Source organism: Bdellovibrionales bacterium (assembly GCA_016716765.1).
GTDB lineage: Bacteria > Bdellovibrionota > Bdellovibrionia > Bdellovibrionales > UBA1609 > JADJVA01.
The window spans coordinates 288,358-346,028 of sequence record JADJVA010000020.1; the positions used below are offsets into that span (position 1 = coordinate 288,358).

Annotated in this window: 42 protein-coding genes (2 of these 42 only partly in view); 14 read left to right on the forward strand and 28 right to left on the reverse strand. The window is 45.8% G+C overall.

Features of this window, described 5'->3' with window-relative positions:
* From IPL83_10115 to IPL83_10140, 6 genes are all read right to left on the reverse strand, one after another.
* On the reverse strand, positions 1-366 hold the beginning of the coding sequence (locus tag IPL83_10115) for a VWA domain-containing protein (protein ID MBK9039502.1). It extends 1,152 nt beyond the left edge of the window; only the first 366 of its 1,518 coding nucleotides appear in the window; it begins with the start codon at positions 364-366; its stop codon lies beyond the left edge, outside the window.
* A 6-nt stretch (positions 367-372) separates the two neighbouring features.
* The gene (locus tag IPL83_10120) at positions 373-1,683 is read right to left on the reverse strand and encodes a hypothetical protein (GenBank protein ID MBK9039503.1); all 1,311 of its coding nucleotides are present in this window, start codon (positions 1,681-1,683) and stop codon (positions 373-375) included.
* 82 nt (positions 1,684-1,765) lie between these two features.
* A complete protein-coding gene (locus tag IPL83_10125; protein MBK9039504.1) occupies positions 1,766-7,912 on the reverse strand; it encodes a hypothetical protein in 6,147 nt (2,048 codons plus the stop codon).
* A 22-nt stretch (positions 7,913-7,934) separates the two neighbouring features.
* Entirely contained in the window at positions 7,935-9,584 is a 1,650-nt protein-coding gene (locus tag IPL83_10130) for an FG-GAP repeat protein (protein ID MBK9039505.1), read from the reverse strand.
* Positions 9,581-13,120 carry an FG-GAP repeat protein gene (locus tag IPL83_10135; protein ID MBK9039506.1) on the reverse strand — a complete coding sequence of 1,180 codons (3,540 nt, stop codon included), beginning with the start codon at positions 13,118-13,120 and terminating at the stop codon, positions 9,581-9,583. Before IPL83_10135 ends, IPL83_10130 begins: the two co-directional genes overlap by 4 nt.
* 10 nt (positions 13,121-13,130) lie before the next feature.
* The gene (locus IPL83_10140) at positions 13,131-17,783 is read right to left on the reverse strand and encodes an FG-GAP repeat protein (protein MBK9039507.1); all 4,653 of its coding nucleotides are present in this window, start codon (positions 17,781-17,783) and stop codon (positions 13,131-13,133) included.
* Positions 17,784-18,063: 280 nt separating this feature from the next.
* Here IPL83_10140 and IPL83_10145 point away from each other — a divergent pair, with 280 nt between their 5' ends.
* Both IPL83_10145 and IPL83_10150 read left to right on the forward strand, forming a co-directional pair.
* Entirely contained in the window at positions 18,064-19,041 is a 978-nt protein-coding gene (locus IPL83_10145; GenBank protein ID MBK9039508.1) for a hypothetical protein, read from the forward strand.
* Positions 19,038-20,795, forward strand: coding sequence for a hypothetical protein (locus IPL83_10150; protein ID MBK9039509.1), 1,758 nt, complete (start codon positions 19,038-19,040; stop codon positions 20,793-20,795). The genes IPL83_10145 and IPL83_10150 overlap by 4 nt, the downstream gene beginning before the upstream one ends.
* 29 nt (positions 20,796-20,824) lie before the next feature.
* Here IPL83_10150 and IPL83_10155 read toward each other — a convergent pair whose 3' ends face one another.
* Positions 20,825-21,460, reverse strand: a complete 636-nt coding sequence (locus IPL83_10155; protein MBK9039510.1) for a hypothetical protein — start codon at positions 21,458-21,460, stop codon at positions 20,825-20,827.
* 39 nt (positions 21,461-21,499) lie between these two features.
* The gene (locus tag IPL83_10160; protein MBK9039511.1) at positions 21,500-22,351 is read right to left on the reverse strand and encodes a hypothetical protein; all 852 of its coding nucleotides are present in this window, start codon (positions 22,349-22,351) and stop codon (positions 21,500-21,502) included.
* Positions 22,352-22,471: 120 nt separating this feature from the next.
* On the opposite strand from IPL83_10160, the gene IPL83_10165 reads away from it, so the two are divergent.
* The gene (locus IPL83_10165; GenBank protein ID MBK9039512.1) at positions 22,472-23,107 is read left to right on the forward strand and encodes a hypothetical protein; all 636 of its coding nucleotides are present in this window, start codon (positions 22,472-22,474) and stop codon (positions 23,105-23,107) included.
* Here IPL83_10165 and IPL83_10170 read toward each other — a convergent pair.
* Complete coding sequence (locus IPL83_10170) at positions 23,088-24,122, reverse strand: OmpA family protein (protein MBK9039513.1); 1,035 nt, start codon at positions 24,120-24,122, stop codon at positions 23,088-23,090. The two genes, IPL83_10165 and IPL83_10170, sit on opposite strands and share 20 nt — an antisense overlap.
* Positions 24,112-24,837 carry a MotA/TolQ/ExbB proton channel family protein gene (locus tag IPL83_10175; protein MBK9039514.1) on the reverse strand — a complete coding sequence of 242 codons (726 nt, stop codon included), beginning with the start codon at positions 24,835-24,837 and terminating at the stop codon, positions 24,112-24,114. Before IPL83_10175 ends, IPL83_10170 begins: the two co-directional genes overlap by 11 nt.
* Before the next feature lie 288 nt (positions 24,838-25,125).
* On the opposite strand from IPL83_10175, the gene IPL83_10180 reads away from it, so the two are divergent.
* On the forward strand, positions 25,126-25,857 hold the full coding sequence (locus IPL83_10180) for a hypothetical protein (GenBank protein MBK9039515.1): 732 nt from the start codon (positions 25,126-25,128) through the stop codon (positions 25,855-25,857).
* Here IPL83_10180 and IPL83_10185 read toward each other — a convergent pair.
* Complete coding sequence (locus IPL83_10185) at positions 25,851-27,020, reverse strand: acyl-CoA dehydrogenase family protein (GenBank protein MBK9039516.1); 1,170 nt, start codon at positions 27,018-27,020, stop codon at positions 25,851-25,853. The genes IPL83_10180 and IPL83_10185 overlap by 7 nt on opposite strands.
* 131 nt (positions 27,021-27,151) lie before the next feature.
* Here IPL83_10185 and IPL83_10190 point away from each other — a divergent pair, with 131 nt between their 5' ends.
* Together IPL83_10190 and IPL83_10195 are read left to right on the forward strand one after the other, a co-directional pair.
* Positions 27,152-29,371 carry an MFS transporter gene (locus tag IPL83_10190; GenBank protein ID MBK9039517.1) on the forward strand — a complete coding sequence of 740 codons (2,220 nt, stop codon included), beginning with the start codon at positions 27,152-27,154 and terminating at the stop codon, positions 29,369-29,371.
* A gap of 8 nt (positions 29,372-29,379) precedes the next feature.
* Positions 29,380-30,399 carry an ACP S-malonyltransferase gene (locus IPL83_10195; protein MBK9039518.1) on the forward strand — a complete coding sequence of 340 codons (1,020 nt, stop codon included), beginning with the start codon at positions 29,380-29,382 and terminating at the stop codon, positions 30,397-30,399.
* A gap of 9 nt (positions 30,400-30,408) precedes the next feature.
* Here the strand turns inward: IPL83_10195 and IPL83_10200 are convergent, their stop codons facing one another.
* Together IPL83_10200 and IPL83_10205 are read right to left on the reverse strand one after the other, a co-directional pair.
* Positions 30,409-32,316 (reverse strand): ferrous iron transporter B, encoded by a 1,908-nt coding sequence (locus IPL83_10200; protein ID MBK9039519.1) that lies wholly within the window; start codon positions 32,314-32,316, stop codon positions 30,409-30,411.
* The gene (locus tag IPL83_10205; protein ID MBK9039520.1) at positions 32,301-32,543 is read right to left on the reverse strand and encodes a FeoA domain-containing protein; all 243 of its coding nucleotides are present in this window, start codon (positions 32,541-32,543) and stop codon (positions 32,301-32,303) included. Before IPL83_10205 ends, IPL83_10200 begins: the two co-directional genes overlap by 16 nt.
* A gap of 257 nt (positions 32,544-32,800) precedes the next feature.
* Here IPL83_10205 and IPL83_10210 point away from each other — a divergent pair, with 257 nt between their 5' ends.
* The 3 genes from IPL83_10210 to IPL83_10220 are packed head-to-tail and all read left to right on the forward strand — an operon-like array spanning position 32,801 to position 34,358.
* Positions 32,801-33,361: a hypothetical protein gene (locus IPL83_10210; GenBank protein ID MBK9039521.1), complete on the forward strand. Its 561-nt coding sequence runs from the start codon at positions 32,801-32,803 to the stop codon at positions 33,359-33,361.
* Positions 33,362-33,370: 9 nt separating this feature from the next.
* Positions 33,371-33,883 (forward strand): hypothetical protein, encoded by a 513-nt coding sequence (locus IPL83_10215; GenBank protein ID MBK9039522.1) that lies wholly within the window; start codon positions 33,371-33,373, stop codon positions 33,881-33,883.
* Positions 33,876-34,358 carry a hypothetical protein gene (locus IPL83_10220; protein MBK9039523.1) on the forward strand — a complete coding sequence of 161 codons (483 nt, stop codon included), beginning with the start codon at positions 33,876-33,878 and terminating at the stop codon, positions 34,356-34,358. Before IPL83_10215 ends, IPL83_10220 begins: the two co-directional genes overlap by 8 nt.
* Here IPL83_10220 and IPL83_10225 read toward each other — a convergent pair.
* From IPL83_10225 to IPL83_10245, 5 genes are all read right to left on the reverse strand, one after another.
* Positions 34,296-35,216, reverse strand: coding sequence for an FAD:protein FMN transferase (locus IPL83_10225; protein ID MBK9039524.1), 921 nt, complete (start codon positions 35,214-35,216; stop codon positions 34,296-34,298). The genes IPL83_10220 and IPL83_10225 overlap by 63 nt on opposite strands.
* A gap of 128 nt (positions 35,217-35,344) precedes the next feature.
* Entirely contained in the window at positions 35,345-36,286 is a 942-nt protein-coding gene (locus tag IPL83_10230) for an ABC transporter permease (GenBank protein ID MBK9039525.1), read from the reverse strand.
* Complete coding sequence (locus IPL83_10235) at positions 36,283-37,200, reverse strand: ABC transporter permease (protein ID MBK9039526.1); 918 nt, start codon at positions 37,198-37,200, stop codon at positions 36,283-36,285. The genes IPL83_10230 and IPL83_10235 overlap by 4 nt, the downstream gene beginning before the upstream one ends.
* Positions 37,201-37,388: 188 nt before the next feature.
* Positions 37,389-38,996, reverse strand: a complete 1,608-nt coding sequence (locus IPL83_10240) for a peptide ABC transporter substrate-binding protein (protein ID MBK9039527.1) — start codon at positions 38,994-38,996, stop codon at positions 37,389-37,391.
* A 90-nt stretch (positions 38,997-39,086) separates the two neighbouring features.
* Entirely contained in the window at positions 39,087-41,633 is a 2,547-nt protein-coding gene (locus tag IPL83_10245) for a transglycosylase SLT domain-containing protein (protein MBK9039528.1), read from the reverse strand.
* 162 nt (positions 41,634-41,795) lie between these two features.
* On the opposite strand from IPL83_10245, the gene radA reads away from it, so the two are divergent.
* Entirely contained in the window at positions 41,796-43,277 is a 1,482-nt protein-coding gene (radA, locus tag IPL83_10250; protein ID MBK9039529.1) for a DNA repair protein RadA, read from the forward strand.
* 42 nt (positions 43,278-43,319) lie between these two features.
* Here the strand turns inward: radA and IPL83_10255 are convergent, their stop codons facing one another.
* The 4 genes from IPL83_10255 to glpK all read right to left on the reverse strand — a co-directional run bounded on the left by IPL83_10255 (position 43,320) and on the right by glpK (position 49,326).
* Complete coding sequence (locus tag IPL83_10255) at positions 43,320-44,309, reverse strand: hypothetical protein (protein ID MBK9039530.1); 990 nt, start codon at positions 44,307-44,309, stop codon at positions 43,320-43,322.
* A gap of 129 nt (positions 44,310-44,438) precedes the next feature.
* Positions 44,439-45,176 carry a hypothetical protein gene (locus tag IPL83_10260; protein ID MBK9039531.1) on the reverse strand — a complete coding sequence of 246 codons (738 nt, stop codon included), beginning with the start codon at positions 45,174-45,176 and terminating at the stop codon, positions 44,439-44,441.
* A 219-nt stretch (positions 45,177-45,395) separates the two neighbouring features.
* Positions 45,396-47,699, reverse strand: coding sequence for a hypothetical protein (locus IPL83_10265; protein MBK9039532.1), 2,304 nt, complete (start codon positions 47,697-47,699; stop codon positions 45,396-45,398).
* Between the two features lie 121 nt (positions 47,700-47,820).
* Entirely contained in the window at positions 47,821-49,326 is a 1,506-nt protein-coding gene (gene glpK, locus IPL83_10270; GenBank protein MBK9039533.1) for a glycerol kinase GlpK, read from the reverse strand.
* A 38-nt stretch (positions 49,327-49,364) separates the two neighbouring features.
* Between glpK and IPL83_10275 the strand changes: the two genes are divergently transcribed.
* Both IPL83_10275 and IPL83_10280 read left to right on the forward strand, forming a co-directional pair.
* Positions 49,365-50,144, forward strand: coding sequence for an acyltransferase family protein (locus IPL83_10275; GenBank protein MBK9039534.1), 780 nt, complete (start codon positions 49,365-49,367; stop codon positions 50,142-50,144).
* Between the two features lie 146 nt (positions 50,145-50,290).
* Positions 50,291-50,440 carry a hypothetical protein gene (locus tag IPL83_10280; protein MBK9039535.1) on the forward strand — a complete coding sequence of 50 codons (150 nt, stop codon included), beginning with the start codon at positions 50,291-50,293 and terminating at the stop codon, positions 50,438-50,440.
* Positions 50,441-50,468: 28 nt separating this feature from the next.
* Here the strand turns inward: IPL83_10280 and IPL83_10285 are convergent, their stop codons facing one another.
* The 5 genes from IPL83_10285 to IPL83_10305 form a co-directional block, all read right to left on the reverse strand.
* Positions 50,469-50,963: a CreA family protein gene (locus tag IPL83_10285; GenBank protein MBK9039536.1), complete on the reverse strand. Its 495-nt coding sequence runs from the start codon at positions 50,961-50,963 to the stop codon at positions 50,469-50,471.
* A gap of 129 nt (positions 50,964-51,092) precedes the next feature.
* Complete coding sequence (locus IPL83_10290) at positions 51,093-51,515, reverse strand: hypothetical protein (GenBank protein ID MBK9039537.1); 423 nt, start codon at positions 51,513-51,515, stop codon at positions 51,093-51,095.
* Between the two features lie 113 nt (positions 51,516-51,628).
* Positions 51,629-52,843 (reverse strand): imidazolonepropionase, encoded by a 1,215-nt coding sequence (locus tag IPL83_10295; GenBank protein MBK9039538.1) that lies wholly within the window; start codon positions 52,841-52,843, stop codon positions 51,629-51,631.
* A gap of 199 nt (positions 52,844-53,042) precedes the next feature.
* Positions 53,043-53,201, reverse strand: coding sequence for a hypothetical protein (locus tag IPL83_10300; GenBank protein ID MBK9039539.1), 159 nt, complete (start codon positions 53,199-53,201; stop codon positions 53,043-53,045).
* A gap of 37 nt (positions 53,202-53,238) precedes the next feature.
* The gene (locus IPL83_10305) at positions 53,239-54,033 is read right to left on the reverse strand and encodes a hypothetical protein (GenBank protein ID MBK9039540.1); all 795 of its coding nucleotides are present in this window, start codon (positions 54,031-54,033) and stop codon (positions 53,239-53,241) included.
* A 373-nt stretch (positions 54,034-54,406) separates the two neighbouring features.
* Here IPL83_10305 and IPL83_10310 point away from each other — a divergent pair, with 373 nt between their 5' ends.
* Positions 54,407-54,871 carry an Hsp20/alpha crystallin family protein gene (locus IPL83_10310; GenBank protein MBK9039541.1) on the forward strand — a complete coding sequence of 155 codons (465 nt, stop codon included), beginning with the start codon at positions 54,407-54,409 and terminating at the stop codon, positions 54,869-54,871.
* A 156-nt stretch (positions 54,872-55,027) separates the two neighbouring features.
* Here the strand turns inward: IPL83_10310 and IPL83_10315 are convergent, their stop codons facing one another.
* Positions 55,028-56,233, reverse strand: coding sequence for an ammonium transporter (locus tag IPL83_10315; protein MBK9039542.1), 1,206 nt, complete (start codon positions 56,231-56,233; stop codon positions 55,028-55,030).
* Between the two features lie 401 nt (positions 56,234-56,634).
* Between IPL83_10315 and gltB the strand changes: the two genes are divergently transcribed.
* Positions 56,635-57,671: the start of a glutamate synthase large subunit gene (gltB, locus tag IPL83_10320; GenBank protein ID MBK9039543.1), read on the forward strand. Its footprint extends 3,538 nt past the window's final position; only the first 1,037 of its 4,575 coding nucleotides appear in the window; its start codon is at positions 56,635-56,637; its stop codon lies off the right edge, out of view.

The following is a 57,671-nucleotide window of genomic DNA, read 5'->3' on the forward strand; positions in this document are numbered from 1 at the left end:
TTTTTTTGTGATATACATCTTGGTCTTATTGCTATCCATCAACTGCCCCATAGAACCAGAACTATCCACAATCAATTCGACCTTCGGCAATTTGACCTCGGTCAAATCAGGATTCTGTTCTAAACTGACACTCGCTTCTGAATTGACTTCAAGGTCTTCTTCGGACTGAGCAGGCGCCTGATACTTGTCTTCATCCGACAAAGTATTGGCTCGAATAAATTCGGGAGTGAGTCCTCTCCATTTACGCGATTCAGGGTCTTTCCCTGCTCCCCATGCCAAGCTGGGTTCCAAGAACAATGAAGTGCCCAAGAAAGCCAAAATCAGAAATTGAAATGGAAATGGAACTCTCATTGATACCAAACTCACGTGCTTCTACCTTGGGTTTAAAAATTTTCCCACATAATCATCAAATCGCAATCCAAAATTAAGCATCCAGTAGCTGTACTGTTCTTTGTATCGACCTCCCTCTGGAATTACATAAAACCCACCTTCTTCGCTTTTAGTTGGACCACTGTAAATGAGATCATAGCTTCGCACCACATACTTGCCTGAGACGATCCAGCGGCTGGCTATAGGCATCCATTTGAGATAGATCACACTTGTCGCTCCGATAGCATACTCAAAGGATTTAGATCCACCTGAGGACTCTCCTCGACTGATAGTAAGATCTGTCGCGGTGAGAGATGGCACATAACCCGCTTCAACAGAAAAGTTTTGAAGAATAAGGGGAGGAAAGTATTTATCTGTTTTCCATAATTCGCTGCCAAAACGAGCCTCTATCCGCAACCCAACACCGAATCCATTGTACTGAGACGAAATCAAAGCTTCGTCAGGATTGATTGTTTCGAACTTATCTGTCAAAGAATAAAATCTGAGGACAGGTCTCAAGATCCCCGAATTGTATCCGCGAAAACGATAGTTGAACCCGAATTGGGAGAAACTGTATGTGGATTCTCCCACATCTCGAAAGTAGGTGGATGTTGGAAAAATGCCAGAAAAATTATTGTACTCGTAACCAAAATTCCAAAGAAATTCAAAATACCAAGCGAAACTGATAGACTGAAAATTGAAACTATTTGCTTTTTTATAGGCATTTGCTTGAGTTGAGGATGTGGGATAAACCGAACCAGACAATGTACCGATCAGAATTTCGACGTAGCCGGGTTCAGGAGGCAAAGGCACACTTTCTGTTTCCAATGGAGATTCTAAGACCATTTCTTCATCTTTATCTGAAGGCGACCACGGGGGTGCCATAATGGTAATAAGATCGCCCTTATACGGGGCTTTCATAATTGAAGCTGTGTTGAGCTCTACCACAACTTCCTGTCCCTTCTGTCCCACCACGGATCCAGAAGCCACAATATCAACCACATCCCCTTCCGGTCGCATAATCAATATGTGAGTCCCGACCTTGTAGGTTGATTTCGGAGCGAGAAAAACCAAATACCCATCCTCATTGATTTTCTCTACATTTTCCAAATTATTCGTAATCTCTTTTGCTTTTTGTTCGTACTCAGCAACTCCTGTTAGGACAGCGCCACCACTAGGAGCCTCTGAAAGCTGAGGCTGCAAGGCCTGCTGAGGGGAAGGTTGCGGTTGCGCTTCAATAAGTATTGCACATAAAACAAAAAACAAAATGGAGAGGATACGAAAGCTCCCCCAAGAGCTGGGCATTTTCGACATAGCTTATTGGATCACATTGATTCAATGAAGCAAACTCTTTTAAGAAGAGAGAGGCAAATACCTCACCAACTCATGGAATTTATTACCTCACCTTGAAAACCGTCGCACCCGATCGATTGACCAACAAAATGAGCCCACTGTCCGCAAGCACCTGAACTGAATCAAACTTCTGAGAAGTTGGAAATTTATAAATAGCCATCCCGTTTAGCGTATCAATCGTGTAGACTTGATTTCCGTCTCTGCTGATCCCTACAATCAATCCCGTATTTGGACTATAGGCTATTCTCACCCCAGACATGGGTAAATCTGTCGGTGAAGCTTCTATTTCATCGACTCCCACGAAGGTCAAATCACCAGCTCCCGGAACTGCGATTGAGTCCTGAAGCTTCGCAATCCCACCCGTCCCAGCAAGGTGAATATAAACCCGCGAATTCGCCTGATCCACAACCATATCTGAAGGCAGACTGTCCTCGTGACCAGGAATACCATCGAAGATATTCAAAACTGCAATGGGGGCGCCAGGGTTTGCCCCCGAAAACGTAGGCGCGATGTTAAAAACCAACAGGTTATAGGTCTTTGACACTTCATCTCTCGTTACAGCATAAAGACGCGCCAAAGCAGTGTTGACTGCTAGCGATTGGATCTTGGAGGTGGTTGTATAAAAGGCGGTACTCGCTCCGGAGTTCTTATCCCAGTAAAGCTTATTGAGAGACAAATCTGCAAAGAAAAGATAAATCGATCCCGAATTCGTCAATTTGGCCCGTGGTAAAACTCCATAATCACCATCACCATTGTAATGATTCTTTGTGCAAACACCCGTACATCTCTGGGCGTTCGCAAGAGGAACCGGCAAGGTTCGATAATTGCCATACAAACGAACCGAGTTAGTTGTCGCAGAGTATGGACCGGCCCGAGCTGTCAGGGGCGTCAGCAACAAATCAAAGGCAGTCGCAGATGTCATCTTGTAAGATATATTGCAAGTTCGATTCGTACTACCCCAAGCAAGATCCTCGTAATAGTTCCAAGCCCCCGTTGTCAGCAAGCCGTTAACATATTGCAGAGACCAAGCAAAATTTTTGACGGTGGGACCAACTTGATATTTTCCAGCAAAAGCGAGATAGTCAATATCATCAGCCCCAAATCTCGTGTGAACAGCAGTCTCAGTGTTCCACTCAATCCCTGTAAGAACGGTCGGAGCTCGAGCTGTCACCAAACTGAAGCTTGATTCAGGAACGGGATAGGTGTTTAAAACCTGAGCGATCCAGCTGTCTGTGGCAACATAATTTCCATCAGTGACTTCAGCCGTTATTCTGTGTTGTCCGATTAACAAGGGACCTGTTCCATCAGGATCTACAGTTCCGTCCATATATCCAGGCCTGTAAGCAAACTCATCCCCCTCATCCGATGCAAGAATCCCATCGACGTACCAGCGATAAAATAGCTGATCATTTAAGTTGGCATCTGAACCCACGGCCTTAAAAGTGAAGGATTCTCTCTCGTCAAGATAAACTACGCTCACATTTGGAAGGCGAGCAATGGTAGGGGCTGCTTCTGTTGGCGCCAAGGGATTCTGAACCTGCAAGAAGAAAAAGCTCGTATCATAGGCTCCTGTCACTTGATCAGTCACTCTCACCTGGACTCGGTGCCAAGTTAAGGGATCAGCAGGATCAGTGACATCCGTTATCAGAGGATTCCAAGTGATGACCCCGCTGGTGTCAATGCATACGCCGTTCGGGAGAGCACAGGCCCGAGGTGAAACTTCAATGGAATAGGTCAAAGGATTCTTGAGAGAATTCTTCACGATTGTTTTGTAAGTAAATGAATTGGCCGTGAGACCAGCCGCCGTTTGAACCATAAAGTGCTCGGGCTGATCGCTCCCATCCAGCCTTGGGCTGACCCAAAAAACAGGAGACGTAACCGTCAGTTCAAGTGGAGTTGTACCACTTAATCGCGATGACAGGGTACCACTTCGCGCCAAATCTCCATTGTCTGTCACCATGATGGTAGGTCGATGGACCCCAATTTGTCCGATCTGAGGGCACCATTCCAATCTGTAGGTATAGTATATATAGCCTCCAGATATATTTGGACCGGAAATTCGCGTCAATTTAGGAAGAGCCAAACTCTCGTTTAGGTTGATCTCACCCGCCCCAGAACGACAAGCACTTGCTCCCACTCCCTTGTTGCCAGAGTAATTGCTCAGATAGTTATAAACCTCATCTTCCCACAAAAGTTGAGATGCATGACAATCATAGAGAGGCGATACGGGATTGCCATCAAATGAAGCGCCTGGATAATAGAGAAGATTGCTATTGCTGTCTTCGCAGCTAGTGAGACTGGTCACAAAACTGCCACCTGTTGGAGTAGCCAGATCTTTATCGCGAACCTGGAAGGTCGTTGTGAAATAGGTATCTGCTTGAATATTGAATTTATTGTTTGTGCCAATCGCCAATATTTCAGGAGAATTGTTGCGGTTTACGGCCTTAACTAGATAATAGGCATAAGCTGATTGGCGCACGGCAGGCTCGCTGATCGCATCAAATGTTTGAACCCTGATGACGAAACCCTCTGTAGTCGATAGAGCCTTCACTTCGGCATCGGTGGGAGTCCATTCAATTGCACCTGTTGTCTTAGCTCCCAAGCCATTTGGAAAGGCCACATAGCTTTCAACTCGCACTGTTAGGCCTGCTGGTTTAGGAATCCAAGTGGATGTTTTCCTGTCATACACCTGAGTATGAAGACTATATCCCAAACGTTTGTAATCATAGGTCGCATCCATATCCATCGAAAAAATCTGAAATTTAGAAAAACTCCCTTCGACAGCAGATCCAAGATCAATTGACGTGTTTTGGTCAGCGCGTAGCACAGGCGGATTCCAATTTCCGTCGGTGAAGTAAGGCGCATTGTTTATCTCTTTAACGTTTATACTGAGCAAAACAGTCCTAATATTCGAGCTAGGAGGGAGGTTAAATCCTGAATCATTCACAGACACCTTAAATTGAAATGTCTTCGAAATATCTAAGGCATCTGGATTGTATCGCAGATAACAATAGCGCGATTGATGATGGGTATATCCTGCCGTATCGTTACAAGGAGTGCAACTGGAAGCGAAAGCACCTACAGAAGCAGCGGGATTCCGACAGAGCATAAAGGGACCAACTGGAGGCGTTGTGCTGCCATCAGAAACAAGGCTAAAGGAGTAACGATCATCCAGGTCCTTCGCCAAAAGCGTGTTCGAAGTGTTATCTGTGACAGAGATGGGCATTCCCAAAACCGCGTTGCCCTCTAGTACCTGCAAATAGGTCGCAGAGTTAAAACTGGGAGAATAATTGTAATCCGCATAATTGGCACAATAGCTAAAGTCCGAAAAGGCCGCATTAGGATGCTTATCCATTATTCGCTCGATTGGCACGGTCTTCGTGGCTTCACCTCCCGCAAAACTAACAGCCGCAACCAGCTTATATTTTTTTAAACTATTTGTTTGAAAAGTGTAATTAGCCGGATCTAAATTCAAAACGCCAGCCGGATTTGCCCGGGTCACTCTCAAATCTCCATATTGGTAAAATGAGGCCAAATTCGTTACAGTCAACGCGGGAGGTGATGGCAAAGTGCTATTTACAACTGTAATCTCATTGGCCAGCGCATCGGCTCCATCAAAACCGCGAACGGTCCAACAGAAAGATGCGTCATTTGCAGGCTCATTGTTGGCCTTGTACTTGTATATGATTCCTCCCAGTTCAGAATAATTGCTATCCACATTGGTCGTGACTAAACTCGGATCAGGGAGCACGCCATGCTGAGTGAGGGACCCAACTGGAATTTTAAAATTGATTCGACGGATATCGACGTTCGCAACGGTCGTACCACCCATCGGTATAAGGGCGTTGTTAACGACCTCATACTTCAGAGTGGAAACCGTCCCGCCAAGAAGAGTTTCATTCGTCCGTAAAATCAATCCCGAAGGAATAACCACAGCCGCAACTGCAGGAGAAGGAAGAGTAAATGTGGCCTTTCCAAGCTCCGTGCTGAGCAGACTTGGATTGGTGACTGTTACTCCCGGTACACTCAAGAGTCCCGGGTTCTCAATAATCTTAAGCGTGTTGGCCGCTGCCGTGCGGTTCAGAGGCGTCAACGGAATAACAACTGCATCAAGAGGGGATTCCATCGTAACGGCTGCCGCGGTCTGATAATAAACACGAAATCCTGAAGCCGCGTAGTCTGTCCAAAACTGTGTACCAGCATTTATGGTAATATCACTGCTCCCTGAGCCAGGCCGCTGCAAGGTCACTGTTGAGGCATAGGGGCTAGCTTCATTGTTACTAAAACATTGGCTCATTGTGGAGAGCTTCGTTTCATACAAGAAATCGGCTTGTCCTGCTTTTCGCTTCAATACCACAGGTCCCATTCCAGCTCCAGGATCACAAGATTGCAGATGAGGGAGAACTCGTGTGGGAATATTGATCGACTGGATCAGAGGAGGATCAAAATCTCCATCTGTGTACGGAGCCGAAACTGCTGTAATAGGGCTTAGCGCCTGAACTGGATTGGTCAGCAGCGGCGTGGTTCCTGACTTACAAGGAACTTGGTTAACATCAGCAGCAATCAACGTAATTGTTTGTGGTGCCACAACTCCGCCATGATCATCACTCAAAACAACAACAAAGTTGGCCGTTTTTCCCAAATGAGTTGGCCGCCAAACAAAATGAAAGGTCGTCCTTGATGCCGTCACCGTAGGAGGCGACTGGGTAACTGAAGAGCCAAAGTTTCCAGTCACTGTGGCTGAAATGGTATCAGGTGGAGTCGTTGTAGGGTCCTCGTTATCAGGATCAACGACCGCAATATCAAAACTAAAATCTCCAGTACCCAAAGGATTTGCCATCAAACATTGATCGAATTCTATGGGTGTAGATTGGTTTGGATTCGTCGATATAATACCTCCTCCTAATATGTAAGGAGGAGTGTTCACGTCTAGAACTGTGAGATTGATTCCGCGCAGGGCCAAACCCTGCTTTCCATCATCAAGACGCAAATCAACAAAGGCGCTTCCTTTTTTCGCATCAGCATTGTCTGGCTTCCACTCCAAAGTGACAGCACTGCCAGTCACCGTGGCTGGTCCAACAATACCGTTGATTTTAACTGGCGATGAAAATCCCGTTGAATTCAAAGACCAGGTCAAATTGTCAAAGTCTGGATCAACCCCAGTTAAATTGCATCTCCATGTCTCTTTTTCTCGAATTGCTGGAAGGCAAGTCCCACTGATCACGGGCTTGCGATTAAAATCTTGAATAGCAAGCTCCCAATCGATTTTTAGCACTCGCCCACCGTCCGTAATTAGAACCTGCAAATCATAGTTGGCTCCGCCCCCATCAAAGGACCCAGGGGTCCATGAAAAGTGCTGCGTGTCTGTGAGAATGATTTCCCCTTTTTGCTTCCAAACGTAAAACAGCATATCTCCGTCAACGTCGGTTGCTTCGGCATTTACTTCTAAAAGAGATTGCTCCTTTCCTGCTACGAGACCAGGAGGCGTGGAAGTAAAAATATCTAAAACCGGAGGATTGTTGGGAACTCCAAATGGAAAAGGTGCCGTCAAAACTTCACCCATAGAGTTAAAATTGAATTGAGCTCCAATGCTCGCCAGCAAATTCAAGAACTCTAGGTTATTAGACAAGCCATTCTTATAAAATTTATAGAGTAAATCTGGATTCATCTCTTCGTTCAGGCCAAATGTCGTCAAACGCTCCTGAGTAAATTTATCGACATAATTTTGCAAAAGAGAGATTTGGTCCTTGCTATAAGTCTTAAGAGATTTGCTGGGATAGTTGGCCAAAATTTGATAGACAAGTGTTGTTTGAAGAGATGGGTAAACTATTTTATCTTGGTCGGTCACAAGAGCGAATAACTCGGTATCGTGATAATCCATTCTGACCTGGATGACGTAAGGTCCCGTCAGGGTCATATTCTTTGGTGAAATAATAGAATGAACTTTTCCTCTCGCGAGCCTGTCCGCTGAGAGTGGAGTAATGTCTAAGACAGTCTCTAAAACAGCATTGTCGTCGGTGGGAGATCGCAAAAGAACTTCGTAAAGATCATCTGAGTAATACAAAAAGTGGTCAACATTGAACTGTATTTGTCCACCAGGAGGAATAACGATGGCGTCACCCTCCTTTTTGCAACTAAAAGCAAAGGCCTGAGCAAAGATAAGAAAAATCAGTAACTTCAAACGTACCACGTACTTCCCCTAAAAAAATCTCTCAATAAAAGAGAAAAAATCCCCCCAAATCAACGCCCTTCAAGGCAGCTTCGCCATCGTAGCCAGGTGTTACAATCATATAATCTGCTGAATTATCTCCATTTACATCTCCCAAGGACGACTTCTTTGAAAAGAATATTGCCCCAGGAAGATCGAATTTTGGAACGATCATGAATGGCTTATAGCGACCGAGACTATCAGCAACTGAATTCAGATCGGGATATTCAGAAGTGAAGATCCCACGTGAGCTGCCAAAATAGATGATACCTCTTCCGATATCATTGTAATCTCTCGTCAGATCATCCCAGTTTCTGCCTCCTATCAAAACATCGTCATAGCCATCCTTGTTGACATCACCCATGCCCTTTCTGCCGCCGACGACATTGGTCCCATTCATATCCCCAGAAGTTGATCCCAAAACGAGAAACTTCTGCATTGGCAGTTTTGGACCGCTCGGGGTTTGACAATCACTCGCAAAGTTAATACTGGATATTTGCCCCGCATCTGTTGGACTGGACCATAGGAACTGGCGATTAAAGTTCGATTCGTTTTGTGTCAATGAAAGCATTGCTATTTCATTGTCTGCCCCGCACAGCGGGCCATAATAAACATAGGCCATACCTGGCGCCCCGTAACTTAGGGATCCTTCATTGGGAGTCGTCACAACGAGATCCTCGTATCCATCCTTATTTAAATCTCCTGCGACACTCATAAAGGACCCAAAAAGCCGTCTCGTGCCGTTGGATGGATTAGACACTTCATAGGCTATCTGTGGCATCAAGGCCCTCAATTTTTGATTTCCCAGAAGCTGAGTCCCCAAGGCCTTGTCATCCACAGCTGGATTAGTGAGAGTGCTCGGGCAAGAGGCCAGTGAGGAATAGCTCATGTAATAGCTCGTTTCTGGACCTGCAACGAGACCCTCATCGGATCCCCCAAATACATAGATTCGCCCATAATCTCGAAGTGTCGAACCTTGAAGACAGGTTAAGTCTTCGAATCCCATGGCGCCAACCAAAAGATCATCAAAGCCGTCATTGTTATGATCCATGACGACAACTCCGGACCCAAACAAATGTCCCAACTCGGCGTAGCCATAGTTCACGTTCTCAAAAACCGGATTGCGTAAAAATTGTCCCTTACAGGACTTAGCTGGCCCTGGCGAACAAGCCCGTTGGGCCGCGTTGGATTCAGAATCATATCCACTCACGGCGTAAGTGGCATTCGTCAACGAAAAGTCTGTGCCTGGCGAGGCGAGACCTCTCACACTTGGCGTTTGCAATCCGTTTACTGAGCCATAGAGAACATAAACGATACCATGATTGGGCACAGCTGCACCTGTGCTGCACCTCGCATCGCTTGATGCCGGAGCGGGATTGCAATGCCATCCCGCTCCGGCTCCAATTCCAAGAACATTCAATTCGACAGGAGGCAATTTGGGATCGGTCAATGTATTCATCGGAGGACTGGACGCTCTGGGGTTGGCAATCACCACGTCTTCAAATCCGTCTCCGTTCAAATCACCGTGAACAAGCAATTCATTTTCAATTGAAGTGTTGGTCCCAGAACCTGAGCATCCAATAGAGTTGCAACCCACAGTATTTTCTGAAACTCCCGGTATAAAGGACTGTGTTACGATCTGAGGATCGTTCACGTCGGGAATCCAAGAGGGATTGGAGACAGCTTGAAGTCCCCACCCGTTCCATAATAAATGATGAGGGAGCTAGAGGTATCGATAAAAGCCACATCATCAAAACTGTCACCATTCACATCGCCAACAGGTAAAGCGCGAGAGACCCAAAGGTCAGATACATTATTGGGCTTAAGGATTAACTGCGGCAAACGAATTCCTGTCTTCGTCGAGCTAATACTTTGATTAACGGCCGGATAACAACTGCTCAGATTTTCACTTCCAGGGAGGAAAATTTTTGACGGGTTACTGCGACAAAGTTCTGTTGTTACCAAGCCAAGCTTTGATCCATAGTAAACAATCGCATCCAATGTTCTAACGCCCGCAGACGATATTTTGATCATGCGCCCAACAGCATCATCATAGCCATCTCCGTTCAGATCTCCAACAATTTGAGTCCTGTAATAGAGATAATCGGACAAGGTAGCCAAATCGTCACTCAGCTTCAGATCACTTTCAGACCGAATAGCTGGAAGAGTTGTCCCGTTTGCTGTGTTGAAAAGGTGGATCATGCCAGCCCCTGGCCGATGGGCCTCATCTCCAGGTGCTCCAACCGCAATGTCAATCAAAGACACGGAGGCTCCAAAGTCACCATTAAAATTACCCGAAGCAACGGAAGTCCCTAACCTGTCGTCACTGTCGCCCTGCTCGCTATAAAGCTTAGAAAACACCGAAGTCACTCCAATATTTGGAGCACTTCGATACACATAAATAGCTCCCGAGCCTGCTCCCTTGGTGCTATCATTTGGTGCCCCTACGACAATATCTAAAAGTCCATCCCCTGAAATATCTGAGGCAACAAAGGCTCCGCCAGATGACCCCATCTGCGTACTCGTCGCAATAGAATCAGATCGCAATACCGTGGGAGCACAAGCCATTTGATTGGAAATCAAAGCATGGTTAGTAAAATCAACACAGGCCGGATCGTTGATCCTGAAATCCCCATCAGGTCCACTGTCTCCTCCGACCGCCACTCCTTTAAAATCAATGCCCTCAAAAAGTCTTCCACCATTTCCAAAAAATTGCCACAAATGCCCAACGTCCGTATTGGCCGAATCACCGTAAGGTGCCGACACAAGGACTTCAGAAAACCCATCCCGATTAGGATCTTTAAACGAAGTCAAAATAGTGTTGTTCTCATCGTACCTGGATTGATTTCCAGCAATCAAAACGGCTGTGCCAAACCCTACTGAGTTGGCAATTCTCGGAAATAGAACCCTAAAGCTGGAGGAATTGGTAAGGCAGGAGTAATGATCTCGTTTTGAAATCATTCCTCGCTCCTGACAGGACCAATAATTGCTGCGATAGGGTTTATCCACGTCTCCTCCGGTAGGAAGAGACGACATTCCACGACCAAAATATAAAAATGAAATTCCGGTTGAGGTCCCCCCCTGGTTCATTCCCCAAGCGTTGGTCGCATTGGCATAGCTTCCGGCAGTACGAGTCCACCCTCCACCAGCCGGAGAAATTCCTTGGCTGCCGTTGAATGGAAACAAGCCTACCTGAGGATTGGAATACGAAAATCCAGGAGCCCCTACCACAAAGTCAGAACCACCATAAGACTTACCGTTGGCGTTTCTCACTCTATAGTAGCCGTCCACATCGCCTCCTCCGGCAATGGAAGACCCAAATCTCATGTTTTGCTCCACAATCGGTGGAAATATTTTGAGCCATCTAAATCTTGCGTCTGAGCCAGAAGGAATTCCAGTTGCTGTCGGTGTTTCATAACCAATACCAAATCGCGAACCAAAGTAGATCGCAACATATCCAACATCAGAAACATAGCCTTGACCCGCCGGTGCCGCTAAGTCTGCCTTGCCATCCCAGTCGCCGTAAGGGGCACCAATCCCAATATCGTCATATCCATCTCCATTGATATCGCCCAAAAAGGCGACCGAATAACCAAACAGATCTCCTGAGGAATAGGGATAACTGCTTACAAATGCGCCGCCAAGGACAGCCGAGGGCCACAGGGAGTGATCAGGCCACAGCCTGACTGGCGAACACGTGGCATCTTCGGCCAAGCCATCACAGGTTTCCACATTCTCAGGCATATCTGATAAATGTGCCGATCTAGCCAGACCATTGCGACCACCGAAAAAGACATAACTTCGACCCACCCTGTACCCACTGTAATATTCATAGGGAGCGCCAACGATTAAATCCTCGCAAGAATAGAGGCCCAGTTTATCGCCATTTAAATTTCCACCGCTTGCGAGACTAAAGCCAAATTGTGAATTGGCTCCGAGATCATCAAAAGTGATAATTTGGGGATCCTTTCCGGGATTGAGTGGAGTGAGGCTTGGGGGGATATTGGTCTTCAACTCATAGGTCGTATCTGGCTTTCGATAGGAATAATATACGGCAACTGCACCGGCAGTGCTGACACTCACTCCATAGCCAGCCAAAGAAGCCTGGGACATTCCAACAGCCAGATCTGCATAGCCATCACAATTGAAGTCTCCGCTCGCCATCGCATTCCCAAGTTTAGCCATCCCACCACCGACGCTGCTAATCGGGGGAGAGTCAATTTTAACAGACTGACCCTTCACATAAGTCGATAGGCCTGAGATCTTATATGTTTCATCGATTGTGCCATCGCCATAATGCACCTCCAAACTCAAATTCTCCACGGGACCAGGATCTAGGGAGACTCCACTCATAATCAGAGTTCCAGCGCCAATAAGGGGATCTGACACAAGGTTCCCATCCCGTTTTAAAACAGATGAATAGTTTTCAGACCGAAACAACGAGTTAATGACCGGAGTTACTTTCACGAAGGGCAAAGTTCCTATGCTTATTGAATTTAAAAGATATGTTGGACTTGGAAACGAAGCGGGAGTCTGATGACTTAAAACAGCAGTCGTGCGTTCAACGACTTTATCTGCATAAAGTGCATGAACAGAAAAGTAATATTTAGTCGCACCCGACAGACCCTTAAACGTATAGTTCTGTCCGCTGGAGCTCACATAATTAGTTGTCCAGTTACTGGTATTGCTCGCTGAAGGAGCCACATCTTTCGTATAAAATATTTGAAATTCAGCATTGTAGGAATAATTCCACTTAACGATGGGATTGCCATCCGGATCAACAGCGATTTCAGATATACCTTTAAATACGGGCCAAGTTGTTGTTGAAACCTCTTTATCTCCTCCCTGAGTCCCCCCTCCGGCACTTTCCCCTATGACCTTAAAGGAATAGGAGCTCTCCGGAATCAAGGACCCAATAGTGGCTCCTTCAAACACTTGCTCCACCAAAGGTTCAGATTGAAAATCCGAATAAACCTTATATCTCATATAAGCAGCATTGTTGATCCAGCTTACTTTAATTGAATAGGGAGAAAGAGCTTCGACATCTCTGACCCCCGTAAAATCCTTGCTCACCGATCCACTTTTCACTCCGTCTTTACAAGACGTGAGTAAGGCGCACACAAGTACCAAAAGCATCCGCGCGGAAAGTGTCGTGAGATAATTTATTCTAAGCAAATCACGTTCAAACATATTAATCCCATTAATAAATTACGTAAATGATCCCCACAGAATAAGCCAATCCGCTCGGGTGAGTCCTTCCAAATCCTCCGAATAAAATGTCCTCAACCCCGTCTCCATTTAAATCTCCAGAAGAATTTCCTGACATCCAGGTGTGTTCATATGCTTCTCTATTGGGAAGATAAAACTGAAAGGGATTACAAACCCCACCCGACCCCACATAACATTGCGGAGAAGTTGAAGGTTGCGCAAGGGCCTGTAAGCCAAGATCAGATCCAAAATAAATGATGCCATAACCTGTTTCGATCAAAGTTAATTCTTCGTTGTAGTCGCCAGCGGCCACATTAACAAAAAGATCAAAAAAGCCATCCTGGTTAAAATCTCCAGCAGAAGAGAGGCCATAGCCAAAGCCATCGCCAGAGCTAACTGAGAGTGGTTGCAAAATCTGAGGCCAAGGCTGGGCGACATCAATGTGAGCCTTGTTCAGCGGATTTGCGGGAGCCATCGTCCAATAGTCGGTGGCGGCAAGTGTGCTGGGTCCCCAAAATGCACCCTTGGTATCCACCAGCCCACCATAAAATACATAGACATATCCTGGTTCAGATCCCGGGGACGACACGGCCAGATCAGGAAAATCATCGCCATTAACATCACCCATCTGCGCCAGATTGTATCCAAAGCGGTGGCCCGCATAATAGGGAACCAAGGTCTGAAGAGACTTTGGACTCAGACCTCTTGTTGTGCCCTTAAATAGATAAACTCTCCCCGAATTAGCGCTGTATCCGTTATCGCCAACAAGAAGCTCATCGAATTCCTCCCCCTGGGCCTCTTCGATTGAGGAAAAGCCAAGGATACCAAACCCAAAGTCAGTGGCGTTTCCTTCGGGGCTTACGATCAACTGAACCTTGCAAATGGGATCTACGCCACCCGCGCAAGGATCGACGGCCACAACATCGACAGTTGTAGTCCCCGAGCCCGTGTCGACGGTCACCCTGCCGTTAGATCGATTGGTCTGAGGACCGTTGGCCCCTCCGTAAACGATAGCCACAGAACCACGGTTTGTCCCTCCGTACAGACCACTGATACCAGCGGCCGAAAGTGCCGCATTTTGATCTGATGGTAAAGCAAAGCCACCAGTCGTGGCGATGGCCATATCGCTGTAGCCATCACCATTGAAATCACCATAGCCAACGGACTGATTGCTCGCATCATAGGTGCCAGTCACAGTAGGCAAACCAAAAACTTGATCAAACCGAAGGGTAACAGACGCGCCACCAAAACCTTTGCCAAAAATCAGAGGATTTTTTCCAGTTGGTGAGATTTGCGGCACAGCAGAAGAAATCAGTCCGGCGAAGGATCCGTAGAAAATATAGCTACCGCTATTTCCAAAAATCAAAATATCATCATAGGCGTCACCGTTAACGCTGCCAATACGATGAAAATTAAATCCAAAAGATGAATCGTCCTCATAGCTAATCAATTTCGGACCTAAATCAATCGGAAATAAGCTTGGAGCTGGAGTCGAAATGAGCCCCGCAATCGAGCCATAGAATAAAACCAGAGAAGTTTTTCCCTGCGAGTCAAGATAGGTCAAAACATCATCGTATCCATCGCCATTTACATCTCCAACAACCTTGGCCCTTTCAAATTTGTAGTTCAATTCCTTGCTAAAATTAGGATTTATCTTTTTATCAACATTATTTACGCTCGCGCCAAATGTACCACTTGATAAAAACAGGAAGGCTGCGCCATTTCCTGATACGATTTGGGAGTCTTGAGGTGCTGAGGAAATCACATCTCCCGTCCCGTCGCCATTAAAGTCACCGCCAACAATACCTCCCAACGAAAAATAGGCCCCTTTGTTGAGATCGCTGGGATACATCATCGAAGGACCGAATGGGCTCACCCCTCCCGAGTACCAGGTACAAGAGGAAAGGCAGTTACTCAAAGTATTGTCAGAGGCCTGTGTCTGAGTTACCTGAGAACCTCCATCAATTCCAAACGTCGAGATGTCAGCGCGATAAACGTAGAGGGCCCCCGCATCGACGAGCGTTCCAGACCCACCTGAACTCAGGACATCTCGATAAGGCGCCCCGACAGCCAAAGATGGTATCCCTCGGCCGGTATCTTCAAAATCGTCGATCACTCCAAGTGTATAACCAAAATGTGAATTTGCTTGGGCAGGCGTATTGTATAGCACCTGGTGTTCGCAATGCTTAAGTGGGCCTGTCGTTACATTGTTATTTTGGGGATTGCAAGGCACTGTATTTCGAGCCGTCACCTGATGCTTTTTTGAAGCGGCCGCGAGAATTCCCTGAATTCCACCCAAATCATGATCGTCCGACTGAGGCGTCATATAATATCCATAGACAGAGCCAGCGTTCGTGACGGCGGATACGGTCGCATAGGGAGCTCCCACAAATATCGCTCCTGCAATTGAGGGCAGCGGCGGCACACTCCCCACGGCATTATCCAATGGATAGCCATTCATGTTTTCGGCACCCACAAGACTGGAGCCATATCTGGCATTGAGGCCATATAACTCAGAGTGAACAGTCTCCTCACAAGTCCAGTCATAAATTTTTTGTTTGTCTGGCTTTGTTCCATCAGAATTCAAAGGTAATTTTGCCTTGCAAGTGACAATAGATCCTTGATTACTCATTCTCAACGGGACTCCAATCACGAGGTCATCGCACTTGCCAAAATCAAAGCCATAGCCGTCAATCGGACCTAAAGGTCGATAACTGTAAGCACTAATGCCCTTATTGCAGTTCCTAGAATTATAAGCTGTCGTAAGGGCACTGGAAAAACTATCTTCGCCCGGCTCCCCATTAAAAACATTCCCATCAATGAGAGATCCTGCGCTGATGTCGCTCGCTAAAATAAAGTCAAATGCCTTTGACGAAGTTTGTGGATACAATCCCTGACTCGACCCTCGAAAAACATAAACAACACCTGTGCTGGCTTGAATCGCTCCCACAGCAAGGTCATCAAAGCCATCATTGTTGAAGTCACCAAAAGTGAGGGCCCTTCCAAATGAGCCAGTGCCAGAAACAGACAATCTAACGGACCTGCAGCTGTTGGATACCGCATCGCAAGTGAGTTCATTGACACCAAAATTGTTACTCCCGGACCCAGCTACCAATCCAGAAGTCGGATCGCCAAAGGCCACAAATACTTGATTCAAGGAATTGGAAAATGCCAGATCCTCGCACTTTTTGATTTTGCTTAAATTGGGAGTTCCCGCAAATGTCGAAAACAAGGTGTCGCAGAGTCCGCCATAGGACGAAGATCCATCACGATAAAAGCAATCACCGTTCGCATTTCCAACTGCCATATGTTCACCGAGTTGAGTCGACGAAACGGTCACGGGAAAATAAACAAGTTGTGGATTCGGAAATGTCGCAGTGGCACTGGGAGCTACTGATGTATTGAGAGTTGGAGGGGGATCAACAATTCCTAAAACAGGATCCAAATAAGGAGGAGGATCATATGTGTAGTAAATGACAAGGCTTCCCATTGTATCAAAATGCTGCTGGTCAATAACCGGTGTGGAATCCGGCGCACTCACCGCAAGATCGGGAAAGCCATCGCAGTTAAAGTCCCCGCGCGCCAGAACCTGGCCGAAGCTCTGCAGTCCCTTTCCTCCGCCCAGCAAGGGAGGAGATATCTCGTGAAAAGATGAACTGGTCTTCATATTTCTTATTGAACTAAATGCCCCTCCTGCCTGCCCCACCACAACCTCAGAGCGCGCCTGAGCCCCCGCTTGATTTTTTATGGTCGCATAATATTTGTGTTGGCCCACAGGTATAGCACTAAAGGATTTAAAGGGCCCATTGCCAATGCGAGATGCAATTTTTTGATTACTCGACAATTCAAAGAGATCTATGAGGTAAGTCGCATCTCCACCAATTGCCGTAAACCAAGGATAACTGCCTGGAATTCCTTCATGCATAGAAATAGATGGCAGATTATTTAAATCGCTAGAGGTGACCCCACATTGAGTCGAAGCTGATAAAGCGCTGCTATCTGAGGTCAAGGGTTCTTTGGTCCCGTCCAAGTAGACCGCCTGGACAAAAAAGCAATAGTTCGTTCCGCCGTTCAAGCCTGTAACAGATGCAAGATTGCTTCCAGTCACTCTGAGGGCAGCAGAACTAAAGTTCCAAGTTCCAGTAAACTCCTTGTAAAACACGTCGTAGCTAACTGAAGGATCAGTTAGAGTCCAGGTCAAGTTAATGCGAGTGGACGACTGCACAGACACTGAACCTGATGATAGCCCAGTAAACGTATTGAATGTCTTTACCTCAGTAAAATTGTCTAGACCCTCTTCCTCTAGTTCCAAAGCATTGAATCCCGTCACAGAAAATTGGTAGGTGCTCGCTGGCAACAGATCAGTTACAATTTTTTCTGAAAACTGTTCTGTGCTGAGGGGTTGACTGACACCCGCTCGATAAACGCGAAATTCAGAATATCGAGAAGATTGGGTCCAGGTTAATTTCACACTCGTGGGGCTCAAGACGATCGCCTTTTCAATTCCTGAAAAGCTGGGAACGACAGTCCCCGACTGATAGCCCACCTTCTTGCACCCGGTAGCCATCAGCCCCGTTAGGACTCCAGCGGCAACAATGACAAAGCGCCATGTGCCGAGATCTAAACAGCGAAAATACGTTCCCATGTTTAGCTTAAACCTCAAATTTATCTTCACAAGGAAGGCCCAAATGCCCACCTCGACCTACGTCAACCTATCGTCAAGTCCAAGGTCCAACTCAAGCCACTGTTCTCAAAGTGGATCAGAATCTCAAAAATACTTTGACGAACGTCCAAGAATATCCCGAAATTGTGCCTCGATTGAGAATTCTCAAAATTAAACGTCTCAACTAAAATCGAATTCATTTAAAGAGTCTTGAAAATATGTCGAAGAGATCTATGTATGGACTTTTTTGAATGAGGAATTAATGCCCAATTTTAGTTCAAAAGTAATTGTGGTGGTATTTTCTGCTATCTGTATTGGGGCTATTGCTGTCTACAATCTGCGCCATCAGTTGTTTACCAAACAAGATCCAAAAAATATTTCTGAATCCAAGCAGATAGAGCAAATTCAGTCAGAAATCATCAAAGATCTGAAACGTTCGTCTCAATCAGCGGAGGCACAGTTCGTCCACTCAGGGGATTGGAAAAAAATTGAAGAAATTCTCAATTCACAAAAAAGAAATCATTCAAACAAAATGGCGAAGGTTCTGAAACACCTTGCCGATAGCTCCGAGATTGGGCCAGACAAACGGGCGCAATTGCGAGAGGTTCTCACTCGATATCTTGGTCAGTTCTCAGCGAAGCCCATGGGAAAAGAGGCCAAAACACTCAGACTGATATCTGAAACACTTAAGAAGCTAAACCCCGTTTTAACTGCTGATCCCATTCGGGCCAAACTGATGGAACTTGCCCTTGATAAGAGGAGCCAATCAGAGACAAGCGTCAAGTCACTTTCTCAGGAAATCCTTTTGTCTTGGGACGAAACACCCAAGGAAATTCTCGCTATTGTCTCAGGCGAATTAGTCAATGGCCCTGCTGAACGATCCCATCATTGGCTCAGCCAAATAAATTTCCTCTCGTCAACTGAGAAAAAACGAACTCTTCTTTGCCCCCTCAAGGATAACTTTGAGAAAATCGCTGAAAACCTACAACCATCTCTTTTGGCCATTTTGGCCAGACAAACAAAACTCTGTGGAGATATTTCTCGCCTGATTAAGATGTCCTCCTTGAAACCAAGCGAGGAATGGATGGAGGCATTTGCCTTGTCCGTCGAACAAACTTCTAGCCAAAGTAAATTTATGGTCGAGCTCCAGAAAGCCTCGGATAAGACAGCAAACCCGTTTCTCCGTGAAAAAATTCGAAATCTCCTGGCTCAAAAAACGAAAGTAGAAATGAAAGAGTGAACCGAAGTCATATAAGATTCTATCTTCACTTTCTCATCTCCCTTGCTGGTCTATTTCCTATTGCACAATATTCGGTGGCACAGAGCGGATACATGGAGGAAGTCGCGACCTTGGAAAGCCTTTACGAAAGCAGAGCACGCAGCATATTGAATACCTTTCTGCGGCCATCCGAATACACCGTCGTTGTTTCTGCCGATATGCGAACCGACAAGGACAAGATCAAGGCCTACCACGAAGAGGTCGAGCTCCAATACCTTCCCGGAATGCCCATGGGAAATGACCCCAGCAATGTTCCGGCTAACAACCATCTCCATCAACTTAAGTCTAGTATCCTTGTTCATCTCATCATCAATTCAGATGTCACTCCTGATAAGGAAAAACTCATCGTCGAAGTCGTCAAATCAAAACTTCATATGGATGAGTCAGCTGGTGATAAAATCACAGTTCAGCGTGCCGATTTTGTCACAGATGAGGCCCAGAAGTCTCCAACCCTACTGCCCGAACTATCCTGGAAGATGTGGACACTTATCATTCTCATTTCTCTGCTTGCTCTGGCCGCAGTTATTTTCTGGATGTCTGCGAAGCAAAAGGCTCAAGATGGGTCAAACGCAAACCTATCCAAATCTCAACCCTCCTTCGAGCCAGATGATTTTGAATCAAAGGACAAAGACGACTTGGAGAACGCCTCTCACACAGTGGAAGACTCGGCTCGCCTTCAAGCTCTTTTTCGCCAAGATAAGACTCAAATAGTCACTCTAGCTGGAGAATATCCCTATCTCTGTGCAAGGGCTATTGCCGAGTTTGTTGGCGACGGAAATGAAAAGGACGTAATGATAACTTTTGACTCTATCGGTTGGGATACATCGCGCAAACTATTTCACCACCTTTCTCCAAAAAATTGGGGACAAGTGGGAGCTATGCTGACTGATCAGGAAACTGAGCTCGGACTGGAAGAAAGAGCCAAAAGTGTTAAAAATGTGACGCGATTTCTTCTCTCACGCGTCCTCTCAGAGGGTCTGCACGGGGATCAACAAAATCCATTTCAGTTCATATTCGATATGAAACCTGAAGAAAGACTACAACTGCTCAGAGATGAATCAACCAAGAATCTGGCGGTAATGGGAATTTTCTCCACGGAGGATCAAATCGCCGAAATTTTTGAATCTCAAGATCCCGTGAGAAAAAAGCAGATCATACTTGATATTGCCAAATTGAGTAACTTGCCAGAAAACGCTGTCCAGATGAGCGCAAAACGCCTTTCGGACAAAATGAGAACGCTCAAAGGAAATGCCGAATTCAAGGCCAACGGGCCTATGGTGGCGGCAAATCTGTTGCGTAACCTAGCTCCAGAGACTGAAATGAGCATTTTTGATGAGATTTGCAATCTAGACCCTGAGTCAGCAGAGGCCATTCGCAGAGAGAGTGTCCAGTTTGCAGATCTTCTGGCCTACCCGGAAGAGGCCATCAAATCCGTGATCGAACGCATGAATTTGGATGTTGTGGTTCAAGCCCTGAGTCAGTGGCCCCCTGAATCCGCTCAAGCTCTTCTCCGAATGATGCCGTCCAAACGGGCACAATCTATTAGTAAAGACCTCAGTTATTTTTCAGATAAGACTTCTGTCAAACAGATCGCAAAAGCCCGTCGGGACATTTGCGTCGAGCTTGAAAAGGAACTCCAAACGCGCAGTCTGCTCATGAAGGATATCTGGGCTGATATAGACAAATCCGTGGCGGAAAGAACCCAAGCAGCCTAGGCAATTGCAACTCACATCAGCTCAATTTTCTAAAATGCAGTTCCCTTCATCCCGACAAAAATTTGGATTCCAGAGTAGGATAAATTCATTCCATCTAAATTGGGATTAGAGAGAAGGGAGGTCAAAAGGCTAAATCGACCTGTCAGCATCCAATCAGAAGTCATGGGTATTTCGACCCCAAAATTCAACTGACCATCGATAACGGCCGCATTAAAGCCTAATTGGCTCGATCCTAAAGTGGTGGTGTCATTTATTGATAGATTGCTTAAACCAAAGATAATTCCAACGAAAGGCGAGGGCCCCCACAAACGACCCATCACCTGATTATCAAGTAAAACCTTTGAACCATTCAAGCCACGCGGATACCACCTCACTCCAAGACCAAGCCGAGTCAAGGGCATCGATCCGATCTCGCTTTCCAATATCTCCATAAATGACATCGTGATCGAGATTTCCGGACCGCTCACATTGAGATTGTAATTGAACTCCAGGGTTGATTCACTATCCAATTGCGGAGAGTAAATGACACCAACCGCATCCTGGACATCAATTGATATTGAGCTATATCCAAGCGCCATATCAAAGTCAGACGTCAGGTGCGCCTGAGCCGGCAAACTGAAAAAAAGCCATAGTCCAAAAAGAGAAACAATATTTGAAAATGACACATAGCCATTTTGAAGCCTAAAGCCCCTGGAATCAAGACCTCAATTCTTCTCTGCCTTCGTATTTTTTCTTTTATTTATATCCAAGACGGAAGACGGGGTTCTCAAATCGGCCGGAGGTGCAGCAAGTGGACTGTCTCCCATTCTTTTGTAAACCTCGTTAAGGTACTTAAAGGCGATCTTATTGTAAGGGTCAAGTTTGAGCGATCGCTCCCAGGCTGATCTTGCAGACGAATAGTCCTTCTGCAAATACTTCACCGACCCCTTCAACAGCCAGGCCTGAGAGACATATTCATCCAACTCGATCGCCTTATCAATGAGAGCAATCGCCTTGCCAAGTTGATTGCCTGCAATCGCCTGTTGAGCTTGAAACATGTATCCAATCACATTGTCATTTCGGTCTCTATCAAATTTTGCAGGCCCCCCTTGAAAGCGGGCAGAGAAAATCGCGTCTTTATACAAAACTGTCGTATTCTCTAAGAGAGCGACACGCAAGTTCAAGTCAGCAATCTCTTGCTTCAGCTTCTCCATTTCTTCTTTCTTTTCATCGGATTTCGGCTGTCCTGGTGGTGGCTTGTCTTCATTGTCCTTTTTACCTGAATCAGCTCCATTTTTTCCATCCGCAGTTGTTCCGTCATTGAGCATGGGATCCAACTGGGCTGCAACGGTTAAACTTTCTCCAGGATTGACCCGAATCATGACCTCTTTTTCTTTGTAATTTTGCTTTTCAAACACCAGGAAGAAGACATCGCCAAGCCCTGACTCCTCTTTTATTTGGGCGGGGCTCAGGCCAACGAGCTTCTTTTCGTTCGACTTGATATCACGCAAGTAGACCTTCGCTCCAGCGGGATAGGTTTTGATGAGGTATTTTCCAGAACAACCAAAAATGCTCACGCAAAGGCCAAAACCAGCCAGCATGCCTGCGAATTTTTCCTTTGGTATTCCCCTATTCTTCATGGCGATATAATCCTACCTTTGTAATTCTTCGGAATTTCGTCTAGAGTAGACAACAAGATGAAAGTACGATTCTTTATTCTTAGTAAAATTGCTGTTTTATTTCTTGTTTCGACAAGCATCAAGGCTCAGGTCCAGGTTCCAAATCTCCGTCTTAAGACAGGGATATTCCTGACCACTGTATCTGCGGGAGATGCCGTCGAAAGCCAGCCCCTCAATAGCTCGTTGACGTTTCAACCCACGATTTTATGGGATTTGAATTCATTTGGTTCCCGAGTGGGCATTCATTATATTGGAGACTTTGACAGTGACTTCGGAATGATTCCAATTTCTGGATTGGGATTTAGCGGATACTTTTACCCCTACGGAATCAGCTCCTCAAACCTCACCACAGATGACAACATCACGATCCAAAAGCACAAGACCAGTCCCTTTGTCTACGGCGGACTCACCCCTACCAATTTCAATTTAAATAAAACTGAAAGTGATGATCCCGACAATCCGATCACCTTCAGCTCCCTTGTTTTTGAGGTTTCTCTCGGTGTCGGGGTAGATTATCCACTCAGAGCGAATACACTGCTCTCGGTTGAGTTGGATCACCGCTTCGGATCAGCGGATGAAAATCAAGGGAAAACCGGAAACCTTCGCTATAGCGCGACAGGAATCATGTTTTCCTTTACAACGAGTTACTTTTAGTCTGAACCTCTTTTTCTATTTCTTTTGCTCGGTTTTCCATTTCCAAGACTTTGGACTTTAGTTTTTCAATTTCTTGTTTTTCTTTTTCGGCCTTTTGAATCTCTTTCATTTTCATATTGGCTTCGTTGATCCGTGCTTGAGCCTGTTCAGCCCTCTTCTTCAAGTCCTCTGAAGTGAGGACCTGAGTCCCACCTTGACCGTCCAATATGAGCTCCCGGCTTTTCTCTTCTGGGTCCTTCATTTCTTGCGACGAAAATTGCGGGGAACGCAAAGCTTTCGAAGCCGCGTCTACGTCATGGCCAAAGTCGACATTGATGACCACGCGACGATTAATCTTCAGGTTCTCAGCAATAATCTTTCCATCCTTATCCCGATTAGCAGCCAAGGGCAGTGAAGAACCATAGCCTTCTGCCTTCAAGCGATCAGCTGGGAAACCGTCAGCTTCAAACTGCCTCACGACTCGAGAGGAACGAGCTGCTGACAGCTCCCAATTCGTCGGAAACAGAGCTGAAGATATCGGGACATCATCTGTGTGTCCCTCAACCGAAATTTTATTAATCATTTTGTGTTTCCTTATACTAGAAATAATCTTGCTCAAAACAGCAATTGAGTCCTGCCCAAGCTCTGCTGAGCCCGAAGCAAAGAGAAGCTCACTTTGGATATTCAAAATGATGCTCGAGTCCTTTGCCTGAATGACAATGTCCTTTGGATCAACACCAGATTCCTTTGTGTTTTCCTCGATATCATCTACGACCTCTCGAACAGCCGGATTTTCTTTTACCTGACCTCCAAAATACGAGGCCACTTCCTTTCTGATCACTGTGAATTTGTCTTTATCGATTTTTGAAAATGAGTAAAGAAGAACGAAAAATCCGAACAACAGTGTCATCATGTCGGCATAACTGACCAACCAATTTGACTCGTCATGAGCCAATTCTTTATGCGCTTCTTCGATATGCGTCGATTGACGCCTACGATGCATTGGTGGCTCTGCGTTCAATTTCTCAGGCTGCATTTTTCTCCTTTTGTCCTTCCTGCAGGAGATCTGCTTGTCTTAGACCTGGAGCCAGAAATGATTTCAGATATTCCTCAATATAGAGCGGATGCCTCTTTTCCTGAATGAGCAAAATTCCTTCCTTGATAATTTTTCTTAAAACCATATCTCCATCAGACACCTCAGCTAGGTTTTCACTGATCGGAATCAGAATTAGATTCGCCACGACGAGACCATAAAAAGTCGCCACCAGAGCCGTCGCCATTGCAGGTCCAATATTGTCCTGAGCGTTTGGCTCTCCCAGGGTTTGCAAAAGAGAGATCATTCCAACTGTCGCGCCCAGCAGACCAAAGGCCGGTGGAAATCGCGATATTGTGTGCCAAACTTTAATTTCCTGATCATCTCTCATCTTTTTCCCTTTTAAAGAATTCGTCATGATTTCATCGATTTCCATAGCAGAGAATCCGAATTCAACCATGTATCGCATTCCATCTCTAAAAAATGGGTGAGCACTGCTGCTAATTTTTTCCACAGTCGCTTTTGGATTCAAACGATAAAGATCCGCTGTCTCAACAATTATTCTGATTTGCTCAAGATAGTTATTCCGAATTTTTCCAAATAACTTTCGAAATACAATCTTCATGGCCATAATGAGTCGGCTGCTTCGAAACGAAAGAAAGGCGACAGCCAATGTTCCTCCAATGACGATGATAGCTCCATGCGTATCAGCAAATATCACTGGAGACTTGGCTCCCATGACAACAAAATACAAAACTGATAGAGCCGACAATATTCCCAAAAAACCTGCAAAGTTCATGAATTAAATCCTCCGCTAAATCATGAGATTGATCGGTCGATCGCACACACAAATCAAGGTATAGATTCTCGAAGCTATACAATATTTGTTAAGGGCTAGGCTTAGGTCTCAACTCACCATTTGTCTCGTTTGAAAGAAAGGGAATCTTTCCGATAATAAAGAGTGCGAGAGTTCCAATGGAATCGGAACTCGCCATGAAGAGGATATATGGAAATAAACCCAACTGCAATTTTTCTTGAAATATCAAGCTTACCAGCTGCTAAAATTGCAACAAATATCAACCTCAAGGTCTTGGTACTCACATATGCAATTTGGACAATTTCGGGACTTCTTCTTATCATGTCATTCATTGAACTCCGAACCTATTACGAAAAGATGGTCGCTTTGAGAAATGAATTCATTAAAGAGTCCATCCTCAAAATCAAGGACTGGCTAGGAACGATCTTTCAAAGACAAAGTAGACCAAACACTCAAGGACTCTCTCGACCCGATTGGCTCTTATCAAAACCTGAACTTAAAAGTCTGCAGAATCCCTCTGTCTATTCAAATAATGAGGTGAATACCACAACTGCGTTGGAACTAAGAAAATCCAGCCTACCTCAACTCCTCAATAAGCTTCCATCCTCTGATATTCAGAGAGACCTCATTCAGTTCTCCCTCCTTGAAATACTCGACTGGGTAAAAGAACTCGAAACTGAAACTGAAACTATCAGGGAAAAATTGGCTGCGGCAAATAAGGAAAAAGAGCAGCTCTCGAAAGAAGTAACAGGAATCAACAAGCTCTGGCAAAAGTCTCTTGATAAACTCAGTCATGCACAAGCAAATATGGAAGACTTAAAAATAGAAAACAAAAAACTCAAATCAAAATTAAATAATGTCGCTACTTCACCAAAAAAAGGCAAAAATCGAAAAATCCACGAGACAGATTCTTTCTATTGAATTGCCGAAAGGCCCGTAATCTCACGACCAACAATTAGCCTATGAATATCCTCTGTGCCCTCGTAGGTATTCACAGTTTCAAGGTTCAACATGTGACGAATGACCGGATATTCATCAATTGTTCCGTTCGCCCCCAACAGGTCGCGAGCTTCGCGAGCAATATCGAGAGCCATGCGACAGTTATTCATCTTGGCCAGTGAGACTTGCCAATGTTTCATTTCCTTTTTTTCTTTGAGTCGGCCTAACTGCAAGACCAATAGTTGCCCTTTTGTGATTTCCTGTACCATCTTGACCAATTTGGCCTGAGCCAGTTGAAAACCCGCCAGCGGCTTGTTTTCAATTACGACTCTTTGCTTGGCGTAATTGAGCGCTTCATGATAACAGGCGTTCGCTGCACCCAAAACTCCCCAGGCGATGCCATACCGAGCCTGGGTCAGACATCCGAGCGCGCCTTTGAGTCCCTCAACATTCGGCAAGATCGCATTGTCAGGCACGACACAGTCCTTCAGATGCAATTCACTGGTCACACTGACCCTCAATGCAAATTTACCTTTCATTCGCGTTGTCGAAAATCCCGGCGTCTTCGTTTCCACAATAAACCCACGCACAACCCCGCCAAGTTTAGCCCAGACAATGGCAATATCAGCGACGCAGCCATTCGTGATCCACATTTTGTTTCCGTTGAGACGATAGCCTCCAGACACCTTTTCCGCTCGAGTCAACATGGCGCCTGGGTTTGAACCCGCATCGGGCTCGGTCAATCCAAAGCAACCAATGAGTTCCGCCTTTGCCAATCGCGGGAGATATTTGTTTTTCTGTTCTTCAGATCCATAAGCAAAGATGGGATACATGACCAGAGCTCCCTGAACGGAGCAAAAGGAGCGCACTCCAGAGTCACCGCGCTCTAACTCCTGCATAACAAGACCGTAGCCAACCTCCCCTAGACCAGGACAGCCATAACCTTGAATATTTGCTCCCAACAGACCCAATTCTCCAAACCGCGGAATCAAATGGGCGGGCAAGTCTTCTTTGCGGTTGGCTTCTTGCAATGTCGGGATCACCTCATTAGAGACAAACTCGCGAACTGTATCTCGAATCATCCGTTCTTCATCGCTGAGAAGACCGTCAAAATCCATGTAATTAAGAGATTCATATGCAGCCATAGCAAACTCCTCGTTGAGCTATTTAAAGGTATGCGATTTTATGAATAAAGTGAAAGTCTTTCTATGGACAAGTTGCATAACACCCGGCACAGCAGTACCGTTTAATAATCATTACATCAAGGATATCGCCTATGTACAACCGCGCTGAGATCATTGACAAAAATTTTGTTCGGTTGGTTCGTCAAGGGAACCTCCCCTTTTCTCCTCACCAGATACGGCCCGAAAGTATCGGTCTGAGCAAAACCGAAATAATGGACCTCTTTGAATCGCAAGTGATGAGTCGACATCTGGACCTCCTCGCTCGGACTTTGAAAAACCAAGGTTTATGTTACTACACCATCGGAAGCGCAGGACATGAGGGCAATGCCGTCATCGGCAAAGTGTTTCCCTTTACGGACATGGCTTTTCTCCACTATCGCAGTGGAGCCTTTATGATCCAACGATCCAAACAATTGCCCGGCACCGCTCCTCTTTATGACTTGATGCTTTCCTTTGTCGCCTCAAGTGATGACCCAATCGCAGGAGGTCGGCACAAGGTGTTTGGGAGCAAGCCCTTAAATATTCCACCACAAACAAGCACCATTGCCTCTCATCTCCCAAAAGCTGTGGGAGCCGCACTCTCAATCAAAAGGGCCTCCGATTTGGGCCTTAAGGGAAATCTGAAAGAGGATGGAATTATTCTCTGCTCATTCGGTGACGCTTCGATCAATCACTCCTCGGCCGTTGGAGCCTTTAATACAGCCGCATGGATCTCATTTCAAAAAATTCCCTTGCCCCTTGTTTTTCTCTGCGAAGACAATGGAATTGGAATTTCTGTGCCCACCCCGGTCAACTGGGTTCAAGAATCCTTTTGCCGTCGAACCTCTTTTCAATACCTTCAATGCGATGGCCTTCATCTTCTGGATACATTTAAGGTTGCAAAGGAAGCTGGGCTGCTGGCCCGAACTCGTCGTCAGCCCGTCTTTCTGCACATGAAAACGGTGAGGCTGATGGGACATGCAGGATCAGACGTCGAAAGTACTTATCGAAGTTCCTCAGAAATTGAGACAGCTGAACTAAATGATCCTCTCCTTCATTCGGCAAAAATAATTATCGAAAATGGGATGGGATCACCGGAAGATTTGATTTTGATTTATGAAAAAATTCGGGAACAAGTCAGATGGGTCAGTGAGTCCGCCATAAAAAGACCCGTTTTGGAAACCCCGACAGAGGTGCGATCAAGCCTCACAGCCTGTTCCGAGAAGAAAATCTCACCACCGCTACGTTCAGAGACAGAACGGGCCGGCCTTTTTGGTCGAGATTTCGACAAGCTCGGCCAGCCCCTTCATCTTGCAAAGCTCATCAATATCGGCCTGCATGATATCCTGTTACAATACAACAACACTCTTGTCTTCGGTGAGGACGTCGCTCAAAAGGGAGGCGTCTACAATGTGACAGATGGGCTCTTTAAGAAATTTGGTCCTCGTCGAGTTTTTAATTCCCCTCTGGACGAGACGTCGATTTTAGGAACAGCCATAGGATTGGCACACAATAATTTTTTGCCAATCTGTGAAATTCAATTCCTCGCCTATGTTCACAATGCTGAAGATCAGATCCGAGGCGAGGCATCCACTCTCGCCTTTTTCTCTCAGGGCCAATACACCAACCCAATGATCATACGAATCGCGGGTTTGGCCTATCAGAAGGGATTTGGAGGCCACTTTCACAACGATAATTCTCTGGCCATATTTCGGGATATACCCGGACTGATTATAGCCGTTCCCTCAAACGGAGCCGATGCGGTCAAGATGATGAGAACTTGCGTCAAAGAGGCCTACGAAAACGGCCGAGTTGTCATTTTCATTGAACCCATTGCTCTTTATATGACTCGCGATCTCCATATCGAAGGGGACAAACTATGGGCTCATCCCTACCCGGCCCAAGAAGAGATGATTGCTCTCGGTGAGTTTAATGTCTGGGGTGAGGGAAAAGATCTTCTCATACTCACCTACGGAAATGGCTATTACTATTCGAGACAAGCAGAGGAGGAACTCAAAACACAGTACGGAGTTTCATCAAGAATTCTCGATTTTCGTTGGATCGCACCGGTGAACTGGAAAAAGGTGGCAGAAGTTGCAAATTCCTACAAAAAAGTATTGATTGTCGAGGAGTGTCGCAAGACCGGAAGTTTCAGTGAAGCCATTGTCACCGCACTCGTTGAACATTTAAAGCCAACGCCTCAAATCAAAATCGTTGCGGCAGATGACTGTTTTATTCCCCTCGGAAAAATGGCAGCTGCTGGCCTTCCAAAGAAGGCTGAGATTCTTTCTGGTGCCCTCGATTTACTTGGTATTAAAAATAAAAATAATTGAGGTTTAAGATGAGTGTGGCAAAAAAGAGAATTGCTGTTGTGTGTCCAGGTCGAGGCAGTTATCTAAAGGAAACTCTCGGCTATTTAAAACCCCATCGCGAAAGACTGAAAAGCTTTATTGAAGACCTCGATCAACGAAGACTTGAAGATGGGTTTTTGACAATCACAGACTTGGATTCATCAAATAGTTTTTCTCCCCAAATTCACACAAAAGGAGAAAATGCCTCTCCGCTCATTTACGCATGCTCCTATGCTGACTTCACCGCAATTGATCCTTCGGTCTATGAAATAGTCGCAATTGCTGGAAACTCCATGGGTTGGTATATCACCCTGGCTCTGGGCGAATCGCTCGACCAAGCCGGGGCCTACCAAGTGATAAACACCATGGGATCTATGATGAAAGACAAGACGATCGGAGGACAAATCATATATCCTCTGATCAAAGAAAATTGGCAAAGAGATCCTTCTAAGGAGGAACTCGTCCATCAGGTTCTTCGTTCTGCAAAAGAGACACCCGGAGTCGAAGTCTATCCGAGTATTTTTCTCGGGGGTTATTTGGTCTTAGGCGCCAACAATGCGGGCCTGAATTATCTCATGAAATCTCTCCCTCCCATTGAACACTTTCCCTTTCAACTTCTGAACCATGCGGCCTTTCATACGCCTTTGCTGAACGAGGTTTCAAAGCGAGCTCTAGAGATGATTCCTGAAAACCTGTTTCATCCGCCAAAGGTGCCTCTCATTGATGGACGAGGTCACATTTGGAAAGCCTATTCAACCGACGTCAAAGAACTTTCTCACTATACCCTCCATCAACAAGTCATTGAACCTTATTCTCTGACCGCATCGATTGAAGTTGCCCTCAAGGAATACAATCCGGATCACCTTGTCTTACTGGGACCTGGGAATACTCTTGGAGGAGCCATTGGGCAAATACTCGTTAATATGAAGTGGGATGGAATTATGGACAAGCAGTCCTTCACACAGCGACAGAAAACCAATCCCTTTTTGATCAGCCTCGGGATGAAATAATTTTTCCCACTAAGAAATCCCAAAGGCACGAAGCCCTTGAACCAAAGCGACGGCCAAAACATAAGCCACAATGTTAAAAACGACCAATTGCATGAGGGCAAAACGCCATCTCCCCGACTCGCGAACGGCCACTCCAGTGGTCGATATGCACTGGAGAGCAATCATAAAAAACACAATAAGACCCAACACCGACGAGATTGTAAAAACCGAAGATCCATCGCTCATTTTTGCCTCGGACATCTGAGACAAAAGAGAATCCTGCATGGATTCCTCGTCTTTATCTGCAATATTGAAAACGATTGCCAAACTCGAAACAAATACCTCTCGCGCGGCGAAAGCAGATATCAAACCTACGCCGACCCGCCAATCCACTCCCATGGGAGAAAAAACAGGCTCAATGAGCTGACCTGCCTGCCCAAAAAAACTCCGGTTTAACTTATCTGAATCACTTGCCACATCATAATGAGGAAAAGTAGTGCCTATCCAAACAACAATAGACAAAAGGAAAATAACGGGACCCGCTCGACGAATATAGTTTTTGGTTCGGCCATAGGCCTGACGCAAAACGGAGCCGAAAAGGGGACGACGATAAACAGGAAGTTCGAGACAAAATAAGGATTTTTCTTGAATTTTAATAAACCGATTCGCGATTGCCGCTGCCAATGCCCCGACTAAGATGGAACCTACGTAAATTCCCGCCAAAACCAAGCCCGCCTTCCAGGCTGGGCTATCCCGAAAAACAAAAGTCAAAAGAAGAGAATACACCGGCAATCTTGCACTGCAACTCATCAATGGGATAATAAACAACAGAAGCCAGCGCTCCCGTTTGCTATTGACCGTTCGAGCCGCCATCATGGCCGGAACCGCACAGGCATAGCCCGACAACAAAGGGACAAAAGATCGACCGCTCATCCCCAGCATTCGCAAAGGCCGATCCATTAAAGTAGCAGAGCGAGCGAGGTAACCGGAATCTTCAAGCAAAGCGATTCCCATGAACAAAATGAAAATTTGAGGCACAAAAACCAAAACAGCCCCAAACGAACTCACAAGTCCGTTTGCCAAAAAATCAGACCACAGAGCCCCTGATCCAAGTTCACTCACAAGGCGGGAAAGCCAGCTAAATCCCGAGTCTACCAAGTCCATGACTGGAGTCGCGAGCCAATAAATTGAAGTAAACAAAAGAGACATGATGACGAGAAACATGATGAGACCCCAAAAAGGATGAAGAAGAACCCCATCAATTTTTGACGTCCTCTCTGCGGCATCGAGACCTCGGCGAGAGCGATTGGGCTGAACAAGCTTTTTCTCAAGCGCTCGAGTCTCCCCTAGGACACGCTCGATGTCCCCGGCTTTCCAGGATTCAATGCGATGAGTGAGCTTCATTCGGCGATTGTCCGATAAAACTCGACGTGTTTCATCCACCAGAATTTGAACACCACCACCCAAGCGCCCATCAATCGGCACAACAGTGCAATTCAATTCCTTTGCGAGAGCCTCGATGTCAATTTCCAATCCCTTTTCGGAAAGCAAATCCATCATTGTGACAGCTACAATCACGTGAAAACCTGAGGCCAAGAGCTGACGAGTCAGGAGCAGTTGCCTTGAAAGATGAGTGGCATCGACAACGGATATAACCAATTTGACAGAGCCCCAGCTAAAGTTCTCCTGTAGGGCATTTATTGTCACTTCCTCATCTGGTGATTTTGGGGATAGGCCATAGACTCCTGGCGTGTCCATCAAATGCACCGATTCTCCGTATCGACTGTGGCTCGTCCCTGCAGAATAATCGACGGTTGATCCCGGATAGTTGACCGTATTATAACGCAAACCTGTCAGCCAATTGAAGAGCGTCGTCTTCCCGCTATTGGGTGATCCCACCAAAGCGGCCGTTTCAAACAAACCTACAGATGAATGCATAGGACCTCTTCCTTGCGCAAAGCAACGACGAGTCCTTTGACCTCAACCAAATAGGGGTCACCAAAAGGAGCTTGTCCTCTCAATACAATCGTTTCTCCTCGAACTATCCCCAACTCCATCAGTCGAGAGACCAGAACTTCATCACCCGCCAAGTCTTTGATCGGTGCCGAAAATCCCTTGGATTTTCCGACCAGTGTATCAAATTTCGCTGTCTCATCGAAGTCCATGAATTATCACCCCAAGAGATATCCGCACCGATGCGCTTCAGTCAGTGGTCTGAATATTTCCTCTTCTAAATTGGATACACCATCTCGCTCCCTGCTGACAACAGAGACAACGCCAAAGCCAAAATACCTCCTGATTCTCGGGTTCTTGCAAGCCTATTGATAAGGTTCACAATATCCCATTGCCAGCTTCGGATCTTTCAGGTAGTCGATCAACGGCAGAAGTCGCTCTGACCGACTCAAGAGGAGAGGAACGAAAGATGAGCCACAGTCTACTTTCTCGTTTGTTGTTCGTCTTATTTCTTGGGACCCCCTGCTATGTGATTTGCCGTGCTCAAGTGCTCATTTCTCCAGAACAGGCGGCAAAAGCGGCCTTTCCCAAATCCACTGCTATAAACAAATTAAGTATTTCTTTAACAGAAGAGGAAAAAACTCGGGCCCAGCAACTCGCACAAGCTCCCATTGAAGATAATGTCTTTACATTTTATGAAATCAAGGCCAAGGAAAAGATACTAGGACATGCTGGGCTGCATTCAGCTAAAGTGCGAACCAAAGATCAAACGGCCTTAGTCGCCATTGACCCAAAGGGTGCCATTGTCAGTGTCGAACTCATTGCCTTTTATGAACATCCAGAATATTTGCCTCCAAAGGGCTGGAATCAAGTATTTGTTGGAAAAAACATGAGGGCCGGTTTAAAATCCGGGCAAGATATCCCAATTATTACGGGATCCACTTTGACAACAGAGCGACTCGCTCAAGCCGCTCGAATCATTCGTGGAATTTGGCAGGTTAAGTTTCAGCAGAAAAAAAATGGAAGTTAGGAAATTGCCGTGCAGTTTTTAATGAATTCTGATCTTCGCCATAATTCCTACCTTAGGACGCTTCTGATTTTATTTCTTGTTTTCACGTTCTTGTATTTGTCTCTTAATATCGGGTTGGAATACTCACGCCTGGGTCTCTTCCCTGATCAAGTTAGAGATAAGCTTTTGGGAAATCCTGAGTCTTTTCTGCCCGCGAAAGATCTCGCTACTCTTTTTACAGATCTACACGTTAATTTATTTATCTATCCTCTGATGGTCATGACAGTTGTTTCGATATTGGTCCACACGAAGATTTCAAATAAGGCAAAAACTCTTTGGATCATTGTTCCTTCTTTAGCTGTCCTGATCGAAATCTGTGGCTTGTTAGGGACGAGGTTTGTCCATCCCTTTCTTGTTTGGATGAAGATTGTTGGTTTTTTGCTCTTTGAGACATCGATGTTCGTCATGTTAATCAAAGTATTTGTTTATTTGATCAGTCGCCCGGATGACCACAGGCCTAAGGATCACTTCCATCATGGCTAGACAGTATCATTTGATAATTGGAATTTATTCTCTTCTGATGATTTTGCATTTGGGAACTTCTTTTCTCTTGTTCACAACAAAAATGGGATGGTCACTGCCCTCCATTCAACAGTTTTATCTTGGCGACTTAGAAATCAATTTGCTTCCGAAGTCGGAAATGGGATTGTTAGAAACAGCCGTTCAACATTTAGCCGCAGTCGGGATTATAAGTTTCATCCTCAGCCATTTCCTGATTTTTATTCCACAGATCTCTTCTTCGACAAAATGGATTTTAGGTCTCAGCTTCCCCCTCGCAGGCCTGTTAAATCTGGCGTCTGGATTTTTCATTATTTATTTTGGCCCTGCATTTGTTGTTTTTAAGCTTCTCTCATTTGTCATTTTTCAAGCAGCTTATATCGCAATCCTCTGGATCTTAATTCGTGCGGCTCTTGTTGAAAGCAAAATCAACAACCCAAGGACTTCTCTCAAGATTTGAGTCTGTTCGACCATCTGAGAAGACAATATAATACCCCAGACCCGCGTGTGCGTGGAGGAATTGGCGCACTTTCTCTAAAGGCATCACAGCGAGAGATGTCGTCCAGGCATCCAAGTTGGTGTTGGTTTCATTTCCAAGCAAAGTTATGCTGGACAGGTTCGAAACAGATCTCCCCGTTTTTGGATCAATCAAATGATGAAACAAAGGATCTCCAGAAAAACGACCATAGCCTCCGCTCGTAGAAATCCCCACCTGTGGGCCTCTGACTCTCAACTCTGCAATGAATTTAGAATCACTCAAAGGATCCTGGGGATCCTGGATTTTAATTAAACACTCTCCAAAACAGCGTATATCACCGCTCAGACTTAGGCTTCCGTCCTGAAGTCCAGCTTTTGCAAGGATCGCGCTCGCTTTGTCGATGGCATAGCCCTTGCCAATACCTCCAAAATCCAAGCCCAATCCCTTTTTCAAAATTTTTATTTCAGTCCCCTTGACTCGCACAAACTGAGATCCCGTCTGTCTCAAAGCCATCCGAATGCCTTCAGAACGCGGGCGAGGAAGACTCCTTGAGTTGAGGTGATTCAGATCTTGAAAATGGTAGGCCCTCAGAGTGAGAGCCGCCAATGTCATATTGAAGGCTCCTTCAGTTTCTCTCTCAATCTCCCGAGATTTTTGAATAAGATCCAAAAGATCTCTATGGGCATCCCTCAGAAATCCCTCTTGATTGAGCCGAGACACTTGAGAGTCTGGTTTATAAACTGAAAGAATTCGGTCAAGCTCCTCCATGACTCCAAAAGCTTCGTCAATACTCCGCGCACCTATGTGGCCCAATACGCTTATCCTTGCGATCGTGCCCATGATCTGCTTTTCCCGCAATACAAAATCTGGTGGAGCTGGCAGATGACAACAGGAAATTGTGGCAGTTGATATAAACCACGCAAAAAAAAAAAAAATGGAATCCTCAACCTGCGACTCATTGCCACTCTCTAGCGACCCTTCATCTGTGGATCAAAAGCATCGCGAAGTCCATCTCCAAGAAGTTGAAAAGCAAGCATTGCCAAAAACAAAGCCATTCCAGGCCAAATCATCAGGTGAGGAAATGTTTGCAGCGAGCGCCAACCCTCATTTGCTAAGACACCCCAACTGGAAAACGGTGGTTGAAGACCCAGTCCAATAAAGCTGAGGAAACTTTCAAATAAAATATTACTCGGTATTTGATAAGACAAAATAACAATAATTGGACCCAAAATATTGGGAACCACGTGCCGAAGCACAATCCCAGAACCCGAAGCTCCGAGAGCTCGGGCCGCTTCAACATAGGTCATCTCACGAACAAGAAGAACCTGGCCCCTAACCAATCGCGCGAGAGTCACCCATCCCACCACGCTCAGGGCCAAAACAATTCCAGTCAGCGCCTTCAATTCAGAATTCTCAAACATCTGAACACTGTCAAAAACAACTTTCACGAGAATTAAAAGGACAAGCGTCGGAATTGAATAAAGAATGTCCACCAAACGCATGAGAAAAGAATCGACTCTTCCTCCAAACCACCCAGAAACAGCTCCAACAAAGACCCCGATGATGAGAGAGGTAATCGCAGTGAATATTCCAACTGCCATTGACATCCTGGCTCCAAATATAATTCGAGACAAAAGGTCTCGACCGAGCGAATCCGTCCCCAGCCAATTATGGCTGCTTGGGGCATGAAGAATTCTCGTCATATCTTGCTGAGCAAAAGGGAAAGGAGCCAATTTTTCTGCAAAAAGAGCGACGAGGCAGACAAACAGAATAAAGTAAGCAGAGACCACAGCCCCCTTGTTCTTTTTTAGACGCCTGAAGGATTCTGCCCACAAGCTTTGGGGTCTCCTGACCTTACCCACAACAGAGCTTGGAGAAAGAATCGAGTCCGTAGTAACAGTCTGATTCATGCGAGCTTTATCCTTGGATCAAAATAAGCGTACAAAAGGTCCACGATCAAATTAGCAAGAACAAGAATGACAGAAAAGACCAATGTGGTCCCCAGTATCAAAGGATAGTCACGATTGCTCACGCTCTGAATCAAATGAGGGGCCATTCCTGGAACTGCGAAAATCAATTCAATAATAAATGAACCAGTCAGAACACCTGCGGCGAGAGGTCCTGAAAAAGTCAAAACTGGGATCAGCGAATTTTTAAGAACATGTTTATATAGAATGGCCATTTCGCTCAAACCCTTTGCTCGAGCCGTCCGAATATAATCAGAGCGAATCACATCCAATATGCTCGACCGAGTCAATCGTGCTATCACCGCCGCCGGACGAATACCCAAGGTCAGAATGGGCAATATATAGTAGCTCGGACCTTCCCAAAGTGCGGGGGGCAAAAGTTGCCAATAAAAACAGAAAATCAAAATAAGAATCGGCGCGACGAGAAAACTCGGCAAGGCAACGCCGCTGATAGCCGTCATCATCGTCAGCGTATCAGCCCATGTATTGTGTTTTGATGCTGCATAGACTCCCGCTGGAATTCCTATCAGAAAGGACAGAAGCAAAGCGTAAAAGCCAAGCTGCACAGAATTGGGTAATGATTCGCTAATAATGTCATTGATCGGGCGACCGATATATTTATAAGATTCCCCCAAATCTCCTTTCAATAGCTTAAAAACATAATCTCCATATTGCACATACAAAGGAGCGTTAAGCATGTACTTGGCTTCAATGTTCGCTTTGACCTCTGGCGGAAGAGCTTTTTCCTGATCAAAGGGCCCACCTGGTACAACTCTCAACAAAAGAAAGGTCAAAGTCGCAATCACCCACACGACAAAAACGGCCTCGGCCACACGTTTAAAAACATAGACAGTCAAGTTCTGGGTCAAAGTGTAATGAATGAAAGATCCGAGCAGCAAAATACCGTCAATGAGCCAAAGAAGTGTCGGAACTTCAAAGCCAAAGAAATTCAATGTCATGGTTATCATTAAGACAACGAGAATTGGCAATCCCACCCACAGGGTCAAATTGAGTTCCTGATCTCTTACAGCCTGAAACCATTTAGTCACTTCAATGACACTCCCTTAAAGATAAATCTCTGAAGAGGACCAAAAGGGTACCCAACGACTCTCGGAGAAAACAAACCATGAGCTACGGCCGCATACACTGGAACCACAGGCACATCTTGTTCAGTCAAAATCTGCTGTGCCTGGAGATAGGCTTCATGACGGGCGTCTCGCGACTCTATTCCAACGGCCTTCCCAATGAGCTCGTCAAATTTTTTATTTTTCCATCGCGTGTAATTGTTCTCTGAATACGAAGTCATTAAATTAAGAAAATTGTCAGGATCGGGATAATCAGCTAACCAGCCCATCCGAAAAATATGCGGGGGCTCGGTACGAAGACTCTTCAAATAAACCTTCCACTCTTCGTTCTTCAGTTCAACGTCGATCCCTAGGTTTCGCTTGAGTTGAGCCTGCACATTTTCGGCAATGCGTTTGTGATCTTCATTCGTATTAAATCCGATCTCGATCTTGGCCAATTTGCTTCGATCCTTAAATCCTGCCTTATCCAAGATCTCACGGGCTTTGGCAGGATTAAAACCGATCCCCACTCCAGGGGCATAGCCAAACATTCCAGGCGGCACCCAACTCGTCAAAGGCACCTGCCCGCCGTCCAACATCTGAGTGACCTCCTTGCGGTCAATCGCATAAGCAACGGCCTTGCGAACCTCTGGGTTGTCAAAAGGAGGCTTTCTTACGTTAAAACCGTAATAATAGATCGAGAGAATTCCAGTCTCGCGGTATTCAGGTCTCTTGCGAAGTTCGCGCAGTTCTGTCGAAGGAAGCTGTGTTTGGGCGTCAATCTTTCCTGCGTTAAAAAGATTAAGTGCTGTAGAGAGCTCATTGATCATGTAGGCGAGAATATTTTTTATCTTTGCCTTCTCCCCGTAATAGGCCTCGTTGCGCTCTAAAACGATAGCCTTGTCATGATCCCAAGTTTTAAGTGTATAGGCCCCCAAAGTGACGATATTTTTCGACTCCGTCCATTTGTCTCCATGTTTGGCAATGATATCTTTCCGAATAGGGTAAGTCGAATGGTGAGTCAAAAGATAGGGAAAATAGGATGTGGGGCCTGTGAGTTCAACTCTGATCTCTCCGGCATCTGTGATTTTCACTCCCACTTCGGAAAAATCTTTGATCTTTCCTTCATTGAAGGCTCTGGCATTATTGATGCCGTAAAGAAAGTAAGCGTATTCTGAAGCCGTAGCGGGAGTTAATAGTCTTTCCCAACCATCCAAAATCTGTCGAGCCGTAAACTCCTGACCATCGGTCCATTTCACACCAGACCGAACCTTGAAATACCAAATCTGACTATTTTTTTCTGAACGCCACTCGGTTGCCAAGGCGGGAGTCAAGCTGAGATTTGGGTCTGCGAGATTGTATTCAACAAGGCCCTCCATGATATTGTCCTGAATCAGCGCACTTGTCGTATCCCCCGACTTGTTCCAGTCTAGCGACGGTGGTTCCGTTAATATATTGATTCGTAAAGTTGATTTTAAATCGAGGCCATAATCGCCATTCTTCTTCTTGGTACAGCCGACAACAAAAGCAACGAAAAAAAGAATGAGAACGGAGAACAGGGCTGGCGAGCGTTTCAAAAATGCACGCATAAAGGCCTCCTTAATTGAAGGCCTGTTGTCCTGTCTTTGACTTACAAAGTCAAGATCCGGCAAATAGGGATCACCAAAAAGTGAATTCTACTAGAGAGTTTCCCAGGTTTCTCTTTGGGAGGGCCTGGTCACCTCCACCTTGATTGGCTGAACCAGCCAGGTTAGTTTCGTTGTGGCCTTGGCATAAAGACTTTCATAGATTCCAAAGTCCCGAACGACCTTTTTGACATAATTTCGCGTCTCAATAAACGGTATATGCTCAATAAACTCATCCATTTCAAGCTTTCCAAAATTGGCAAGCCAACCTTCGACGCGATGAGGACCCGCATTGTAGCTTGCGGCAGCAAGAGGTACTGAACCTCCAAATTTACTGAGCAGTCGTTGCAAATATTTTGTCCCTAATCGCAAGTTCAGGTCTGGATCACTTAGCCGTCGCTCATTAAAGGTCTCATCACCGATAAGGCGAGCCACCTGTTTGGCGGTATTGGGCATGAGCTGCATAAGGCCCTTTGCTCCCACCGGCGAAACAACATCGAAGCGAAAGGAGCTTTCGGTGCGCATAATTCCCCAAATGAATTCACTTGGCACATTAAAAGAGATCGCGTATTTTTCGACAGAATCTTTGTAGGCTCTGGGATAGGCATACTCCCACAAATAGCGACTGCCTTCGATTCCACGCTGAGAACGAATATTGGAGAAATTAACGATACTGATGTATGACGACCGATGGTAAGATCTTATCTGCTCATATGAAGCCATTAACATTTTGAGGTAATCTTGATTCCGGGTCCGACGTTCTATTTCAAATAGCTCCCATCGAGCCCATTCACCCAGCCCTACCTGAATAAGTAGGGTGGCCCTTTCAAATCTCAAACGCAATTCGGGATCGCGAAAGTTGGTAGCGACAACTGGTTTCTCCTCATCCGGCGAACTGGTTCCTTCTTCTGTAGCTGCAACGTCCGCAACCTCTTCTTCTTCACTTGAGACACCGTCCATGGTCGTGTTCAAGCTTTCTTCGGATTCTGCCTCCTGAACTCCCTCTTCTTCTCGCTTTCCGATGATTTCTCCATTGACGTCGAGTTCTTCTTTGAGAGAAACAAGTCCATCCCCATCTGGCATAATTCCCAAATAATTAGATGAAGATCCTTCTGCCACTTTCCGAACTGTCTCGAGATTCGAAATACTCTCTAAGCGATACTTGGCAGTAAGTGTGTAATAGTCCCACATCGGATCTTTGGCTAGCGCCTCAAAAAGACTCCTGGCCTCGGTGTACTTATTCATGCGCAAAAGCGCCATGGCCTTCCAATAATTAATTCTTTCAATGGCAATTTTGTTCCAATAGCGACGGGTTTGACGATTCTTTTTTTCATTTAAGATTCGATCAAAACCATTCAGAGCTCCAAGATAATCTCCCTTAAGATAACGAATCCAGCTCATGTGCCACTGAGAATCCCGACTCAATCCAGACCGCGGATATTCTTTCAAAAATTGCTCAAACTTACGAGAAGCTCCATCATAGTCTTGAAACTGATAACTCAAAAATGCAGCTTGATAGAGCGCCTCACGTCCCGATCGAGATTTTGGACTTGATTCATGAGCTCGATAGAAGGCCCCGACCGCAGTTTGATATTCTCCAGCTCTGGCTGCAGCCCTCCCTAGCTGCATCAGATACGCAAAGTTCTTATGGTATTTTTCGTAATATTTGATCAGAAGTTTCAAAGCTTCGTCGACATAGCCATCATTTACTAAGAAATTGGCCAAAGCCATATCGACTGCATAGTGAGTAGCTTCACCCGTGGCCCGTTTCTTCAATGTTTCAAGCTCAGATCGAGCTCTGTCTGACTTTCCGGCCCACTGCAAACGACGAATTCGCTTCTGCTGATCTGCCTGCGTCGAAAGGCATCCGAGCTTCTTCCCATCAAATGGTGACGAGGCTAAGTCGATTCCCCAGTCATCGATGAGCCCATGTTGCGGGTATTTGCTATAGAGCCGTCGAGCCCAAGCACAAGCTCTCCACTTTCGCCCGTTCTGCATCTCAACCTTCACCAGGCGCCACAAAATTTCGGGATAGGCCTCTGAAGATCGCCAACGCCGTTCTAAATAAGCCAACTCAGGAAGAGCCTTGCTCCACTTCCCTTGATCAATTAGCATTTCACTTATTTTAAATTTTGTCTCATAGGCCAATTGACTGGGAGGACGAAGTTTCAAGAGGCGATCATATTCTCGCTGGGCTTCCTTGAATTCACGCTTTGCCTGAAAAGAGAGGCCCAAAAAATACCGCACATAGTACTCGATGGGACTGGGAATAGCGAGTGCCTTTTCTAGATGGCTCTGGGCTTCATTGTATTTCTGAAGCTCAAATGACAACACCCCACGAACAAAAAAACTCAGGGCAATATCCGCAGGTGACAAAGGGCCTTTCATTTGCGTGAGAGCCTTCTCCGCACCCGAATAGTTCTTTTCTTCAACCAGAGTTCTGACCTTGGCGAATAAATTCTGCTGTCCTGAAGAGGGAATGACAACAAATACCAGAAGCGTGAGAACAACAACTGAGCCGATCCAATGGCGCAAGAATTCCTCCCGTAAAAGAGCCGCAAGAGACAGCCCATCCCTTATTTTATTAGACTTAGTCAGCATGTAAACCTGGACCCTCAAATTATTTGCACCTGGTCATTTTGTGCGATGCGCTACTCGAGAGACCAAATCGAAGAGACAAATAAAAAAAAGAGACTTTAAATTTTGTACGCCGTCCCAGCGGATGGTAGGGGTACAGGCGAATTAGAAATCTGGAGTTCAATCGTGGCTAAGAACAAATCCCTATTCGTCTGTCAGGAGTGCGGAGCACAACGCCAAAAATGGGAAGGACGCTGCAATGAATGTGGGGCCTGGAATTCACTCGTCGAAGAAAAAATCATTGCTCCCTTAGGCAAGGCATCGGGTCGAGGCTGGACAATCGGAAATAGTGAATCAGACTCTTCCGCCTCGGGACTTCGGGCCTATCGCCTCAATGAAACCTTCGACGAAGGACAGGCAAAACGCCAATCTACCGGAATCGGCGAGCTCGACCGCGTCCTTGGGGGTGGGCTCGTCTCAGGAAGTTACACTTTGTTGGGTGGAGATCCTGGAATTGGAAAAAGTACTTTGCTCCTGCAAATGGCAGGAGGACTAGCCAACGAGGGCAGCCAGATTCTTTATGTATCAGGCGAAGAGAGCGTCCCACAAACAGCTCTGCGCGCTCGTCGGCTCGGTATTCAGTCAGAAAAAGTGGCCATCGCAAGTGAGAGCAGACTTGAACACATCATCGCACTCGCCCGATCCCTTCAGCCCGATGTTCTTGTGGTCGATTCGATTCAGACCGTCTACCTCGCCGACATTCCGTCCGCGCCAGGATCTGTTTCTCAAGTGCGAGAGTGCGCAAGTCAATTGATGAGTTTGGCGAAGAGTTCAAATGTGGCTGTCCTCATCATTGGCCACGTGACTAAAGAGGGAAATATTGCGGGTCCCAAAACCTTGGAACACATGGTTGACACTGTATTGTCGTTTGAAGGCGACAACAGCCACCAATTTCGTTTGCTGCGTGCCCTTAAAAATCGCTTTGGAGCCACAAATGAATTGGGCGTTTTTCAGATGGCGAGCCAAGGTATGACAGAGGTGACCAACCCTTCCGAATTATTTCTAGAAGAGCGCGGCGCCGACCTCATTGGCTCGAGTGTGTTTACTGCGATGGAGGGCAGTCGCCCTCTCCTGTGCGAAGTCCAGGCGCTGGCTTCCTATTCACCGATGGCCATGCCCCGCCGAACTTCTATTGGTTTTGACTTAGCAAGAATCCATCTTCTTGTGGCAGTCCTAGATAAACATTTGAACTCTCACCTTCATCAAAATGATGTCTTCGTTAATATCGTGGGAGGCCTCAGACTCACTGAGCCCGCTGCCGATCTTGCGGTTGCGGCAAGTCTGATCTCGTCGATGGGTCAACAGGAGCTGGATCCGCGCACTTGTTTTTTTGGTGAGATTGGCCTCACTGGAGAGATCAGAGCGGCCAGTCTGCCGGAAGAACGAATCCGTGAGGCACTTAAGCTAGGTTTCATGACTTTTGTCTTGCCAGAGTCAAACCGCAAACATCTCGCCCAGCAAATAAAAGAAAAAAAAGATCCGTTGACCACTTTTAAGTTCGTCAAACACATCCGAGATCTAGAAAGAGTCATTGGCAAGCGCACCCAAGCGGCCAGCAAAAAAGGATCTAGCGAAAAAGTTGACCCAAAATTGCTTTTCGACAACTGAGCTTCTGCTCACCGACTCTTTCAGGGATCATACCCAGCATTATCAATGACGAAAGAGAATAAGACTTCCGGCCCTACGATAGCTGCCAGGATTCTCTCTTCGATAATACAGCCCAATGAGTTTTTGAAGTTGAGGAACCGAATAGAGTTGAAAAAAACCTTCACCCCCAAGGATCTCAATCAAGACACCACGTTGGCCGTTAGGCAGGGATTTTAAATTACTCAGGTTTCCGTTGCTGCGCGAACTTGAGAATATCTTTCCGTTCTTTGCCAGCTCAACTTTCGATTTTCCCACCAAAGTGCCACTTTCTTTCCTGCCTGAAAAAACCAATCTTACGTCCCATTTTTCCTGTCCAGGAGAATCAAAAACCAATTCTCCCGAAAAAGTTCCTCGCAATTCCCGAATTTGCTCAGAATCAATTTCATGGGCGTTCTTAAGAGAATCAAACAAATTGCCTAAGCTAACAGATTTCAAAAAGGTCTCAATCTCACTTTCAGAGCGTAGCTCATTCAGCTGTTTTTCAGCCTCCAAAATCGATTTGGCTTCTGATGATGATTTCAATTGGTTCGCAGACTGAAAAGAAGTGGATTCCAAAGAATTTGGAGCTACCTCATCAGATTCGATCAAATCAACTGGCGCTACCATATCCTTCCTCTTTCGACCCTGGCTCACCGACTGGGCAAAGACCATCTGCTCCCCTGAAGTCTTGATTCCCAAGTCCACCAGGAAAAGAAGCATGATTTTGCCAAGGATTTCCTCGGCCTTGTAATAGCGATCTTTCTCACTTTTCAGTTTCAAATAATCACTGATATCGCTTTCGCTAAATTTGACAAATTGGTCTGTCACTCGGCTCAATGCCCGCATTTTCTCTTGAACTAAAGATGCCTCCGTTTCGGCCTCTAAAGATGAGGGCCGACCAATTCTGTCCCGATGATTGCCGTAACTCCCCAAATAGTAGCCAAACACAAAGGCCATAGAAATGAGCGCAAAATAAAAGAAATGAAGTCGCCCCAGAAAAAACCTCTCCGTCACTTTTTAGCTAGGCTAGCCTACAAGCTTATAATGAAAAGAATTGTGCGATACGATCGCATAGTCAATTCATTTCATGTGAACTCATATTGAGCTGATTTTGATCGTCCATCAAATTTGGGTCTTTTCATCTCACTGAAACTCTAAATCCCACCACATTTGAAACTCAGCGCATGGACTTGAATTGACTCCTGAACCGCAACGGTTTCCCCCTCCATGACCTCGGCCACTCGCTTTGTTTATTAGCTCATTGCTCAATCGAGTGCCGCCCTTAAAAGGAGTTGGATTGGCCAGAGGATAATATTGAGACATGTAGTCAACGCCATGGCAACTCGTGCACCGGCTCAACAACATTGGTTTGATAGTTGATTCATAATAAGCTTGTCCAGCGGCCTTCGGCACGTATGCCGCAAACCTGCGCGCCGAAGCCAAGGTAACTTGCCGACCTGGGCGGACTCCGTAAACGTAAAGTTCAGCAACCTCCCCCGTCTTAAATTGGGGAGGCAACTCAAACACAAAGAAGTGACCATTGTTCTGGCCTCCACCAACGGCATTCGCAACCGTGGTCCCGGCCAACTCTCCTCCCTGATTCTTGGGTCCGTTCACAAAAAATTCGACTGTGAGAGTCGCCAATTTATCTTGATTGTCGACTGCCCATCCAGAGACACGACCAAAATCCGAAATAAAGCTCAACTCTCCACTCAGCTGTGCTTCGTTCTGAACGCCGGCCCCATTTCCTGGCTGATTTGAATCGCTTGTTTTTTTCTTCTCAACTGAACCGACATCGCCGCAATTATTATATAAAAATAATATTGGAGCTGTTAAAAGAATAAAACTCAAAAACCTCTGAATGATTTTTTTATTAGTCATTTGGAACTGCCACTCCTAAATCCCATTTTCGTCCGAAGACCTTTAATCAATTGTCGCCTAGAAATAGTTGAAATAGAACAGAAGGAGTTGGTTTGCCCCACAATAGAACAGATATTTGCCTATTTTATAAATCATCCAGATTCACTTAACTAGAGATTCCATTTCGAATATCATTTTGAATCAATCAGAACATTGGTAAATCTGTGCCTTCACAAACAACTAGGCAGTTTTCTTAAATTCAGCCAAGGTCTTCTCGAGGCTCTTAATTTCCTTTTGTGCTTCAACACATTTGGTTCGCCACTCTTGTGACTCTTTTCTCAGGTTTCTCTCTCTCTCCTGAACTTTACTTAGCTTGTGTTGTAAGTCGTCTGCTGACTGCTCTCCCGCCGTGACCTGTCGATCGAGAAGACTGGCTCGTTCAGTCATTATTTTGTATTTATTTAAAGCCTCATTCGTTTTTCGTATATAGGCTTGACGCTCCTGCCGAAGACTGTCAGTGAGCTGGGTCAGCTTTCCAACAGAAGACTGGGATTGCTTCAACAGATTACAATTCATTTCAAACTTGATCGCGACCGTTCTCATTTGTTTCTCTCGCTGGTCTTTGTCCTTCACAAGCCTATCCATATTTTGTATCAAACGCTTCGTCTCGGTCTTTGCCTCAACTATTTTCGAATTGAGATTGATAATTGTCTTTTTAACTTCCGATAATTCGTTTTGCTTATTTTCATATTTTTGCAGGAGAGAATTAAACTGTTCCTCCCGAACCCTAACTACCGCTTCATTCCCCGTTCCTCTTCTGAGGGCATCATTCTCGATGTTTGCCAAGTCTAGCTGATTACCTAAATCGGCAACTCGTTCCTTACCTACCTCTTCTCCTAACTTGGCGAGTTTGGAATTGCGATGCATATCCTCAATCATAGAATCAAAACCAATCTGGGACTGAAGAAGAGAATTTACTCGCTCTTCAAGACTCTCAATTGTTTTGTGATTTTCACTGTTAGCAGTTTCCAAATTCTCAGTGTACTCTCTTGTTCGACTCAAGATGAGCTCCAATTCCTCTCCTTTTTTAGTCATTGATTCAACGAGGGACAATAGATTTTCATTCTGGACCTTCAAGATTTGATTTTCTGATTCGATTTGCTTGAAATTTTCTGCGTTCTCATCAGCAACAGAGTCTGATTCCGTGAATTGAATTCCGTTGGACAATTCTTCCTTTCTTTCATTTTGATTGGAATCTTCTGAATTGAAAAGTAAATTTGGATTTAGCTGAACCTGATCGTCAACGACAGAACGGCTCACAGACTTATAATTGCTAAACAATGAAGTCGAGTTTTCAAAGAGGCCCTCGTTGGCCTTTTCAATTTTTTTTATTTCATCGTCTAAGTCATTGGCAGCCAGCACTCCAGCAGGGTCAAGACTCTTTTTTGCTTGAAGATAGAAAAGAAACCACTTATCTCTTAGACTTCGATAGACAGATCGAACGGCACCACTTTTGGCTTTCAAATCTTTAATTATTAAGCCTTGCTTAAGAATTTGATGTTGAAAATGCTTTACATCACTGCTGTTACTTCGCATCAGCTCCTTTAACGTCAACATTTCTCGAAGGTAGGTGGGCAATTCTTCATATTTTCCGACATTGGATTTTAAAGGAATGGCCTGGCCCAAGTGATTTTCTGCTCCCTCAATTGCCATGCCCAATAGCTGAGAAGCCAGAGATGATGATAGATTCGTTGAAAATGGCTTTATTCGAGCCGCCTGCCTCTTTAAAAGTAAAGTCGCCTCAGAACTGGAAATGCCATTTCTGTCCAATTCTTCGAGTTGATGTACTTCGGAACTGATTTTCTCAATCATTCGACTCAGACCATCAAACTCACTGTGTTTCTTACTGACGCCAGAAATTCGAACCAGTCCGTCATCTATCACTTGAGTCACGCCCTTAATGCGCTTTTCGAACTCATCCTGAACGAGAGATTCAGAAGAAATTTTGATGAGTTCATCTGAAATTCGCAAAGTGACGTCTCCGATAACCAAGAGGTCCTCCTCCGGGACCTGATTGAGTCTTGTAAGATTCTCCTCAATATCATTCACCTTGCCCTTTAAAAACTGGATCAGATCTTCTTGATCCTGTTCAAGGGGGCTTAGGGCATTTGCCTTTGGTTCAGTTGAAATCTCCGATTGAAGCGCTGTTAAACTGAATTCCTCAGGATCCGGAATTCCATCTATATCCGCTTTTCCCTGTGATTTTATCAAATCCAAAATCCGACGTCCGTCTGAAGACTTGAGAAAATCGTCAAGGTAAGCAAAGTAGCTTTGCTTATCAGACTTAAGAACGAATACTTTCTGTATCGAACGCCCCTCTAGAAGAGCATATTTTGAGTCAGGAAAAATCTCGTTCCCATTGACCCACCGAACAATCCGATTCACACGTTCTAGCAAGATAAAGCAGTCAAACGGAATCACTTGTCCTGGACGGATCGATGACGCCAATATCGGATAATAGTCCTGTGAATCAAATTCTGGCAATTCTAAGCACTCCAATTGGGTAGGGTCTCGAAGATACATCGGAAGCTTTGAACATGGCTTTTAGCTATTCAAATCGAGAAATTTGATCAGAGACCCATGGGCGACAAATCTCAGTTAAATATCAACATTCTGAATGGTACATGGCACGACCAACGGCCTCATGCCAATGAGACAACCGCGTGGACCTTTGCCTCTTGGTGAGCCTGGGAGTAAATTCCTGATCCGCTTTCCAAGCCGCCTTTATTTCATTCAAATCATTCCAAAAACCAACTCCCAGACCGGCCAAAAAAGCAGCGCCAGCCGCAGTTGTCTCAATGAGGCTGGGACGTAATATTACGCTACCCAAATAATCTGCCTGCAATTGCATGAGAAGGTCATTGGCGCTCGCTCCCCCATCAACCCGAAGGCCTTTGAGGCGACGACCAAGATCCTTCTCCATTGCTAACAAAATATCGACATTTTGAAGGGCCATTGATTCCAGAGTTGCTCGAGCCAAATGTGCTCGCTTTGTTCCACGAGTAAGACCCGAAATCAGACCTCTTGCACGAGGATCCCAGTAGGGCGCGCCAAGCCCCGTCAAGGCAGGGACAAACTCAACTCCATCTGAATTTTCCACTTGGCTCGCCAAAACTTCAACCTCACGACTATTCTCAATAAACTCAAGACCGTCTCTCAACCACTGCACCGCTGCTCCGCAAATAAACGCCCCACCCTCAAGAGCATAGGTCAGCTTCTTCTGGCCCTTTAACTGCCAGGCGACCGTCGTCAAAATTCCAGATTTTGACTTGATTGCTTTGTCTCCAGTGTTCATCAAAAGAAAACTGCCAGTGCCAAAGGTGCACTTGGCTTCGCCGGGAGCAAAACAGGTTTGGCCAAATAAGGCTGCTTGTTGGTCTCCGGCAATTCCCGAGATCGGAATCCCATCAGGAAGTCCGGGACAATTTTTTGTGTAGCCAAAAATTCCTGACGACGGCGAGATTTGAGGCAAAATCGCGTCAGGAATAGAGAAAAGTTTCAGCAATTCGGAATCCCAACTTCCTTTGTGAATATTCATCAATTGAGTCCGCGAAGCATTGGAAACATCTGTGCAATGGGATTGTCCAGAAGTGAGACGCCATAAGAGAAATGTATCAATCGTCCCGCCTGCAAGCTGGCCCAGACTTGCGCGCTTCCGAGCCTGACCGACTTCATCTAAAATCCAGCGAAATTTTGATCCTGAAAAATAGGGATCAACAACCAAGCCTGTTTTGTTTTGAATGAGCTTGGCTTTCCCCTTTTTCTTAAGTTTTTCGCAAAACAAAGTGGTCCTGCGACATTGCCAGACAATGGCATTATAAATTGGTCTCTGAGTTTTTCGATCCCAGATCACCGCCGTCTCTCGTTGATTGGTTATTCCAATTCCTGCTATTTGCTGTCCTGAAATTTTGGCCAATTCTAAGGTTTTGCGAATACTTGAAATCACTGAAAGCCATATAGCCTCGGGATTGTGCTCAACCCAACCCGGGCGCGGATAAATCTGCTCAAATTCCTCGTTGGTTTTTGCAAGACATTTACCGTCTTGACCTATAATACTTACAGTTGTGCCGGTTGTTCCTTGATCGATGGACAAAATGTACTGTGTTGACATATGAGAACTCCACTCCCTCTCCAACATAGGTAGTCTCTATGAAAAAATCATCTAAAGATAACACGAAAATTCAATTACCCCTTTTCAGAATTAAGAATTTCCATCACGAAGCATTATTGTACCGCGTAATTCCTCGAATATTCCTTGATCTCTTGGGGAAGTATTTCCGTCTCAAAGTTGAAGGGGGCGAAAATGTCCCCCGCGATGGGAGGGCTATCATCTGCCCCAATCATTCTGGTTATGCCGGAGTAGATGCCCTTATTCTTGCGAATGAAATCCGGAGAAGTTCGGGCCGAACACCGAGAGTTTTAACCCACCATTTGTGGTTTCTCACCAAAAGCACAGCCATCCCAGCAAACAAGCTTGGATTTATTGAAGCAACGGCAACCAATGGCATTCGGTGCTTACTCAAGAACCAGCTCGTCGTTCTTTTTCCTGAAGGCGAGTATGGAAACTTTAAACCAACAAGCAAGGCCTACCGACTGCAAGAATTCAAGCGAGGTTTTGTAAGAATGGCCCTTCTGACGAAAGCGCCAATCATACCTGTCGTTGTGATTGGGGCCGAAGAAACTCACATTAATCTCTCACGCTTGCGCTTACCGAAGGCCCTACATAGCCTCGTTCTTCCCCTACCCTTGAATTTGATTCCTCTCCCAGCAAAATGGAAAATTAGATTTTTAGAACCAATCTACCTCCCTTACAAGGCAGAAGCTGCCGACGACAGAGAACTCGTCCATGATATTTGCCTTGATATCCAGGAACGCATGCAGAAAGCCATCAACAATGAACTTGCCAAACGAAAGTCTATTTTCATTTGAACTGGCCCGCTTGATCGTTGTTTCAAGCTCCCAAGAGCTTGCGGGCCAGTTTAAACCATTCAAGATTGAGACAGTTCATCCGATAAGCAACAATGACAGGCGCAGTTCAAAACAGCCGTGGCCAAATCTTAGTGGAGTACATCCTCTTGATGGTCATCGTGGTTTCCGTCGCACTTCTTATCACGTCGTTCATGGTCAGCCGCAACGCGGATCGGCCTGGATTTCTCATCTCAAAATGGTACCAGATCATTCAAGTGATTGGAGAAGACCCCGCCGACGACCTTAAAACACCATAGACGCCGGCTATCATATATCGTTTGCAGTTTATCGTTTGGACCATGGCTTGATTCTAACTGCAGAAAGAGAACTGCGAGGCGATCCCTCGGTAACCCTTTTTGTATAGACCATGTAGACCACGGTTTGCCTTTTGAAATCAATAAATCGCTCGACATACATTTCCTTAAATACCAGCGACCTTCGCTCAGAGAAGATCCTCTCAGATCCGCCCAATTTATTCGCTTCCGAAAGGTTGACCGGTCCCACTTGAACGCAAGAAATAGATGCATCCGACTGATTATCAGCAACACCAACAGTACCTTCAAAACCACCGGCCTGGGGCCTGCTGACATAGCAACTGATACCTTTTATTTCTGGATCATCTACAATCTCAACTGCAATCTTGTCATTGGGAGTTACCCAATGAAAATCATAGCTGACTTTCCCTAGCTCTTCTGCGTGCGCAAAAGAAGGTGAACCACCCACCCAAAAAATAAGGGAAACTACCGACAATTTTCTTGCTAACGTCAATTTGGATTTCATTTATATACTCCGTGTTTTGACTCTCAAACACCGAATTTTACGGCATTCAAAGGATTCGCCATGGAACTTACCCTTAAACCCCTGCGTCTTTTTTGGATAAAAGTCAACTAGATTCAGAGACATTGCGATCTAGACAGTCAGAGTGGGACCCACAGGTGCAAATATCCTCCAAGTATCAAAGATATCGGATATTTCATCATAGATCTTCTCGAATTCCTCATCGGGAATAAGACCACGAATTCCTACAACATCATCATCGCCCAGACGACTGCGACAAACTGTGCAAGGGGCACTCTCAGGAAAAGAGAGATCAAATGCCTCTGAAGATGGATAGAGCATGACAAACAGATGTTTTCCCATCTGTCGATGCAGCTCCCTCGCTCTCTGATAACCTTCCTTGAGCTCATTTTGCATCCGAAAATAGATTTTCAATGCGACGGCCTCTTGGTATTGCGCAAAATAAAGACGAATGGGACCATCAAAAATCGCAGCATTAAAGGCCGGCGAATAAAAATTGGACTGAGTCAAACTGGTCACTGATTCGTTCATCATTTTTTCCATCCATTGAATAATAATGAATAACGCTGAAAGTACCCCAAGACTATTCAAGGATACTTCTCAAAAGCAAAACTTATTTAAGATATTTTAAGCTTTTTTCTCAATTATCATCTGGAATTGAAGATTCTTTTTCCCTTTACCCAGGATTCGACCACAGGAAGGTGACCTACCTGCATAAATAGGTCTTGCCAACGCCCGTCTATCAGTATGAGATCAGCAGATTTTTCGGCTTCAATTGATCCGCAGACATTGCCTAACCCCAAAGCTGCCGCTGCATTTACCGTGTAAGCCGCCAAGACTTCGGCCAAAGTCATCCGCATCTCTACGCGTGCAAGCACCCCGACCAAAGCCAAGTCCCAGCTTGGCGAACTTCCAGGATTAAAATCAGTCGCTAGCGCTACTCTCGCTCCGGCATCCAGCAGGTCCCGTGCAGGCGGATAGGGCATGCGCAAATAAAAATCAGCTGTGGGCAGCAATACACAAACGGTTTCAGATTTCGAAAGCTGAATCACATCTTCAGGCGATATATGGACCAAATGATCCACTGATTGTGCTGCCAATTCAGCTCCTAAAACCCCACCCCCTAGGCGCTGAAGCTGATCCATGTGGCCCGTCAGGCCAAAACCCAATTCTTTGGCTGCCTCCAGATACCGTCTGCCCTGCTCAAGGCTAAAGAACCCTTTCTCAATAAAAATATCCGCTCGCTCAGCGAGTTTGCCCTTCATGACCGCAGGAAGCATTGATTCGATCACTTCGTCCAAATATTCATCACGACCAAGAGCATCCTCGGGAAGAGCATGAGGCCCAAGGAATGTTCTGACCACACGAGGGCCTTTGACTTTGCCAGCGACACCAAGCATTTTAAGTTCAGTTTCCAAATCAAGCCCATATCCGCTCTTGATCTCCAAGGTTCCAACCCCTTGACGGAGGAAGGCATCCACTCGTGGCTTCAATAATTCCATGAGCTCTCTCTCATCCGCAATCCGAGTGTGATGAACCGTGGACAAAATCCCCCCGCCTCTCTGAGAGATTTCTTGATACGTCGCGCCCTGTACGCGTTGCTCAAACTCATCCGCTCGGCTTCCCGCAAAAACACTGTGCGTGTGTGCCTCGACAAAAGCCGGTAGAACACTGAGACCACTGCAATCCACCTCCTCCAGGCTTGCCTTTCCAGTTAGACTCTTAATCACGTGACTGGATAGCTGTCGTTCGGGACCCGCCCAACGAATTTCACCCGCTTCAACCACAATCGCCCCATCCGAAATGATACCAAGATCCTTCGTTGTGGGGCGGCGCCCCTTCTTTTCTGAGACTCCACTCATCGTCAACAGCTCGTCGATTCGACGAAAAATAACAAATTGAGCCAAGCTTCACCCCCGTTCGATGGTCTGAACCAATTAAAAACTGAAGAATCCCAATTGATCTCTCACATCTCTAGTGCACTGATGACTTCAGATGCAACAAGGAAATGGACCCAGAGAAAGTTTTGAAAAATGCCAGCTGGCCCGCATGATTGTTGTTCTAAACTCCGGGGCACCTGGCTGAACTAAATCTCAGGAGTCCAGGATCTTCAAACATGCGTCCGGCAGCAGCGCTCACGTTGTGAGCGCTGCACCAAGCCGAACTCGATCCTGAATTCCTGAGATTTAGTTCAGCCAGCTCCGCGAGTCTTGGATACAACAAATTCACCGAAGGCTTGCGGGCCAGTTTATTTTAGTCAAGGACGGCGGCGAATACGGAGCGCAACTTGTAAACATTTGTCACCAGGTTTAATTTCATATGGCAGGGTCGCCTCAAGATCAAGGTCCTCTCGGCTAAGATACTGATTGATCTCTGTAGACAGATTTTGAATACCAACTCTGTTAAACTCGTCCTCTCTCATCTCGTGAAAATACCAGGCATTGGGTTCTAGCTGATCAAGAATCGCGTTCAAATTTTTCGCGTCTGGAACTCCCACAATACCGGCTTCTAAAACGCCGAGCAGAGGGCCTCCCATTAAGTGCTCGCTCAATATTGCCTGCATGTGCTGGATCGAGGAGCGGTCGGCCCGGTGTAAAAAAATACGTTTAACGATAACACTTTTGATTCCTGGCACGCGAAACTCTGCTCGAATGATCATTGGCGAACGACCAGTGATACGGGTCTCAGAATTTTTCAACCAATCTGCGCCAGAAATCTGCAGGAAGTCCTCGGCCCGAAATTCAAGTTGGTCTTTAACGAACCCGATATCCTCAATTGTAAATGAAGATGCCAGCCTTTCTAAACGATGTTTAATAGAATACAAAACATGAAGGTAACCTTGGCCCCAACCGCCGTTCAAAAGATCGAGCAAATGATAGTTTTCCGCGCCCGGAAAGTCGACCATTGGGCGAAAAATGTCGGGTCCAGACGCAATGTAAAGTGCGTTTGATTCTGGCAATGAGATGGGATTGATTTCACGATATTCGACTCCACGGAACATGGAGAAAGCTTCGGACGGAAACTCAGCGGCATATCGCCGACTTCCAGCCATTACAAAACCACGGAATTGCCATTTCCTTATTTGAAAGTCGGCTAGCGAGGACATCTCCGCATGAAGCAAAAGAATCTTGTACCAAAAATAGAGACGAAAATGAAATCACACAAACTAACAGCCGCACAAATAACTGGACCTTTCGTTGATCGGAAGATGTCACAGATCTGCTTTGAGTTTCAAGGAAAATTCGCCTCAAGAATTGAATTCGAGACGAATCGCCAAAGTCAGTGAGAAATAATGGCTCGGCGAATCCTCATTTCATCTGCCTGAGAGCTCTAGAAGCGATTTCAAGGTGGCCCGCGATTTGCTCTGACCACCTCATGTGATTCACAACAACATGTGTGCAATACGCACAGGAGGAGATACAGATATGAAAAATCCGCTTGCCAATTTACCAGAAAGGCTCCGCCGACGAGTTCCAACTGCTATGAAGGCCCTGCTAGAAATGGAAAATGAGATGGATCGAGTTTTTCAGACGTCATCGTTTTGGCCAGAAGAAGTTGGCTCCTTCGATTTCTCTCCAGCCTGCGATTTTAAGGATACAGGCAAGGAGTATGTTATTAATTTTGATATCCCGGGCATAAAAAGGGAAGACGTGAAAATTGAAATGGAAAACAATAGACTTACCGTGAGCGGCGAGAGAAGTGTTCGCCGGGACGAGAAGGAGGCTAGGTATCTCCTGTCTGAGTCTTGTTCTGGGTATTTTATGCGTTCGTTTAGTTTACCAAACCTTGTAGATGAGAGCCGAGTCGATGCCCAGTATGCCGATGGTGTTTTAACTATCACGGTTCCCAAAATAGAGGCGTCGAAGGCCAAACAAATCAAAATTCACTGATGGGTTCCTGCCTGGGTTGCTAAACCTCAAGGCCACGGAAAAAGAGAAGAGAATTAAAAAAAGCGGCGAAGCTTGAGGCTTAGGTTGAGGGTCAGCTCCGCCGCAGATAAATCATGTCAAAATAGTTAGGAAGAAAACGCGCAGCTTGCATCTCTTCTAATGAGCAAGTTGTTCATTGTGCTGATGAAGATCCAAACCAAGTTCCTCCCCATCAACTGAGACTTCGAGCTTCTCTATTAACCGAACCAATTTCAGTCCAATCCAAGTCATTACCACTACGAACACCACAACAAGAGACAGTGCTGCCATATGTTTTAACAAAAGAACGGAGCTACCATAAATTAGCCCGCCTTCCTCAGCAAAAACTGCCGTGAGCAACATTCCTACGATTCCGCCCACTCCATGACAGGGAAAAACATCCAAGGTGTCATCGATTCCTTTCTTTGCCCGCCAAATCACCACTGAATAGCTAATCGCCGATGCAACGGCCCCAATAAAGAGACTTGCTCCGAACGAAACATAGCCAGCTGCTGGAGTTATCGCCACCAATCCGACAACAGCGCCAACGCAGGCACCAAGACAGCTTGGTTTTTTCTTTAATTTCCAATCAAGAAGAACCCAAACTAACATCGCTGTCGCAGAGGCCGTATTTGTTGTCAAAAACGCCTGAACAGCTTGTCCGTTGGCTGCCAGGGCAGAACCCGCATTAAAACCAAACCATCCAAACCAAAGCATCCCCGTTCCCAAAAGCACAAATGGAATATTTGAAGGCGCATGGGTTCTATCTTGCCGTCCCCTCATCATCAGAGCGGCCACCAAAGCCGCAATTCCAGCTGAAATATGTACAACCGTTCCACCTGCAAAATCTAAAACACCCCATTTTCGCAAGAAGCCCTCGGGATGCCAGGCCCAGTGAGCGAGCGGAGTATAAATAAACAAACTGAAGAAGACGCAGAAAATGAGATAGGACTTAAACCGAACTCTCTCGGCGAAGGCTCCCGTAATAAGAGCCGGGGTGATTATCGCAAATTTCATCTGGAACAGAACAAATAAGGCAAAAGGAATTGTCGCCGCAAATGTGGGATTGGGATGCACTCCCACATTTCGGAGCCCAAGGTAAGTGAGCGGGTTTCCGATCACCCCTCCTAGGCTTTCCCCAAATGCAAGACTGAAGCCCACAACGACCCAAAGGACGCTAACTAAACCCATTGAAACGAAACTTTGGAACATGGTGGATATAAGATTTTTTTTCTTGACCATTCCACCGTAGAAAAAGGCAAGTCCCGGAGTCATCAGAAGAACCAAACCCGATGCAGTTAGCAACCATGCCGTATCGCCGGCGTTGATCTCTTGGATTGGCATTGTAAGCCCCCTCGTATCATCCGATTGGAATACTCAGACAAGTAATTGATATTTTCTAGATTCAAGATCCCTGTCAGAAACCATTATTCAAAATTAAAAAACTCGTCAACCCAGCAATACAAATTAATTAAAGAGAAAATTCGCTCGCACAAGATATTCACTGTTAGAGGAAATTCTAAATCGGGGGAACTGCAAATTTGACTCTTGTGGAATCTCCAGATCTTTGCGATAAGCAATTCTTCGGAACAAGAAAATACGGCAGGAACTGCGGGATTTCAAACAATTGAGGGATAGGGACTCCCAGGTTCTCCAGACGCTAGTATAAAACGACAGCAAAATGAAAAGACAAGAACTCCCCTTTAACCATCATTCAAGGAGCTGGTAAATTGAGGAACCATGGAATGCCCAAACAGCAGGGTCTCTATGATCCGAGTCTAGAGAAAGGATCTTGTGGCGTAGGATTTATCGCGCAAATCAATGGCCAGAAATCTTCGGCAATTGTTCATCAGGCTCTTGAGCTACTTAAGAATCTTGAACACCGAGGGGCCGAAGGTGCTGATGAAAAGTCGGGCGATGGAGCTGGAATTCTCTGCCAAATACCTCACGACTTTCTCGTCTCTGTCACTCATGGAATCGGAATTCACTTGCCTGCGCCTGGGCACTACGGCGTGGGAATGATGTTTCTCCCAAGAGATGATTTTGAAAGAAGAACCGTTCGAAATATTGTTAAACAAGCCGTCGCTGAAGCCGGATTCAATTTTCTCGGATGGCGTTCTGTCCCTGTTGACGGAGAAACAATTGGCCCCTTAGCGCGGTCGTTCCAACCCAGGATCAGGCAATTTTTTGTCACTCACCCCCATGGTCCCGGTCCCTCCGAAACCTTTGAGAGACAACTTTACCTAATCAGAAGACGAATTGAAAAAATGGTCGAAGAGGCATGCCTTCATCCCTCCCAAAGCGCCTACGTCCTGTCTTTGTCCGCCAACACTCTTATATACAAAGGAATGCTCAAACCGAGCCAACTCGATCAATTTTTTCTTGATCTAAAAAGTCCCTTATTTTGCTCCTCCCTCGCTTTGGTGCACTCGCGATTCAGCACAAACACCTTTCCTTCTTGGTCGCTCGCTCAACCCTTTCGCCATCTTTGCCACAACGGAGAAATCAACACTCTCAAAGGCAACCGAAAGTGGATGAGAGCCCGTGAAGGTCGGTTCACGAGTTCATTGCTTGGCGAAAGTCATGCTCAAACGCTGCCTCTCCTCCACCCATCTGAAAGCGATTCGGCAAGCCTGGATCGTACTCTAGAACTTCTTTACCAAAATGGACGAAGTCTCGCCCACGCTGGCCTGATGTTAATTCCTGATCCCTGGGAAAACCGTCAACAATTGTCACCACAGGAGTATGACTTCTACCGGCATCACTCTATGCTGATGGAGCC

Excerpts from the sequence above, each read along its gene's own strand:
- IPL83_10120 (MBK9039503.1), bottom strand. The coding sequence starts at position 1,683 with ATGTCGAAAATGCCCAGCTCTTGGGGGAGCTTTCGTATCCTCTCCATT.
- IPL83_10135 (MBK9039506.1), bottom strand. The coding sequence starts at position 13,120 with ATGTTTGAACGTGATTTGCTTAGAATAAATTATCTCACGACACTTTCC.
- IPL83_10140 (MBK9039507.1), bottom strand. The coding sequence starts at position 17,783 with ATGGGAACGTATTTTCGCTGTTTAGATCTCGGCACATGGCGCTTTGTC.
- IPL83_10145 (MBK9039508.1), top strand. The coding sequence starts at position 18,064 with ATGCCCAATTTTAGTTCAAAAGTAATTGTGGTGGTATTTTCTGCTATC.
- IPL83_10165 (MBK9039512.1), top strand. The coding sequence starts at position 22,472 with ATGAAAGTACGATTCTTTATTCTTAGTAAAATTGCTGTTTTATTTCTT.
- IPL83_10170 (MBK9039513.1), bottom strand. The coding sequence starts at position 24,122 with ATGCAGCCTGAGAAATTGAACGCAGAGCCACCAATGCATCGTAGGCGT.
- IPL83_10180 (MBK9039515.1), top strand. The coding sequence starts at position 25,126 with ATGGAAATAAACCCAACTGCAATTTTTCTTGAAATATCAAGCTTACCA.
- IPL83_10185 (MBK9039516.1), bottom strand. The coding sequence starts at position 27,020 with ATGGCTGCATATGAATCTCTTAATTACATGGATTTTGACGGTCTTCTC.
- IPL83_10190 (MBK9039517.1), top strand. The coding sequence starts at position 27,152 with ATGTACAACCGCGCTGAGATCATTGACAAAAATTTTGTTCGGTTGGTT.
- IPL83_10195 (MBK9039518.1), top strand. The coding sequence starts at position 29,380 with ATGAGTGTGGCAAAAAAGAGAATTGCTGTTGTGTGTCCAGGTCGAGGC.
- IPL83_10200 (MBK9039519.1), bottom strand. The coding sequence starts at position 32,316 with ATGCATTCATCTGTAGGTTTGTTTGAAACGGCCGCTTTGGTGGGATCA.
- IPL83_10205 (MBK9039520.1), bottom strand. The coding sequence starts at position 32,543 with ATGGACTTCGATGAGACAGCGAAATTTGATACACTGGTCGGAAAATCC.
- IPL83_10210 (MBK9039521.1), top strand. The coding sequence starts at position 32,801 with ATGAGCCACAGTCTACTTTCTCGTTTGTTGTTCGTCTTATTTCTTGGG.
- IPL83_10220 (MBK9039523.1), top strand. The coding sequence starts at position 33,876 with ATGGCTAGACAGTATCATTTGATAATTGGAATTTATTCTCTTCTGATG.
- IPL83_10225 (MBK9039524.1), bottom strand. The coding sequence starts at position 35,216 with ATGGGCACGATCGCAAGGATAAGCGTATTGGGCCACATAGGTGCGCGG.
- IPL83_10230 (MBK9039525.1), bottom strand. The coding sequence starts at position 36,286 with ATGAATCAGACTGTTACTACGGACTCGATTCTTTCTCCAAGCTCTGTT.
- IPL83_10240 (MBK9039527.1), bottom strand. The coding sequence starts at position 38,996 with ATGCGTGCATTTTTGAAACGCTCGCCAGCCCTGTTCTCCGTTCTCATT.
- IPL83_10245 (MBK9039528.1), bottom strand. The coding sequence starts at position 41,633 with ATGCTGACTAAGTCTAATAAAATAAGGGATGGGCTGTCTCTTGCGGCT.
- IPL83_10260 (MBK9039531.1), bottom strand. The coding sequence starts at position 45,176 with ATGACTAATAAAAAAATCATTCAGAGGTTTTTGAGTTTTATTCTTTTA.
- glpK (MBK9039533.1), bottom strand. The coding sequence starts at position 49,326 with ATGTCAACACAGTACATTTTGTCCATCGATCAAGGAACAACCGGCACA.
- IPL83_10275 (MBK9039534.1), top strand. The coding sequence starts at position 49,365 with ATGAAAAAATCATCTAAAGATAACACGAAAATTCAATTACCCCTTTTC.
- IPL83_10285 (MBK9039536.1), bottom strand. The coding sequence starts at position 50,963 with ATGAAATCCAAATTGACGTTAGCAAGAAAATTGTCGGTAGTTTCCCTT.
- IPL83_10290 (MBK9039537.1), bottom strand. The coding sequence starts at position 51,515 with ATGATGAACGAATCAGTGACCAGTTTGACTCAGTCCAATTTTTATTCG.
- IPL83_10295 (MBK9039538.1), bottom strand. The coding sequence starts at position 52,843 with ATGAGTGGAGTCTCAGAAAAGAAGGGGCGCCGCCCCACAACGAAGGAT.
- IPL83_10305 (MBK9039540.1), bottom strand. The coding sequence starts at position 54,033 with ATGGCTGGAAGTCGGCGATATGCCGCTGAGTTTCCGTCCGAAGCTTTC.
- IPL83_10310 (MBK9039541.1), top strand. The coding sequence starts at position 54,407 with ATGAAAAATCCGCTTGCCAATTTACCAGAAAGGCTCCGCCGACGAGTT.
- IPL83_10315 (MBK9039542.1), bottom strand. The coding sequence starts at position 56,233 with ATGCCAATCCAAGAGATCAACGCCGGCGATACGGCATGGTTGCTAACT.